We start from the raw sequence: 57671 nt of genomic DNA on the forward strand, positions 1-57671 counted from the left end.
ATCGAGCCCGGCGAGCGCACTGGTCATTTTCGTCTCGGAGGCGACCAGCTGATGGTGGATAGGGATGGCCGTAGCCGCATCTCCCTAGAGGATTACGCCATAGCAATGATCAATGAGCTGGAGCAGCCTCAACATATCCAGCAGCGTTTTTCAGTTGCCTACTAATGAAAACTGTTAAGTTAAAAGATACTGAGTTATTGATAAGCTGGTGAAAAGGTCACTGTCCCGTTACCATTGGGTCACATTGGAGCCTTGGCCAAAGGCCACCAAATACGTACCCTCGGCTGGATAAACACCAATTTTATGTTTGAAATCCAGCCGACATACCCGAATAGACCGCCTTCTCAGCGCCTTTCGCGATACGAAAAAGCTCTCTACCGAAAGAACCGTCTTAAACTCACAGGTTTGATATTGAGCTTGCTGTAGTCTCGACTGTGGTCTGCCATAACAGATCGAGCAATGCGTTTTACGGTTTTCCACTGAGCTGTATCAGAGTCAACTATGAGTTCGAAGCCAAAACCTGATGAAAAAACCACACCGCGTTGGCTGGTGGTATGGCTGGCGGCTCTCGTATCCTTGACGCCCTTTTCGATTGACAGCTACCTGCCAGCTATTCCCGCCATGGCTGCAGCGCTGGATACTGAGGTGGAGCGAGTACAGTATTCAGTTTCCAGCTTTTTGTTGGGTTTCGCCCTGGGGCAATTGTTCGGTGGCCCACTATCAGATCGCTGGGGACGCCGCTTAGTGGGGACTATTGGTCTAAGCATTTATATTGTCAGTTCTCTGTTAGTGCTGCTCACAGACCATGTCGACCAGTTGATTATCCTGCGCTTCCTTCAGGCCATCGGTGGCGGTTTTGCTACTGTGATCTGCGCAGCAATTGTGCGCGACCTGCACAGTGGGCGCGAAGCAGCCAAGATTATCTCTATGATCAGCACCATAATGTTGATCGCTCCCCTGATCGCACCAGTCATTGGGGCACTCCTTCTGGCCATTGGTGGCTGGCAAAGCATTTTTGTTTTTTTACTCTTGTACGCATTGGCAATGCTGGTTCTGGTGCGCCTGTTATTGCCGGAGACCGTGCCGCGCTTTACCCGCGCGCGTCGCCAGCTAATGCCTCTGGGGTCCTTGATCTCAAGTTATGGGCAGGTATTGCGCAATCGCCGGGCCCTCGGTTTCCTGGGCGCCCAGGCCTGTGTGAGCGGATCGATGTTTATCTATATCACCACAGCGCCCTTCGTATTTATGGATTATTTTGAGGTCAGTGCCAGCCAGTTTCCCCTGTTTTTTGGCAGCTGCATTCTGGGCCTGATCTGCATGGTGCAGGTCAATATACGGCTGTTAAATCTGTTTCAGCCGCGCAATATATTGCTGGCAGGCATCTCTCTACAGATACTGGGTTGTGGTCTGCTGTTGCTGGGCACTATGACTGGAATTCGGGAAATTACCTTGTGGATGGTGCCACTGGTACTGGTGATGAGCTGTATCGGCATGACAGGCCCCAACGCTGCAGCCTGCTATCTAGAGTTCTTCCCCAAAATCAGTGGCAGTGCCAATGCCCTCTATGGGGCCACCATATTTATTACCGGGGGGGTCCTGGGCGGATTAGTCAGCAGCATACACACCGGCACCCTGGTGCCTATCGCCGCATCTATGTTTGGCTGTGCGGTGGCAGCATTTTTTTCCGCCATGGTAATCGCTCAGGCGCGCAAGCCCATCGAATCAGATATACCGGCTACCAAACGATTCACCCCACGCTAATCCATGAGGATACCCTGGCAACTGGTCCTACAATTCTTCCTCTTGTAGGGCCTGCTGTACCGATGGCCGTTCCGACATTCGCTTCTGGAACGCCTGCAGCTTGGGCCAGCGCGCCATATCAAACTGCTGGGCTTCCATCCAGCGGGACAGCACATATAAGTAGGCATCCGCCACAGAAAATTCATCGCCCATCAGGAAGTCTTTGTCCAGGCGCTTTTCTATATAGTCGAAGCGTCGTAACAAGCATTCCCGCGCTTGCTCCTGCTCATCCTTGGCGCCATCCCAGAACAGCGGTTTAAATAATTTATGTACCTCTGCACTGAGGAAATTAAGCCACTCCAACAAGCGGTAATGGGCGAGGCTACCAACTGGCGGAGCCAGGTGCGCATCTGGCTTTTGTTCCGCGAGAAACTGTACTATCGTCGACCCCTCTGTCAGTATTTCCCCACCTTCCAACTGCAGGGCAGGGATGTAACCCTTCGGATTTATCTTCCTGAAGTCATCGCCGTTTTCCATGGTATGTGTCTTCAGATCAACCTTGCACAAGTCCAGATCAATACCCGCTTCAAGCGCGACAATATGTGGGGATAGCGAGCAGGCGCCGGGAGTGTAAAAGAGTTTCATTGCGGTCCTCAGGTAACAGTTGCGCAGCAACCAGCAGTATAGGCGTGCATTTTTAAAACGTTACCTAGCCGCGCCTATGCGGTGCAGCGTAATCCAGCTGTGGTCCCTTTGGCACAATTCCAGTGGGGTTGATATGCAGGTGGCTACCGTAGTAATGATGCTTGATATGGAAGAAATCCACGGTTTCCGCTACTCCCGGCCATTGAAACAGCTCCCGGGTAAATCCCCACAGATTCTTAAAGTCAGCCAGGCGCTGCTTGTTACATTTAAAATGGCCATGATAAACAGCATCAAATCTGATTAATGTTGTAAACAGTCGCCAGTCGGCCTCTGTTACCTGATCTCCAGTCAGATAGCGGTTATTCTGCAGGCGCTGCTCCAGCTGTTCGAGAGTACTGAAAAGCGACTCATAAGCTCGCTCATAGGCCTCTTGGGTAGTGGCAAAGCCGGCACGATAAACCCCGTTATTTACGGTTTCATAAACCACATCATTTGTCGCATCTATATCGCCCTGCAGGTCATCGGGGTAAAAGTCATCCTCGCTACCGGTGAGACGATCAAAGGCACTGTTGAGCATTCGGATGATTTCAGATGATTCATTGCTAACAATACACTGGCGCTGTCTGTCCCACAGCACTGGTACAGTGACACGTCCACTGTAATCACTGTGATTGCGCTGATATAGCTGGTAAAGGTAATCATATTGAAAGAGGTGATCACCACTGCTGCCTTCCTCGGTGTTGAAGGACCAACCATGCTCACGCATAAAGGGGCTGACAATAGAAATATCTATGTAGTCGCGCAGATTTTTTAATGTGCGGAAAATGAGCGTACGGTGGGCCCAGGGGCAGGCGAGTGAAACATACAAGTGATAGCGACCCGCCTCAGCGATAAAGCCTCCCTCTCCACTCGGCCCCGGGGCTCCATCACTGGTCACCCAATTGCGGAGCTGTGCTGCCTCACGCACAAACTCACCCTGGCTTTTACCAGTGTCATACCAGTGGTTGCGCCACTGTCCATCGACCAAAAGGCCCATCACTACCTCCCGGCGCTCTCGTGAGTTACCTCCTAGTCCCTGTTGAAATCAGCGCAGTAACTATTTTTTACGGAACCAGTGGTCCAGACTGAAGCGCCCTGCACCAGCGCAGGCAAGAATCAAAAAGCCGCCGGCAATGGTGATGTTTTTCATAAAGCTGGTCATCTCACCTGAATCTCCGGGAGAGAAGTGCACCATCCAGGCGCTGGCAAGGCAGAAAAGAAACAGAATTATCGCCGCAAAGCGGGTAAAGAGGCCAAAAAATACTGCCAGCCCCCCGAGCAACTCAACCACAATCACCAGAGGCAGTAAAAAGGCCGGGAGTCCCATGGATACCATAAATGCCTCTGTCATTTTATAGCCGCCGATTTTGTTCCAGCCGGCAAAAATGAATATCAGAGACATCAATATTCGTCCTACCAATTTGGAGGTGTCGCACAATGCAGGATGGTTCGCCATAACTTCCTCTCTCATTTCAGGGGAATTACAGACAATGGAATGCCTCCAGTGTAGTTGGGAACTGTTATGGGAGACGGATGCCGCGCATCGAATATTAGTAATAATCAGATTTAACAAGGAAATGGATGCCAAAATATTGACGAAAATCCATAAGTGGCAGCCTGGACAGCTTCTACTCCTCACCTGGGCGCAAAATTGAAAAATGCAGTTGTGCCTCACTGGGGAGCCGTTACAATTGCGCGCCCCTAATGAAGGCGCTGGCCGGCAGTATCCACATGGCGCGCCCCTGCGTAACCCCGGAACCGGAGCCCTCCTCACGGGAAAATCGAGCGGCGCTCGCACGGCTACAATAACGGCACGCTCACAATTGATAAATTTGCCCGCTGAGAGAGCAGGTATCACTGCTCCTTTTTGAGGGTTGGGAGTAATCCCGGAAATTTCACCCCTGGAGTCCACGCACGGCATGGAAGTCTATTACACCTTTTGTTTTCTTGCCGCTGTGTCGGTTTTTCTCGGCTTCCTCAATCAGTACGTTTTGCGCGCGCAAACCACTATCGCAATCACCGCGGGTGCGCTGGCACTGTCTCTTATAGTGACTGGTCTGGGCAAATTGGGTGTGGTCGAACTGCGCACCTGGGCAGATCAACTACTGCCGTTGCTCAACCTGGAAGATATTCTGCTGAAGGGCATGCTGGGATTCCTGCTTTTCGCCGGCAGTTTACATATCGACCTGCTGGCACTGCGTAACCAGAAAATCGAAATTGGCCTGCTGGCGATCGTCGGCACCCTGATTTCTACATTTGTGGTAGGGGCACTGCTGTACTGGTTTCTTATGTTGATTAATATGCCAGTCGCCTTTGTTTACTGCCTGCTATTTGGCGCACTAATATCTCCTACAGACCCCATCGCGGTGCTGGCAATAATGAAAAACCTGAAAGCACCCGAGCAGGTATCTATCCAGGTAGAGGGGGAGTCCCTGTTTAATGATGGCTTTGGCATAGTGATTTTCGCTGTGATCTATGCCCTGGCCTTTGAGGGCGGCCAACCGACTGTTCCCGCAGTCGCCGAGCTATTCATCGTGGAGGCGATCGGCGGTATTTTGCTTGGCCTGATTATCGGCGGGCTTTTTCACTGGTTGATCTGCTGCACCGATGACCACAGTCTGGAATTATTGCTAACCCTGGTGATCCCCACCGCAGGCTTCTCGCTGGCGAATATCCTCGGTGTTTCCGGAGCCCTGGCGATGGTAGTAAGCGGCATTATTATCGGTAACTTCACCCGTGAACGGGGCTTTTCCCGTGTGAGCCAGCATGAGCTGGATAATTTTTGGAATATTACAGAAGATTTTCTCAACGGCTTGCTCTTCCTGCTGGTGGGCCTGTTCCTGATCACCATCGACCTACGACCCGCAGACTACCTGCTAATGGTAATGGCAATTGTGATAGTGCTGCTGGCCCGGGTCATGGCGGTGGGAGTGCCCTTCCTGTACCTGAAGAGGCGCCGTCGCTATCACCCCTATACCAACCGGATACTGATTTGGGGTGGCCTCAAAGGGGGATTGGCTCTAGCGTTGGCTATGTCCATCCCAGCTGGCAGCGCTTTTGTACAAGGGCAGGACCTGCGTTACCTTTGGGTGGTAATGACCTACGGCGTGGTGCTCTTTTCTATCGTGGTGCAGGGCTCTACCATAGCCCCGTTAATTCGCCGCAGCCGAGAGTTTGCCGAGCCCGAAAGTACAGTGGGCTCCAACCAGCAACACACCGCCAAATAGCGATAATTCATCAATGGAACACTCTAACTTCCTCGTAGAAGCCGTCATTTTTATGGCTGCGGCGGTGATCGCCGTACCCATCGCAACCCGTCTCGGCCTCGGCTCAGTACTCGGTTATCTGCTCGCTGGAGTCGCGATAGGGCCCAGTGCCCTGGGCCTGGTGGGCGATGCCAGCGACGAGATGCACGTGGCCGAGTTTGGGGTGGCCCTGATGCTGTTCCTGATCGGTTTAGAGTTACAGCCAAAAAAGCTGTGGCAAATGCGGGGAGCCATTCTCGGTACAGGCAGCGCCCAGCTCCTATTGACCGCTGCCGCTGTTGCCGGGGTAGCCCTGCTTTTATTTGGCTTAGACTGGCGCTCAGCGGTTGCTATCGGACTGATATTGGCACTTTCTTCAACTGCTATTGTTTTGCAATCCCTCAGCGAAAAAGGGCTGCTGAAAACCCAGGGTGGGCGCAGTGCCTTCGCAGTATTGCTGTTCCAGGATATTGCCGTTATTCCCATCCTTGCACTTTTACCACTACTTGCCGGCACTCCCGCCGAAGCCCACGCCAGTGGCCTGAGTGGCTGGCAATATGCTGCCGCGGTGATCGGCACCATTGCCGCTTTTGCGATTAGCGGCCGCTACCTACTCGGCCCATTGCTGCGCCTGGTCGCGGGCAGCCAGGTGCGCGAGATGTTTACCGTTACCGCCCTGTTAATAGTCTTCGCCGCTGCAGCGGTAATGACCTGGCTGGATCTATCACCGGCACTGGGTACCTTCCTGGCCGGAGTGCTGCTGGCGGAAAGTGAATTCCGCCATGAACTGGAAGCGGATATTCAGCCGTTCAAAGGGCTACTTCTGGGGCTGTTCTTTATTGCCGTTGGCGCGAGTCTGAACTTCGCCCAGATTGCCGAGAACCCATTGCTGTTGTTCGGCCTTGTCATCACTCTGGTCCTGGTTAAGTTTGCCGTTCTTTTTGGCCTTGCACGCATGATGCGCCTTTCGAAAGGGGAGGACTGGTTATTCGCCCTATCCCTCGCCCAGGCGGGGGAATTCGGCTTTGTGCTCGTCTCCTTCTCCACCCAGATCCAGGTCCTGGATGCCGGTGCCAGCAGCCTGCTGGTTGCTTTGATTGCCTTGACTATGGCACTCACCCCGGTATTGCTATTGATATTCGAACAATTTATCCAGCCACGCTTTCTGGTTGGGCCTGAAAGTCCTGTGGAGGTAGATACCCCCCCACCAGTAGACCATGGCTCGCCGGTAATTATTATCGGCTATGGTCGCTTTGGGCAGATCACTGGGCGCCTGCTCAACGCCTGCGGCTTCGGCACTACTCTGTTAGAGCGCAATGCAGAACAATTGGATCTCGTGCGTCGCTATGGCATAGAAGCCTACTACGGGGACGCTTCGCGAGAGGACTTGCTACGTGCTGCCGGTGCCAAAAATGCACGTCTTGTTATCCTGACACTGAGCGACCAGGCCGCATCTCTCGAAATTATCGCCCAGCTGCAAAAGCATTTCCCGCATTTGATTATTCTCGCAAGGGCGCGCAACCGCATGCACCAATATGCACTGATGGAGGCCGGAGTAAAATATATCTTTCGTGAGACCGTGGATTCGGCACTGGCAATTGGTGAGAAGGCCTTAATATTACTCGGCCTTAGTCCGATGCAGGCGCGTAGAGCAGCACGTAAGTTCAAACAACACGACGAGCGTATGCTGGAGGCTCTATTTCCCTACTGGCGCGATGAAACCCAGCACATAGCCCAAGCCCGAATCTATCGAGAACAGCTGTTACAGGCACTACAGCAGGACAGACGCGACAAAGACCTCCACTTGGATCACTACTGGGAAGAAGCGCAACCAGAGACAGAGAAGCCTTAGGGTTGCCGAGGAGTTGAACGGGTATGGCGCGGACCTGGAGACTTTCTAGCCTTTTGACATCAGGCTCGCCTCTACCAAGTCTACTTCCATTACCAACTTGCGATGGAGTTCATCATCGATTTCCCTGCGCACTCTCAGGGTAAAAAGTTGCTTGCGCTCAGCGGCAAGAGCCGCCAGGCGGAAATTACGCTCGACTCGCGCGCGCACCCATACCTGTTCCTCATTTTCATCCTCGCCAGTACTGATACGGCGACGATAGACTTCCAACAGGTGATCAATCGCCTCATAGGCAACATCTTTGTGCTCCCAATGCGCATTGATAGTACTGCGTAATATTATCAAGCGTTCCTCTGCCGCCTTAGCCGCTGACATCCTTGCACCTCGCTCATCGCCAATCGCTGCCAGTTGCGGTGTATCCGGCAAATGCTTCAGCAACAAGGGAAGTGCAAAACTGGCCAACAACAGTGAAAAAAGGATTACCCCCATGGCAATAGCCAGCGCCAGTTCCCGCCCCGGCAAGGGTGAGCCGTCAGGTAACAGAAGAGGAAGGGAAAAAGCTCCTGCAAGGGTTATCGCTCCCCGTACCCCTGACACAGTCAATACACTGACCAATATCAAGTGTGCTGAAAGTGAGCGTATGCTCCGACGAAAACGGGAAAAATAGAGGGATACCCACACCCAGATAAAACGCAGTAAAAGCAGTACCAAAGATATTGCCAGGATATATAGAGCCACCATGCCGAGGCTGGTATGCCTTGCACCGGCGAGATCAGCCTCTGCCAGTCGAACCAATTGCTCACCGAGTAAAACGAAAATAATCCCATCCAATACCGTTTGCACAGTCTTCCACACAGCGCGGCGATCCATACGTGTCGTGGACATTTCCGAGCCGTGTAGATTAGTGTAATGAGTAGCAATACCTGCCGTTGCCGCTGCCAGAATCCCGGATACCTGTAGGCTTTGACCTGCCATATAAGCGGCAAATGGCACTAATAAGCTCACCAGTATCTGTATTGCAGAGTCCTCACCACCTATTCGCACCAGCCAGCGCAACAAATATCCGCAAATAAAGGCAACTCCGGCTCCAATTGCTATGCCACCCACTGCAACCCAGACAAAACCACCCACCGCTTGCGAAAAGGAAAAGCTGCCGGTCATCGCGGCTGCCACTGCGAACCGGAAAATATCCAGTCCCGACGCATCGTTGAACAAGGACTCCCCAGCAAGAATATGTTCCAGCCGCGCTGGCATGGCATTACCACCATGCACAACTGAAACTGCAACCGGGTCTGTGGGCGCGAGTATCGCCGCTACAGCAAAAGCTACGGCAACAGGGATGACCGGCACCAGCCAATAGATAAAAAAGCCCATGCCCACTACGGTAAAAACCACCAGACCAACAGCCAGGGTTACAATCAACCCCAAATCCCGGAAAAAAGCACCCTTGGGAATACGCCAACCGGCAAGAAATAGCAGGGGAGGAATAAAAAGAAGAAAGAAAATTTCCGGGTCGAGCGGTATCTCGATACCGAAAACCCCACCTAGGATAACGCCGCCAACAATTTGTATTAATGGGAGGGGGATGGGTAGCGGAAGGATACGAGCGACAATAAGGCTAAGTGCCACCACCAATAGTAAAAGCAGCGCAAGAACGAGATAGTGCATCGCCCACTCAGGATCCTTGAAAGGCTCACCGCATAGCGGCATTTAACCCGACATCCAACGGGCTAATCATTTCAGCCAGTATAGGAAACTGTGAATACCCAATACATGCCTACTTAATCAAACATATCCGGCTGCTCTTCACAGATCACACTATACAAAGGCTGGAAGCTGAATAGCCCAGCCAGTTCTGTACCCACCACTGCACGAGTCCGGATAGCCACTTCCGGGTCAATTAATACTGGTTTTCCAGCCGCTTCGGCCATTAATTGCGCCTGGCAACTACGCTCCATAGTAATATACCACCAGGCCGCCTCATCCACAGTTTTCCCCACAGTAAGCAAGCCATGGTTCTGCAATATCAGTGCTTTGTAATGGCTTAGCGCTTTTGCCAGGGTTACTCCCTCTCCCATTTCCAGCACAACACCGGAGAAAGTATCCAAAAGCCCGTGGTCAGCAAAAAAAGCACAGGCATCCTGTGTAATAGGGTCCAACAAACGTCCGAGGGTAGACCAGCTTTTACCGTATAGGGAGTGTGCGTGTGCTGCTGCGACAATGTCCGGACGGGTTCGGTGAATATGAGAGTGAATAGTAAAAGCTGCCCCATTTAAATAACCATTGCCTTCAACCACCTCACCTTTGTGATTGACCAGCAATAATTGCGACATACGTATTTTCTGGAAAGCCACCCCCATGGGATTTACCCAAAAATGATCCTCAAATTCTGGATCCCGTACGGTAATGTGGCCGGCTATTCCCTCATCGTAGCCAAACTTTCCAAATAATCGAAAAGCAGCTGTCAGTTTTCTTTTCCTCTCTTCGCGTATCTGCGCCGGTGGTAATAATGGATCTCCCAGCAACATACTGATGTCGCCATTCATAACCGCAGCATCAATGCCTGTTTTTTTTCTTATTTTTTCTACAGTACTCATCTGCTGGATCTCTCTAATAGAAAAATTCCGAAAGCCGGTTATAGCACGTAATATCTATTTTAAGCGAGAGGAAGTGTTATAACTTTTTTAAAATAAAGCCAATTAAGCAGATGACTTTTATGCCTTTAATTAAGATTTATCTGTCGTGTATTTTTTTGCATAAAAACCAAACTTTTTTGCTGATTAAAAAGTATGGGACATATCACTATGCCCCATATTTTTTAAGAAAAAATTTATCTGAAAAACGCTTTAACGAAAATTATTGTTCCGATGATTCAATCGAATCCCTCCAGGACAACTTTTCCCTTGGCTGCCTGGGATTCGATGAAAGCATGAGCCTTGCGCAGGTTTTCTGCGTTTATTTTCCCAAAATGCTGGCCAAGAGTAGTTTTAATTAACCGGCCATCAATCAATTCAGACAGTTCGCTGAGTAACTGGTGTTGCGCGCCCATATCTTCAGTTTCAAATAGCGCGCGGGTAAACATAAATTCCCAGTGTAACGAGATGCTCTTTTGCTTGAACGCTATCACATCGAGCGAATTGGGGTCATCAATTAAGGCAAACTTACCCTGGGGCTTTATGCACTTTACAATCTCAGCTTGGTGATCTTCCGTATTGTTAAGACTAACGACATAATCGACCTCATCAAGCCCGGCACCTGCCAACTCTTCACTCAAAGGATTATTGTGATTAATAACCTGATGCGCCCCCAGGCTTTCCAGCCAGGCTTTCGTCTCCGGCCGTGAAGCTGTGCCAATTACCGTAAGGTTGGTCAGGCGTCGCGCCAACTGAACCAAAATAGAGCCCACGCCCCCAGCGGCACCTATTACCAGGATGGACTTGCTATTGGCCCCTTTACCCGTCTCTACCTGTAAACGATCAAAGAGCATTTCCCAGGCGGTAATAGCAGTCAGGGGCAGGGCAGCGGCTTCCGCATCAGCCAGGCTATACGGCGCACGGCCAGCGATACGCTCATCTACCAACTGATACTGGGCATTGCTACCTGGGCGGGAAATATCACCCGCATACCAAACACGGTCACCAACGGTAAACTCAGAAACCTCATGGCCAATCTCTTTAACAATTCCTACCGCATCCCACCCCAGAACTTTCCAATGCCCCTCAGCTGGCGTCGCCCTGGAGCGCACCTTGGTATCCACAGGGTTTACCGATATCGCACTAACTTCAACCAGTAAATCTCTCCCAGACACTTTGGGAACCGGCAGAGAAATATCCTGCAGTGATTGAACATCGGAAATGGGCAGGGAATGTTGATAACCTACGGCCTTCATCATGGTGAAAATTCCTACTTACATAGCTTCGTTGAGATGGCTCCATCTTAAGCACCGTTACCCAATAGAAAAACCGCCCAAAAGTGTAAGGAGTTTCAAAAAATATTATAAAGTTCAAGCGGCTAACAAAGCGTTATGCCTTCCCACGAAAGCACAGCGCGACATACCGAGAACGGCCCGGGAAAATTTTTTGGAACTAGCTCAGAAAATCGCGCAACAGCCTATTAAATCTGTCCGGCGCTTCCAGAAACACAAAGTGACTTCCCCCCTCGGAAGCTTCGATAATCTCCAGTCGCGAGCCTCTTATCTGCTTATGAATCCACTGTTGACATTCCACGGGATGGGGACTTGCCCTCCCAAAAATAATCAAAGTGGGTTTTTCAATACGGGGGATAAAATCCCGCCAATCGCGGGTAACATTGTCAACAAATAGGCGTGCCGCAAGTGCGCGGGGGAATTGTAAATTGACCGCAACCAACTCTTCCCTCTGTTGTGAAGTCATTGCAGGGGTCACCATGGACATCAAAATATCCCGGGTGGCCAGCTCTCCACCGGGTCCAATCAAACGGTTGGTAAACTGGTAGAGCCCGTTGGGTGTGATAATTGCCCCGGCATCCAAACACTGCTTTTCCGACCAGCCGGGATCGGCGAGAAGGGCAGCGGGTTCGTCGATAAAGATGAATTTTGAAACCAAGGAATCACCAAACATCTCCAGGTAATTCCAGATAACTGAGGCCCCGGCCGAATGACCGAGCAGGTAGAGTGGGTTTGGCCTTAGAGCCTCAATCAGCTCCTGCAGATCCTTGGCCAAACGCGCAACTCGATAACCATATGAGGGTTTATCAGAGAGGCCATGGCCGCGCATATCCAGTGCGATCACCCTCAGACGATCGCTCAATCCGGCGAGCTGATACTTGAACAGGGCAGCCCCTTGGGACCAGCCATGCAGAATTAATAGAGTGGGACCGGAACCTGCCTGCAGATAACGGAGAGTCACACCATCCGAAGTAGTAAATGCAAACTGCTCAGCAGGTTCATTCATAAGCCATCCGTGGCCATTTGGGATTTACTCTACGGTAACTGACTTAGCCAAGTTCCTCGGCTGATCTACATCGGTGCCCTTCAGTACCGCCACATGATAGCTAAGCAACTGCAAGGGTACTGTGTAGAGAATTGGCGCCAAGCTCTCTGGGGAATCCGGTACTTCAATCACGGTAACCCCCTCCTCACTAGCAAAGCCTGCTTTGGGGCTGGCAAAAACAAATAACTGGCCGCCACGTGCACGTACTTCCTGCAGATTAGATTTGAGCTTTTCCAGTAATTCATTATTTGGTGCCACAACAATTACTGGCATATCCGCATCTACCAGTGCTAGGGGGCCGTGCTTGAGTTCCCCAGCCGGATAAGCTTCGGCGTGAATATAGGAGATTTCCTTAAGCTTCAATGCCCCTTCCAGGGCAATTGGGAACTCGACACCACGTCCAAGGAACAATGCGTGGTTTTTCTCTGCAAAAGCCTCGCTGCTGTGCTTAACCACCTTATCGAGATCCGTAAAGTCTTCCATCAGCTGCGGCAATTTATGCAGAGCTCCCACTAACTCCGCCTCTCGCTCAGGTGAGAGGCCATTGGCCTTGGCCAAGGCAATACAGAATAATTGCAGGGCTACCAGCTGAGTGGTGAAGGCTTTTGTAGAGGCTACACCAATTTCCGGGCCTGCTTCAGTCATCAGGGACAATTCAGATTCACGCACCAGGGAACTGTTGGGTACGTTACAAATGGTCATGGAGGCCAGATAGCCGAGTTCCCGAGCCTGACGCAAAGCCGCCAGAGTATCGGCAGTTTCTCCAGACTGTGAAATGGTTACAAACAGGGTACCTGGACGTACTACCGTTTTACGGTAGCGCAACTCACTGGCCACCTCTACGGAACAGGGCACCCCGGCCCAATCCTCCAACCAATAGCGCGCAACCATACCCGCATGGTAGCTGGTACCACAGGCGACAATCTGCACCTGCTGCACCTGTGGCAAGATCTCTTGAGCGCGAGTACCCAGCGCCTGGGATAACACCGAGTGGTCACCAATACGTCCCGCCAGAGTTGCCGCCACAACTTCCGGCTGCTCAAAAATCTCTTTCTGCATATAGTGGCGATAGCGACCCTTGTCAGTTACGTCATGACCGCCATCGAGCTTGTGTACTGGACGACTAACTTCTTCCCCCTGCCTGTCCCGCACAGAAATACCGCTGCGACGCACCTCAGCAACATCGCCCTCTTCAAGGAAGATAAAGCGATCGGTAACCTGGCGTAAAGCCATAGGATCAGAGGCAATAAAATTTTCCTCAATACCAACACCTAAAACCAAAGGGCTGCCATAGCGCGCACAAGCCATAACTTCCGGCTCTTCACTGCTGATAACAGCGAGGGCGTAGGCCCCCTCAAGCATCTGTGTTGCTTTAGCTACGGCGTCCACCAGACTATGACCATCTTTACTCAGAGAGTGAATTAGATGTACGACCACCTCTGTATCAGTATCTGAGGCAAATTTATAACCTTTATCCTGCAACTCTGAACGCAATGCTTGGTGATTTTCAATAATACCGTTATGTACCAGAGCAATATGTCCAGACATATGTGGATGAGCGTTTTCATTGGATGGAACCCCGTGGGTGGCCCAGCGGGTGTGAGCAATCCCCTGATGGCCCTCAGCGGGCTCAGCTTGAAGCTTGGCTTCTAAGTCAGCAACCTTACCCAGACTCTTGCGCAACTGTAGTTCGCCATCATCACTGCGCAGGCAAACTCCCGCAGAGTCATAGCCGCGATATTCCAGGCGGCGCAATCCTTCTAGTAGAATTTCAGTTACATTGCGCTGCGCGAGGGCGCCAACAATTCCACACATGTTTATCTCCTAATAAATCAATTTCTTTTATTTAATTCTGCTGCTCATTTAGCTCTACTGGAGGCTGCAGCACGGATTACCTGCACTCCCAGACCCTCAAGCTGTTGCTGTGCATCGTCACTCAGGCCTGTATCAGTAACCAGGGTATCTACTTGCTCCCATGGCAGTTCCAGGTTTGGAATACGCCTGCCCACTTTGCTGGATTCAGCCAACACCACGACTTCGCGAGCAACTTCTGCCATCACACGCGATAAACCAATCTGCTCGTTAAATGTGCAAGTACCGCGCTTCAGGTCTATTCCATCGGCTCCAATAAAGGCGCGGTCGAAGTCGTAATCTCGCAACACCTGCTCTGCTACCTTGCCCTGAAACGCCTCAAAATGGGGGTCCCAGGTGCCTCCAGTCATAAGCAGCGTCGGTTCGTTTTCCAGTTCACGCAAAGCATTAGCTACATGCAGGGAGTTGGTCATCACCACCAGGCCGCGCTTACGCTCCAGTTCAGGAATCATTGCCGCGGTGGTGCGGCCATAATCGATCACGATACGGTGGTGATCGGGAATAAGTGCCGCCGCTGCACGGCCGATCACACGCTTAACCTCTGAGGGCCCTTCCTCTACTACCAGTTCCCGTGGCACCGGGATGGCGCCTCCGCGGCGACGCAGTAGCAGCCCATGATTTTCCATAGCGGTAAGATCCTTTCGGATCGTAACCTCTGAAGTTTCGAAGCGTCGTGCTAACAGCTCGACACTAGCCTCTCCCGCCTCATTGAGAAGGCTCATGATGCCGTGTCGACGTTGCTGTGTATTGCGTTTAGACATAAATGGCTATCTTTCATTTCGAAACTTAAAGATAGCAAAACGAAAGATAAGTTCCCACATTATTTTTCCTCTCTGGCGATATTTACCGGAGAGTTATTGGGGGATGATTGCGTGATCAATATTTAGCGGGAAAGAGCCTGTAACATAGCCTGAAGAAAACGCGCTAATTCTCCACCTGTTACAGCTCTGTGATCAGCGCTGATTGAGAGAGGCAGCAGAGGGCGCATAGCTGGCCAGCGATCAATAATGACGACTCCCTGGCAAACCCGCCCAGCACCGACAATCGCTACCGTTGGGGGCAATACAACCGGAGTGGCGTAGCGGCCAGCAATAGTGCCGAAATTGGATAAAAGTATCGTCGCTCCCTGTAGATCGCTTTGTGCAATACCGGTTTCCCTGGCTTGGTGCTTAAAATCTGCAACCTGCTGCAATAGCTCTTCATCCGAGCGCCCCCCCACATCCCTAAGTACTGGAACAAATAGGCCTCTCGGGGAATCCACTGCCAATCCGATATTCACTCCCTTCTGGAGAGCCAGCTGACCTTCCTGGTAGAGAGCATTGAGGGTCGGTTCAACTGTACAAGCAGCTTGCACAGCACGTACCAATCGCAACAGGGCCGGCGCGCTGCCCCACCAGCTGGAGATATCTGCATCATCACACAAGGTAATTTGCATTACCTGGTCTCGCGCCCGGCTCATGGAAAGCCCCATAGCCCGCCGTGCCGGCGACATAATCGTTTCGGGCTGGCCCCCGGTTGCAGTACTTTTGCTGGGAGAGGAAGGCGGCGAGGATGGGCTAACTTTTCTGGCAATCTTCTCCCTGGAGCCTACCGCTGCAAGCACCTGGGATTCAGTCACCAGGGCACCGTTTTCTGAGAGTCGCTGCAAGTCCACCCCCAAACGCCGAGCCAAGGCACGCACCGAGGGTGTAGCCAGCCGCCTGGGGGCCCCTGAAAACCACTGCTCCGCGCTCAGGACATCTCGCCCCTGCTCCAACTTGCCGACAACTGTGCCACCATCAAGGTGGGAGCTAGGCTCTTTAATCACACCTGGGGCTTCTTCAGAGCTCCTGGGCGATATCTCCTCACCCCCGATATCCTCACCAGCGGTGACAAACCCAACCAGGGGTTCGCCTACATTGACGGTTTCATCCTCGGCTGCAAACAGCTTCTCAATTCTGCCGCCCCAGGGAGCTGGCACCTCCACTAGCGCCTTGGCAGTCTCAACCGTCACCAGGCTTTCATGGGCGGCAATCGTATCTCCTTCACTAACATGCCACTCTCGCACAACCGCATCGGGCAACCCTTCACCAAGATCCGGCAGGGTGAAAACTTTCATACCGCACCTCCGTTGGCATAATCGAGTGCTTTGCGCACCGCAGCCAAAATTCTCGAGGCTCCCGGCAGATATTCATCCTCCAGTTGGAAGTACGGCATTACGGTATCGTAACCAGTGACACGCTGAACTGGAGCATGTAGCAGGTCGAAGGCATATTCGTTAATCTGCGCCACCACTTCAGCCCCCAGGCCACAAAATCTTGCAGCTTCATGTATAACCACACATCGGTGTGTTTTCTCCAGGGAGTCAATTACGGTGTGGATATCCAGTGGCTTTAAGGTGGCGGGATCAATCACCTCAGCTTCAATACCTTCTTCAGCGAGTTGCTCAGCAGCCTGTAAAGTTTCCTTGAGGGAGGCCCCCCATGAGATCAGAGTGACATCAGTACCCTCCCGTAAAACAAATGCTCGATCCAGTGGCAGAGCCTCACCGCTATCCGGTACTTCCTGGCGCGCCGCACGGTAAATGCGCTTCGGTTCAAGGAATACAACCGGGTCTGGATTGCGAATGGCCGCCAGTAACAACCCATAAGCCCGCGCCGGAGAGGAGGGCACGACTAAGCGCAATCCGGGAATATGGGCAAAAAGGGCCTCGGTGCTTTCCGAGTGATGTTCTGGAGCATGGATACCGCCACCGTAAGGTGCCCTATATACAATGGGGCAAGACAAGCGTCCGCGAGTGCGGTTTCGGTATCGACCAGCGTGGCTGAGGATATGGTCCAGTGCGGGATAGATAAATCCCATGAATTGGAACTCCGCCACGGGGCGCAATCCTTGGGCAGCCATACCAATGGCAATCCCTGCAATCATGGTTTCAGCCAAAGGCGTATCCAAAACCCTGGCACTTCCAAACCTATCCTGCAGCCCTTCAGTAGCTCGAAACACTCCACCGTTTACCCCCACATCCTCGCCGAACACCACCACCCTCTGATCCGCCTGCAATTCAAAGGCCAGAGCCTGTGTGATGGCTTCTACAAGCGTGATCTCGCCCATCAGTTTTCTCCCCGCAGTTGTTGATACTGCTCCAGAAAGGCCTCGGGCAGAGTTTCATAGAGGTGATCAAAGATCGCGGTAGCTGCATCCCTGGGAGTGTCCCGGTATTCCTGCACCGCCTTTTCCAACGCCTGGTTCAGCTCCCTTTGCATTTCTTCTTCCTGGGAATCCCCCCAGAACCCATGAGCCCGCATATAGCTGCGTAAACGACGCAATGGCTCCCGCGACCAGGCTTCCTTCAGAGCCTGTTCTGGCTGGTAACGACTGGCATCATCAGCGGTGGTGTGATCGCATAAACGATAGCTGACCGCCTCAACCATAGACGGACCCGCACCCCTGCGTGCTCGTTCCACGGCATCCCCGACAGCCTCTCGCACCGCAATCACATCATTTCCATCGACCTGTAAACTGGGTATGCCTGCAGCAATCGCTTTTTGCGCAAGGGTTTTACAAGCAGTCTGCTCGGAGCGGGGTAGGGAGATAGCCCACTGGTTATTATTGATCACCACCACCAGAGGCAGCTGCCAGTCTCCCGCAAGATTGATAGCCTCGTAGAAATCCCCACGCGATGTTGATCCGTCCCCACCAGTAGTAACAGCAACCCGCATAGGCTCACCAAGCTGTTCATGTTTGTATTTGAGGGCGAAAGCGACCCCAGCCCCATGCAGCATTTGTGTGGCGATGGGAACGCTTAGAGGCAGATCCTCGCGGGCGTGGCGGAAGTTTTGACCGCGCTCATCCCCACCCCAAATAGCGTAGATTTCCTGAATAGTGACACCCCGCTCCAGCAGGGCGCCGGTTTCGCGGTAATTTGGGCAGTAGACATCCTCTTTTGCCATGGCTGCACCGACACCTACGCCAATAGCTTCCTGCCCAAGACTGGACGGGTAGGTACCGAGCTGGCCCGTGCGCTGCATTTTTACCGCGCGATCGTCCACTAATCGGGCAAGGGCCATCTGGCGATAAAAAGCTACCAGGGTATCGGGGGTAGCAAAATCTGGTAGCGCCTGGGTCGTATGTCCACGTTCATCCAAATACTCTAACGAGGCAATATCAAAGCTGGCGAGCAGTTGCATTCTTGGCTTGTGCATCGGGCCATTCCTTGTGTTCCCGATGCGCAAGTTTAATGGATGGGTATCAGCACAGAGTGCGCGAGAAGGGATCCTCCGCCGGAATTCAATATCCCACCGGAGAATTCCTGAAAGATGGGGGTTGGCTAGCTCTTTTTGGTCGGACGCTGCCAACCATTGATATTACGCTGCTTGCCCCGAGCCACCGCCAGTTCTTCGCTGCCCACCTCACGGGTAATCGTTGAACCGGCACCCACAGTTGCGCCGCTGCCTACTTTTACTGGGGCTACCAGTGCAGTATTGGAGCCAATAAATGCCCCATCACCAATTTCTGTCAGCGATTTGTTCACACCATCGTAATTACATGTGATGGTGCCAGCACCGATATTCACAGCCTCACCTATAACCGCATCCCCGACATAGGAAAGGTGATTTATCTTACTGCCAACACCAACTTTCGCCTTTTTGGTTTCAACAAAGTTGCCCACTTTGGCACCGGCTGCCAGTTCTGTGCCTGGACGCAAACGAGCAAAGGGGCCTACGGTACAGGCTTCCCCCACTTCGGCATCCTCAATAATGGAGTTGGCCTCTACCCGGGTACCATCTGCGAGATGACAATTCTTCAGCAAGCAGTTGGGGCCAATTTGTACACCTTTCCCCAGAGTGACTCGCCCCTCAAAGATACAGTTAATATCGATAGAAACATCGGTATCGCACTCGAGACTACCGCGGATATCAATACGCGCTGGATCGAGCAGGGTAGTGCCAGCATTCATGAGGGCCAAAGCTCGACTGTGCTGTAAAGCCCGCTCCATTTGTGCCTGTTGCGAGCGACTGTTCACTCCGGAAACTTCCAAGACATCGCTGGCGCGCACGCCGGTTACTGCCATCTCCTCACTTACTGAACGAGCAATCACATCAGTCAGGTAATACTCTCCCTGCGCATTGTCACAGGAAAGCTCCGGAAGCCAACGGGATAACAACTCTGCCGGTGCAGCAAGAATACCGGTATTTACCTCGCGGATAGCGAGTGTATCCGCATCGGCATCCTTCTCCTCCACGATGGCAAGTACCCTGCCAGCCTCATCACGCACAATACGCCCATAACCGGCGGGATTGGCCATCTCCACAGAAAGTAATGCCGGGCCCTTGTCCGCCGCCGATAACAGCGACTGCAGAGTCCCTGATTTTACCAGCGGTACATCGCCGTATAGCACTAACACTGTGGCGCCCTCACGAAAATTTGGGATTGCCTGGGCAACGGCGTGGCCAGTACCCAATTGCTCTGCCTGCTCCACGAAATGAACGCCACTATCGGCGAAATGCTCCCGCACCATCTCAGCACCATGTCCGATCACCACTGTGATTTCCACTTCTCCCAACTGCCTGGCAGCCTCGATCACACGTCCCAACATGGGGATTCCGCCAATCGGATGTAGCACTTTGGGCAAATCTGAATGCATACGGGAGCCTTTACCCGCAGCCAAAATCACAACGTCGATAGTCATTTTGATTTGAAATCTCACTAATTTCGCTAAATTAAGGCTATTGTCTCCAGTCCTCCAGGCTAACTCAACCCAACCCGGCAGCCTGGCGCTCGGCGCATTGCGTTTGCCGCCGGGCAGTGATCCCGGTAATTTACCAACCGCAAAATCAATAACTTGCCCACTACAACAGAACAGTTAAAGCCATCGCCTTGCAAAGCGGTGGGGGGAAATTGTCCATGAATACAATCAAGCAGATAAAACCGAAGCGCCATCTATTGGCACTGACGGCCTTGGCACTGGCTTTGCCACTAGCGGCGACAGCAGAAAGCGCAAAGGAAGAGAAAGCACAAGAAGAGCAGGTGGAAGAGCAATCCTGGGATATCAACAAGCCGGCTTATGAATTTAAGCCAATCCAGCTGGATACCCGCGAGACTACCTGGAGCAACCTGGATATCAGCCCGGATGGCAAAACCATCCTCTTCGATATGCTCGGCGATATCTACACAGTACCCGTCGCAGGTGGTGAAGCTGTAGCCTTGACCAATGAAATCGCCTGGAATATGCAGCCTCGCTTCAGCCCAGATGGCAAGACTATTGTGCTTATCAGCGACCGAGACGGCGCCGACAATATCTGGCTCATGGATCGCAATGGAGAAAACCTACGTCAGCTCACAACTGAAAAGGAAAACCTGCTGCACTCGCCGAATTGGAGTCCAGATGGCCAGTACCTGGTGGCACGCAAAGGATTTATGTCCGGGCGCAGTATCCCCGCCGGTGAGATTTGGATGTACCACTATGGTGGAGGTGAAGGCCGCCAACTGAAAGAGCGCATTGGTGGCGATATCGCCCAGAAAAACATTGCCGACCCGGCTTTCTCCCCAGATGGACGCTACGTCTATTACTCCATCGACACCACACCGGGTACCGTATGGGAATACAATAAGAACTCCACCAAGGAAATTTTTGCGATCAAGCGCTACGACCTGCAGGACGGTGAAGAGGAAACCTTTATCTCCGGCCCCGGCGGTGCAGTAGCTCCTGTACCCTCTCCAGACGGCAGCAAGCTGGCCTTTATCCGACGCCAGGACAACCAGACTTCCCTATTTCTGAAAGACCTTAACACCGGCCTCGAAACCCCGGTTTATTCCGGTCTTGAGCGCGACCTGCAGGAAATCTTCGGCCCGCACGGCAACTATGTGCAGTACGATTGGATGCCCGATGGCGAATCGCTGATCGTATGGACCGGCGGTAAATTCCTGCGCATTTCAATAAACGGTGACAGCGTCGCGCCAATTGAAGCCCATGTGAAGGTAGAGAAGCAGGTCGCCGACGCGGTACGCTTCCCTGTCGAAGTGGCCCCTGAAACCTTCGATGTGAAGATGATTCGCTGGGCGCAAAAGTCTCCCAACGGCAAGCAGGTCGCTTTCCAGGCCTTGGGCAAGATTTATATCCAGGATATCGACAGCGGTGAGCACCGCCGCCTGACTCGCCAAAATGATCACTTTGAGTTCTACCCCAGCTGGTCCCGCGACGGCCGCGAGATTACCTATATCACCTGGGATGACCAAAAACTTGGCCATGTACGCGTGGTTTCCGCTCGTAACGGTCGCGGCAAAAACATCACCGAACAACGCGGTCTATACGTAGAGCCAACTTTCTCCCCCAGCGGTGATACGGTGGCTTATCGTCGCTTTACCGGCGGCTACCTGCTGAGCCCCGAATACTCATTAGAGCCGGGTATCTATCTTGCAGACGCCGATGGTGACTGGCAGCGACGGGTCGTGAAGTCTGGCTATGAGCCGCATTTCGGCGCCACCGATGACCGTATTTACTTCTCTGAATACGTTGGCGCCAACGGTGGTAAGCGTGTGTTGAAGAGCACCAACTTGGAAGGCAAAGATGAGCGCGAGCACCTCCACGGGGCGGAGATCACCTCCTTCCGACTGTCCCCGGACGGCAAGTGGGTCGCCTTCACCCAGGACTTCAGAGCCTTCGTTGCTCCCTTTATGCACACCGGCAAGTCCGAGGTGATCGGCCCCGACAGCAAAGCGGTTAAAGTCACCCAGGTATCCAAGCGCGCCGGTGAAAACCTGCACTGGTCCGCCGATAGCGAAACCTTGGGCTGGGCTCACGGACCTAAGTTGTTCGAACGCGAACTTAAGGATGCCTTCGAGTTTGTCGCCGGTGCCCCTGAGGAGCTGCCAGAACCGGTCTCCGAAGGTATTGACTTGAGCTTTGAGCAACCCTTCGACAATCGCGCAGGTCTTGTTGCCCTGACCGGCGGCAAAGTCGTCACTATGCGCGATGCGGAGAACACCCGTGAAATTATCGAGGATGGCGTGGTTCTGTTCCGGGGCAACCGCATTGTCGCGGTGGGTCCGGCAGCAGAAGTGGAAATCCCCGCTGAAGCGAAGCGCATTGATATTACCGGCAAAACCGTATTGCCTGGACTGATTGACGCCCATGCCCACGGTGCCCAAGGGCGCGAAGAAATTATCCCGCAGCAGAACTGGAATCTGTTCTCCAGCCTGGCATTTGGCGTGACCACCATTCACGACCCCTCCAATGACAGCAGCGAGATCTTCTCCGCCGCAGAAATGCAAAAGGCCGGCCTGATTACCGGGCCGCGTATTTTCTCTACCGGCACCATCCTCTACGGCGCCAAAGGCCCGGGCTACAAAGCCAAAATCAACTCTCTGGAAGATGCCCAGTTCCATGTGAACCGCCTAAAAGAAATGGGCGCCATCTCGGTGAAGAGCTACAATCAGCCTCGCCGCGACCAGCGCCAGCAGGTGCTAAAGGCAGCTCGCGAAGCCGGCATTATGGTGGTGCCCGAGGGCGGCGGTAAGTACCAACACAATATGAATATGATTGTGGATGGGCATACCGGTATCGAGCACTCACTGCCAATCGCCAATGTTTACGGCGATGTGGAACAACTGTGGAGCCAAACCCAGGTGGGTTATACGCCGACTTTCGTCGTGGCCTACGGCGGTCTCTGGGGTGAGGAGTATTGGTATGACCGTACCGAAGTATGGAAAAACGAGCGCCTGACCCGCTTTACCCCCGACTTTATCGTTAACCCTCGTTCTATCCGTCGCCCCACTGCGCCAGATGCCCACTACAACCACTTTAATGTGGCCCGCCAGGCCAAGCAGCTGCGCGATGAAGGTGTCACCGTACATATCGGCGCCCACGGCCAGCGCGAAGGACTGGGGGCGCACTGGGAGATGTGGATGATGGAGCAGGGCGGTTTTACCCCCTGGGAAGCCTTCCGCGCCGGTACCATCGACGGCGCTCGCTACCTGGGTATGGATAGCGATATCGGTAGTATCGAAGCAGGAAAGCTAGCTGACCTGATCGTGATTGATGGCAATCCATTGGACAATCTACGCCTGTCCGAAAACATTACCTATACGGTAATTAATGGCCGTGTGTTCGAAGCGGAAACCATGAACGAAGTCGGTGCTGGCGAACGCTTGGCATTCTTCCACGAACGCCTGCCTATCAGTGCGATGCCTGCTCCTACTGCGAAAGCGGTAGAAGAAAAAATGGAGCGCCACCATTGGGTGCACTGATCTCAACCATATACTGAGGTGTTAACAAAAGGCCGGGAAACATCCCCGGCCTTTTTATTTGGCTTGAAATTATATTATTTAGATCGCCTGCGCCCTCCCAACTTGTGCCAGAGAATGGCACGGTACATTGCTACAGGAAGCCGAAAGATTCCCGTGACTAACCACCAGAATGACTCGTAGATGGCAATGGTCTGATCTGCCAAAGGGTGATCCCGCTCAAGCCGTTCGGGATAGTGGTCATGTCGTAACACCCCACGATTAAACAAAAACCCTCTTACAGGTTTACTGATTCGCCAACTAAATGATTTTGTCAAGCGGGTCAGGTTATCAGCGAGATAGCTTTCAGATGGGATCTTTTGGTTTGTCATTAATTCGAAGTAATGAGCTTTGGACTGATTCTCAATCTGCCAATCATTATTAAAATCCGGCGGTGACAGCCAGTCACTTCCCTGGAACCCGTTCATCGTACGTAAATCCAATGTGTACTTAGGAATAGATTCCTGATTTTTTATTATAGATTTTGAAATATAATACACATCTGCATTCATCCGATCCGGATTTTTCAACTCTCTTTCCAGCCTTTTCTTGAAGCCAGCTCGAAACTTAAAATGGAAAAGATATGCACAGTTATCACTTAAGGGTATCGGAGTACACGCATGTGTTGAACGTATATATTGAAAATCTGGTCGCCAATACACAAGGGGTATTTTATAGGATTTTACAAAATAGTTGGAAATGCCTGATATCTGTGCTCTGGCTCTAGAGCGAATCTCAAAGAAAGGGAAAGCCTGTATACGCTTCTTTATATAACTTTTATATGGAACACAATTAGGAGCTATAGCCATCAACTCAGCAAGGGTTTCTGCATTAGTAGGATCTCCCTGTAAATTATCACTAAAAAAATCGATCAGTGGTGTATATAGGGCAAAAGCCAACTCCTTTTGCATACAGCGGGTGGTCTGATCCAATGAAACTTGATTGCTTTTTGCAGGTAACTGAAGAAACTCATCGGCATCAACTACAAGGGTCCACTTTCCCAAACAATATTCCTTGGCGATTTTATTAACCCAATCAACCCCTGCATTAGCCTGAGGGTAACCTCCATCAACCGTATAAAGTTGAACATCTTTCTGTTTCAATAAATAATCAATGGAATTATCAGTGCTACCAGTATCCACCAAGTGAAAACATGTAACGCCTAAAGAACGATAATGATGAAGAAATACGGGTAAGATATCTAACTCGTCTCGGAAAACACAAATGAGTGGGAAAGTAGTGTCTTTTGCTGCTTCGATAAGCTTAATGGACTTCAAACTTTCACCCTGACGAATTTACGCAATCTTCGCATCGTTTTCTGTATAATACCCGGCTTATACTTCGCAGCTTTAGCTTTATTGTTTTCTTTCTGCTGTTTTCTAAACAATAGAAGACTTTTGTCCTCAGAATCCAATCCTTTTAAATAAGGGCTAATTTGACGGAATTCCCCCTCCTCTTGGAAATGGTTCCTCTCTTTCATAGAATTTTTACTGGTTCGATAGTAATATAATGGGTCTGGGTAGTAAGATATCTTTACTTTTTCAAAAATTAGCTTGCTATAAAACTCAATATCATCTTTCCCGGTTCTATATCTCTCTGTATAACCTCCATATTTTTTGAAAAGGGAAGTTTTTATTAAGCAAGTTGCATCCCCAACAATATTCACCTTAGTCGCCCAAGCTTTAGCTGGCCCCATAAAACGAATCTGGGTTCCGAGTTTACTCTCAGCTGTATTTGGTTCTCCTACACCACTAAATCTAATAGAACTACAAGTTAAGCAATCAATACCTGAAAAGATTGCCGCACGGACTAACTTGTCTACCATATCTTGCATCATGACATTATCATCATCAAAAAACAGAAGATAGTCACCAGAGGCATTCCTTGCTGCAGTATTCCGCGCAGCACCTACATATCTGTTTTCCTGATAAATAAATTGCCAACCCCTATCTTTATAGCGGTCTTCATAAATCTTGAGAGCTTTCAATGTATTATCAGAAACACTACCGTCATCGACAATAATTACTTCAAAATTTTTATAACTCTGTCTATCTATACTATTTAAGGCCTGATCAAGAAGCTCTGGTCTCTCGTAGTGAGTTACGCATATTGAAATAAGAGGTAAAACAGCGATAGATTTAGTCTTTTTAATTGAAACTAGGTGCTCTTGGCCATGCCACTGTTCCCAGACTTTAATAGATTTTCTCAACCTTTCATGCTTTATACCTGGACAAGGAAGCTCCTTTATATGAACTGCCAGTTTACTTGCAAGGGAAATATGGTTGGGTTTAAAAAGTATTTTTTCAACACTCTTTTTATCTAGTAACTCGGATGTGCCACCGGTGTCCGCCGCAATAAATGGTATCCGAGCAGCAAGACATTCGTATACTGCAATGGGCGAGTTCTCCAACAAAGCAGGGATAATAGCTAGGCGTCCATCTCCACTCAGGTATTCTACAGCTTCCAGCGAGTTAAAATTACTTCTATATTCTATTTTAGTTTTCCAGTTACCTTGATTTTCCTCAATAAATTTACGAGCATCAAAGCGATGAGAAAGTCCGCCTAAAAAAGTTATTTTTGGCAGCTTTATTCCCTTTACAGAAAGAGTATTAAGAGCATTTACAAATAATATAATTCCCTTCCGAGGTTCTAAACGCCCAAAGAAAACCCACTCTCGAGTAACCGATATAATTTTACTGGTATTTTTTTTTCTATCTGGCATCAGGTCATCGATAAAGACATTCGGCCAATAAAAGCTTCGTTCAGGAAGATTATATTTATTTCTTACCATCCATTGAAAAAGGTGGTTGCTGCCACAAATAAGCGTATCCGCCATTTCAGCACTTTTACGCTCCATAAAAACCCACCCGAGCTGCCGTTCCTCCTTAAGGAACTGTTGATTTCCCTCAGCAGACCATAGCGTAGGAGAGGATCCCTTTACAGCAAAATGAATATTCTGAAATGCAATACCAAGTTTCTTAGCCAGTAGAGCGATATATGCCATGCCTCGCCACTCTGAAACATGGACAACATCAAAACAATTTTCGTGTTGCCTAAGCCATTCATAAGCTGCATATGGCATTGCCATAGTTCGAGCCATTGCAGTTTTTGCAAGAATTTGCGGGGCGATACTAAAAAAATCAATATTATATTTTTCAAAAAAACTCTTGGTTCTTTGCATCTTGATAGGATTTTTTGCTAAGCCATTTACAAAGCAAATAGTAACTTTATGCCCAGAACGCTGTAAAAAAACGGCCAGATGATAATAAGCGGTTCCTATGCCTCCATTTTTTATTGGGCCAAAAATATCTTCTGTTATTATGCAGATACGCCTTAACCTCAGGGTATCTTCAAATTTGATATCCTGATGAAGTTCTTTCATTATATGGCGGCCTTACATCGCTACTAACATTTGCTTGAGGTAACGTAGACGCCCATTTCTCAAAATTAACCCATTTTCCTTTACACGTATCGTAATTTCAGAGTTTTCTTGCTTAATATCAGGGGTTAATGCAAACCTAAAACCATACCAAGCCAGCTTTGGGTTCCTCGTACCAAATCGCTCAATATAACGGTTAGCAGTAGCCTCTGCGATCACAGTTCCATTAAGTTCCAAAACAACAACTAGATTACGTGTTATGTTGCTTCTGTCCCAAGCCCAACCCTCTATAGAACGAGGATCAATTGCAAAAAGTTCACGGGGTGGAATTGATCCCTTGATTGGAGAGCCTGTATACCCCTTCATTAAACGTTGTAGAGTTGTACCAGACTTTTGTATTAACATCTGGAAGCTGAACCTTGATTTAACCCCATGCTCTTCCGCTTTATTTTGATCATAAATAATTTTGGCAAAATCATGTTCAGAATCAGATACTTCTATAGAGTGCTTATCACTATTCACTTCACTGACTTCAGTTCCTTCCAAGTGATTAAATTCACCATTTTCTGAACTATATTGGTGCATTTCATCAGAATTTAACTCATCAAAATTAGATTGTTCATTTTTAGAGAAAAGGCTCCAGCTTAACTTTTGATTAAATAGTTCTTCAACAGCCAGTTCATTTAAAATAGGGCTCCCCGAAATTGCTGCAAAAACATTTTTTGATAACTTAATAACCCGAATAAAGCGGGTATAACTCATTTCATTTTCTTCTAAAATGAATTTAATATTAAAACGTTCCCCTTCCTCCCAGCTATCAGGTATAGGAAACCTATGTAAAGTCAGATCATCTTCTTTTTTTTCAAAAGAAATCGACTGGCTCTCTCCATTTACTATTAGCTGTCTTTTTCCTATACCATTTGCAACACAAAGCAGATGAGAATTCCTTTCATCTAAGCCAACGACAACTCTTGGATTCCGATTTTTCATCTTTCTAGGTCTATCGGCGTGCACAAGCCATACAGCTTCTTCCTCATGTCGTTGTTTATCTCGATAAAGTGCTGGTTTCAGTCTCGATCCAACTACTTGTGATCCAGGAAGAAGGGCAAGCTTCCGGTAAGCTATGTTTTCGTTTTCTATCAAAGGCATTGAGCGAAGATATATTGAATTGGCATTATGCTGAGAATCTTCAAGCTCCTCTAAGTAACATTCACTCTCTAAATAGCATTCAGGAATTACCATTAACTCCAGTCCGTAATCCTTACTTGCCCTTAAAATATACTCTTGCAACAAACCATAACGAATATCATATGGTAGTAAATCTCCAATCTTGACAGATACAGCTTTAGGAATGCAGACAACATTCGTTCCGATAGAGTTTCCAAATGATATTTCTGAAACAATATCACTTCCAATTGGCATTACAATTTTGTTGTCAGGGAGAGAAAGGAAACTTGTAATAAGATAATTCTGTCCTAGCAAGAGAGTCTTGCGTAATGCTGTACAAAATCCTAAAACAAATCTTGACGCTGTACCATCACATAATATACAAGCATCGGAGTTGCTCTCCTTTAAGCTGCAATCAAACGCAATGCCCGCAGGAAAGCCGATAAAATCAATAACTTTTGAGTCTATTCCCGATTCTTGGAGTAAATCACAGGCCTGTATTGCAATTTCCTCCAAGGCCGGGTCAATTATTATAAATTTGACAGAGTCAGGTTTATCACTTATCAAAGATTCCGCAAATTCTATCGTATTACTCGCTTCACGCAACAAGACCAATACTTCTAAACGTGGTGTCACGGCCTCATTAATGATCTCTGGTTCCTCGGGTTTAATATTTATAGCTTTGCAAATGGCATCACCACCTTGATACTCAGCAAACAAATCAGCAAGATAAGCATGGAATCCATACCACACATCTAGATTTTTTTTATTGTCAAAACTGCTATGAGCCACTCTATGTCCATTTTCAAGAACTTTACTTAATCTCTCAGCGAGTTCATGGGCGTATGGAGCGATAAGACAAGTATCATGGTCTTCTACATTTATAAGTTCAGGTGTGCCACCAACACGAGTGGCTATAAAGGGAATATTATTTTCTAAAGCCTCATATACAGCCATGGTGGAATTTTCAATTAGCGAAGGCATAATAGCTATCATATCTCTAGAACATAAAAAAGACAGAGCCTCCGGTTGATTACAATCTGTTATACAATTAACTTCAAAGCTCCATGACAAAGCTTTTCGTTCGATATAATCTGAAACCTTCTCATTTTTCTGATTGGGGAGTGCCTCACCATACTTACCAAGAAAATTCACCTTGGCTGGTGGATTCCCAGCACGTTCCAGAAGGTCAAGTGCATTGCAGAAAAGTTCAATACCTTTTCGCATCTCTAGCCGACCAAAGAAAGTTAGTTCCTGGGTTTTAACAAGGTCACCAGGCTTTCTATCAGGGCGTAGATCATCTACATGTACTTCGGAAAAATCTAAGATATTTGGTTGTACATAGGAAGCATATGGAAGTTTATAACCAACATAACGCATAAAACAAAGTAAGTGAGCACTACCGCCAATGACCATATCAGCGAACTCAACACATTTCTGTTCGGCAAAACTTGCCGGTAGAAGCTCCCTCTTTGAGATAGGCTGCATCTGATAGTGGCGATTCCAAAGATGCGGGGAAGAGGTTTTAACAATAAATAAAGTTTCCTGAAACGCCAGCCCCAATTTCTTCGCCATAAGTGCATAGATCAATCCTCCACGCCACTCTGAGGTATGAACAACATGAAACCGATCTTGTTCTGCCAACCACCGGTAAGCCGCACTATATCGTCTCTGCCAATTTTGTGAGGGACCTATGATCGTCTCTTCTGCGTGAGCCAAGTAGTGAAGAGATACCCCAAAGCTGGAAAAATGCTCTATCCAATGTTCAGGCGTTTCGTTTTCAACTTTTTCCCCTTTTAAATAGAGCACATGTACTTCATGGCCATGAGCGGCCAAGCCCTTTGCTAAATGGTAATAAGTTGAAGCGATACCCCCATTCCTTACTGGCCCTAAAATTTCTTCTGTTGCAATACAGACACGAAGTTTATTATCCGATTCAATGCCGGCATAGGCGTTGAGATCAGGAAATTCTTCGACTGCAAATTTATCAATCTGCATTCTCTAGAACCCTCTGATTAAGTCTACCTACTACCGTATTTTCATTATCGATAAAATAGTTCCAGGTTTCTTTGATACCACTTACAAGTTCTGTGCCTGGTAAAAATCCTAGATGCTGCTTTGCTTTGGAAATATCAGTAAAATTGTGACGAACTTCTCCAACTCTGAATCCATGGTAAACTAATTTTAATTTATCATTTTCACCAGTAATCTGTTTTAGCAAAGAGATAATTTCGTTCACAGAAGTTGGCCTTCCACTACCGAGCTGAAAAACTCCACTTTGCCTTACTTCTAATGCCTTTATAATGCCCTGACATAAATCACCGACAAAGATAAAATCTCGTGTTTGACTACCATCACCATAAATTTCGCAAGGCTCTCTTTTTAAAATTTTCTTCATAAAAGCGGCTATAACGCTACCTTTATGTAAAGAAAGTGGGCCATAGACATTCGAAAATCTTAGAGACGTAATAGTAAGCCCATAACTTTGAGTATATGCGGAGCAGTAGGCCTCCGCCGCGGCCTTAGATGCACCATATGCTGACGACGGGTTTATGGGCATTAACTCATGTACTGGTGGTACAACGTCTCCGATAATAGCACCGCCGGTTGAGGCATTAACAAGACACTTAACACCCTTTCTGCGCATAGCTTCCAGAATATTTACGGTTCCTTGAACATTTACCTCAAAATTATGGGCAGGATTTTTTATTGAATCGACAACTCCCGTGTCAGCTGCTAAATGGACGATGGCATCAACACCTGCTACTGCTTCGTCTACGGTTTTTTGGTCTCTTATATCTCCCCGAATAAAATGATGGGGATACCGGGATAATGAAGTAATACTCCCGGTAACCTCGTTATCCAAGACCAGAATTTCATCATATAAACCCTTCTCACTCAGGATTTTGATCAAATTCGAGCCAATGAAACCGCAACCACCAGTAATAAGGATGCGCTTAGGCATAACTTTAGCCACCTGGAAAGACTAAGAAATGGGTTCAGCTACTTCACCAATTTTTTCTTGATAGGAAACATCTGCAAGCTCATTACTTCGCGTCCAATAGGATATACAGGGAATTTTGGAGTAGTCTGCTCGATTTCGATAACGCTCTGTTATCTCAGTAATTTCATTCAGAAGACTATCCTTTATAAGCGTAGGCCTCCATCCAAAAGAACGTAAAAGGTCATTGCGTACATTTAAATCATTTCTTTCCGCTTCTCGTCTTGGATTTGGAAGATAACTAATTTCACAGTTAGTAAGTGATTGAACCAATTTTGCCAAATCAGAAAGCGTCTGAGTCTCTGCCATTTGATTCAATATCATTGGCCGATCCCCCTCGGAAGGTGGGTGTAGTAGCGCTTGTTCCACGCACTTACAGGTATCTGAAATATGAATAAATGCCCGCGTCTGGCCTCCAGTTCCATGTACAGTGAGAGGAAAGCCTACTGTGGCTTGCATTAAGAATCTGTTTAATACAGTGCCATAATCACCATCGTAATCGAAACGATTTATAAGTCTCTCATCCAGGCTCGATAGCTCGGTTTGTGTACCCCATACAATCCCCTGATGCAAGTCAGTAATTCGAAGCTTATCGTTCTTCGCATAGTACTGGAACATTTGGGCATCCATGGTTTTGGTCATATGATAGATGGAGCCCGGGTTTGGCGGATATACGATAGAATCAGAAATTTCTCTTCCATCCATCGTATCAATTTTTACTTCTAGATAGCCCTCAGGTATAGGAATAGGCTCCTCATGACCATAGCCATAAACGCCCATTGTACCTAAATGTATAAGGTGAATATCAAGTTGCGATTCTACGATTGCATTTAGAATATTATGCGTTCCACAAATGTTGTTCGATACCGTATAGTTCTTGGTTTCACTACTCTTCATTGAATAGGGTGCGGCACGCTGCTCACCAAAGTGAATAATACTGTCCGGTTTTTCCTCTTTTATGAAATTTAGAAGCTCTGGATATTCCTTCGAGACATCCATTTCAACAAAACGAATATTTTTCCTGGTCAAATCAAACCAAGCAGCCGTCCGCTCTTCCAGCTCACATATAGGGGTCAAAGACTGAACATTAAGCTCTTTATCAATTCTTCTTCTAGAAAAGTTATCAAGAATAATAACATCATGACCAAGATTGCTAAGGTGTAAAGAGGTTGGCCACCCACAAAAGCCATCGCCTCCAACTATTATTAGTTTCAAAGACCCACCTCCATGATATTGTAACTAGCTATATTTACTAGTCGATCCATTTATTGCGAAAAAATAATTATTTTCTGATGCACACTTGAAACATGCCATCTTACGAAATCCAATTTATAACACACGCTACTATGGATTACCGGTTATACGAGTTAGCATCCGCGCCAACTTTTTTGGGTCAAGGCTTGATTACTTTTTCCAGAAAAAATAAATTTATTCTTTGACACATGAATATTTCATGTTTATTAGTATAAGTATATTCAGTGCATTATTTTGGTATAGCTCTCTATTAATAAAATATAATTGCACCATATTTGATTTAAACCATGCGCAACTGCACTCAATTGCAGCATGCAAGTTAATATCCACGCCAAAACTACTTGGTTACTATTACTTGGAAAATTAAATGTCTACTTTAGAAATCAATCAGTTAGATAATTTCGAACAAGGCAAGCAAGCAGCTTTGTCTGGTGAGATAGATTTGGCAAGAGAGCTTTTACGACCAATTGCCGACCTGAATCCATTCCATCCGGCAACCTATTTCTTATGCTATGCAGAATCGAAAAAAGGATCGATTTTAAATTGTGATAAGTATGTTTTGACATTTATTTCCAGACATCCACACCATGTCGGTATGCGAACAATATCCGCTATGCTAAATATTGCCAAGGGTGACATTGATCAGGCAGAAAAAGATATAAAGATTGCACTAAAATGCAATCCCGAGCATAAGCGAGCCCTTAAGGTACTCGAACAAACAAAGCTTATTCGTATTGAAAACAGCGCTAGGGAAGCAATTGAAACTCTTGATACATCTAAATCTCACCCTGCTTTCTCCAAACTTTCCAGATCAAAAGCTGCAAAACAGCTTAAAAAAATTGAACCGCTGGAAGATTGGGACAATCACGAGTTGCAAGCAAAGATTGCTTTTTTCCATAACTGTACAAATGTGCGCCACGCCCTCAAAAATTTTGATTCAGATCTTATCAGTAGTGCCGTTGAACTTGGCTACTGCACCTGGCCAAGGAAATTGCACAAATATGTACGAGGGTGCAATGTACTAGATGTTGGTTGTGGTTTTGGTGGTTATGCGATGGGGTACCTTTGTGCCGGTGCCAATAGTTACACCGGTGTAGACCCAGCTATGTCTCTTGACTCCAGGAGAGTAAGAAATAAACGCATTAGGAAGTGGGTAAATGCACCAATGTCTGGGCAGGACATTATTGATTTAATTCCTGATATCGACTTACGTCAATGCTCTACTCGCGATCTGGTGGGTTCCAAAACTTTCGATACGATATGCCTTCACAATGTAACAGAGCACCTTCTTGAAATTGAAGGTGTGTTTGAGGATATTGCTAGTTTACTAGCCAAAGGCGGTAAGGTGGTTTTTCTCCACCATAACTTTTATGGCTGGAGTGGACATCATATGCCACCTCACAACCCATCACTCCTTGATGAGAGCAATCCGGATCATCTCAAGTTTTGCGATTGGAATCATATTAATATCGTTCGAGAGCTGCCTCACGATCACTACTTATATACACACCTAAATCGAATTCGGATCGATGAAATACGAGCTTTAACACGTAAATATTTCAATATCGAAACCTGGGAACTACAGCCCTCACCAGAATCAGTCCTAAAACGGTTAACTCCACAGATTGAAACTAAGGTTAGAGAAACAATACCTGACATTACGCTTGATGAGCTAAAAACAAATGTTGTTTTCTGTGTAGCTTACGCAAAATAGACAACTACTACTTATCTGTTGGAGTAACACAATGTACACCATTGAAAATGCTGAAGTTTCAAGAGGGTGCTATGTACATCCTGAGATATCATTTTCCGAAGCACAAGTTCCGCAGTCAGTATTCGACATACCAGGTATGGTTTCTGTAGCAGAAAGAAAACTACTCTATTCTTTAGCATCAAAAAATTATAAAAAACATGGATTCATTATTGATGCTGGCAGCTTTATGGGAGCGTCTGTTGTTTCATTAGCACAAGGGTTTCTAAATAATCCCGAGATTGACTCTAAGAAGCATACAAATATCTTAAATAGGAAGCCCATTAGCAGTTATGAGCTTGGCTTTTTACCTAAACCTGCAAATGGTACAGACCGGGTGTGGGAATGTGGTTCCCTTACCTATCAGTTTGGTGATTCATTCGTTCCCATCTTGGAGGAAAGCGTCTCCCCATATAGCTCCTTAGTTGATCTTAATATAGGTGATTTCAATGAGTTTAGTTGGTCAGAAGATCCTATTGAGATTTGTTTTATTGATGTATGTAAAACAAAGGAGCTTAACAAACATGTGTCAAAGCAGTTCATGCCAAAGCTAATTGAAAATAAATCTTTCTTTATTAATCAAGATTTTTTCTTTGATCGACTTCCCTGGATTAAAGTTACCATGGGATATCTTGATAAATATTTCGAATGGTATGGACAAGTATTTTCTAGTTCTATATACAAATGTAAGAAGTCTATTCCGAAGGAAGTCGCGGAATATGATCCATTTATAGAGGCAACACTAGATGAGTGTCTGAAATTACACGATATGCACCCCAATGAACATCTATCTGACTCATATAAACTACGCATGAGTTTATCTCGTTCTTATTTAATAGCAATGAAAGGAAGGAAGGACGATGCTCTTGATTATTTGAAAGATATTGAGAAAGAGTACGAACACATAATGGATGAAAATACTTCTGTAGATAGGAATGATCGTTTTCGCTTCAATAGAACAGTACGGCAAATAAAGGCAGGAATTTTATAAAAACAGTTAATTTAGCTAGAATAATACTTATACAGTTTTTTTCGTATTTAGGTTGTTCTAAACACAGAGCATCCTGGGATTACCTATTAACTTATGTTTCGGTAGAAAACCTTTCATTTTCACTTGAAAAATATGAACATACCATAAATGCAAAAAACTAACATTTAAATCTCACTTAGATTTATTCAATTCTATAAAGATATCATAGCCAGCAGGTACCACATGCTGGCTACTCTTAATAACTAATATTAAGATGAAAATTTTAGGTTTCACTCATTTCTATATTTAATGCATTATCCAGCAATTGAGCCTTTTTGAATGCCTTTCGTTCCGACAGGCGTTCAACATATTTCTGATACTCTTCACGCTTCTCTATGGTACCAAATTTTAACCCCCACCAAAGCTGCGAGCCTATATATACATCTGCAGCAGTAAAACGTTCCCCTGTAATATAGGGACTGGAAGTAACCGCCCCCGATAAAGTATCTAATGCCAATTGATAATTACCATAACCTAACATTTGCTGCTTATCAATTCCGGCCTGCTCCCCGAAGATATACTTATTTACAACCGCAGACTCTACAGGCCCAGCAGAGAAGAACATCCAACGGTAATACTTTGCTCGTTCAATATCATTTTGAGGGGCTAAACCAGCGTCAGAAAATACTTCAGCAAGATAAATACAGATTGCGGCTGCTTCGGTTATTACTCGCTGGTTATGAACTAGTGTAGGTACCTTACCCATTGGATTTAACGATAAGTATTCTGGGGTTTTCATTGCTTCCCCATATTGAAGTACTATTACCTCGTAGGGTACCTCAAGTTCTTCCAACATCCAGCGTATAATGCCACCGCGAGACTGTGGGTGTGTGTACAGTGTTATATCATTAGTCATAGTTCTCTCCTTGATTATGAATTCCATTCACAGTTTATCAGTAGAAGAATAATTAAGTATTCGAGGAATAAAGATACCACGATAAAAAAATATATACTTCTGGCTTTTAGCCATTCAATTAATAATGAAATTCCCCTACAACCACTCAGCCAACTCAATAGTAATAAATTCCGGACCCTCAATATATACAAGCTTGCGTTTTTGGTACTCGAGTATTTCACTTCGAGTACGGATACCATTCTCATTCAAGAATTTAAGGGTTTTCTCAATGTCATCTACTGCAAAGCATAAATGATTGTAGCCGGGGCGTGCCAGACTAAAAATAGACGGATCTGACTTAACCTTTGGATTTCTATAGTGCAAAAGTTGTATTTCAAATCTAGGGGAAGAATTTTTCAGAACCATGGTTAAATGATCAGCTTCTACATTCTCTACCTGTAAATACTTGGATACTTTTTCCCCTGAAATTAGATCTGTAACTTCTAGTTCAAAGTTCAGCAGCTGGAAGAACTTCACACTCGATTGAAGTTCATTCACCACAATTGTGACATGATCAGGATGCTTCAACATTACAGACTAAACTCCAATAATACCATTTAGAAATTTTAGCACTACGAATTATTAATTTATTCTGGATAGAGAGATCAGTAATCTTTCAGTACCAATTTGATATAAATGCCACGAAAATTCGTCTATAAAAATAGAATTTCATATTCCTAAATTGATGCTACATTTAACCTAATAAATTGCATCTTCTAAAAATAGTTGTTTATAAAAAATTATAAATATTTCCTTTAGATATATAAATTAATAGGAAAATCTAATTATCTAGTTCAAAACTCCTTAAATGGCTAGTCTTTACATTAATCACATTTATTACAAGATCATGCAATGAAGCTCAGGCAAATAAAAAGGATATTTCACAATTTATAGCGCACTCTAGACGACGATTTAACGCCCACCAACACCTTCCTGACGGCGGTCCGGCAATTTAAGAAGGGAAAATATTCGGTTTTTTCAAGAGAGTGAGATCGATCAGTATCCATCAAGGGCTAGGTCATTAGACCGCCAGAGCAAACTTATCATACCGGAATTTATCATTTTTCATACTGACTATCATAAATCTGAATGGTTGGTGGCCACGTTTAGCAACTTTTGGAATCGTTGAAGGAATTGACTTTTTCTACAAAGAGGTAGCTATCAATTGACGGTCATAGCAAGAAATTTAAATTTTTATAGTCCATTGAATCCATGTCTTAAAATAACAGAGTAATTTCACAAGTGTTTCACATGGACATAGTATAGGAATAAAAAATCGCACTTATGTATAGATATATTCTTATACCTTTTTCTACACAAATTTATACTTTAGGTAGCATTCAGTAATTAACAATGAGTTGAATAGGGAGGGGGACGAGTTCACCAAAGCCAACTTTACCCAATCCCATATAATGAATTAAGTGTAAAGATTGTAGGTGAAAAGTGTAGGAAGGTAGATTTCCAGAAAAAGAAGCCAACAAGAATAGAAAAAGCAGCCGAAGCTGCTTTTTTTGCCTTGAAGTCGGCCCTACACAAATATAAGAGCTACTTACTTACCGGCCGCCTTGCGGATTGCCTGCAAAGTACGCAGACGCGCCTCGGCTTCAGCCAGCTGGGCTGAGATACGCGCATAATCGACTTCAGATGGTGCCTTGTGCAGGGCGTGTTCCGCTTCTTCGCGGGCCTTCTGCGCGGCTTCCTCATCAATTTCACGCTCGGCTACATCCGCGAGGATGGTAACCATATTCGGCTGCACTTCGGCGTAGCCACCGCTGACGAACAGTACTTCCTCTTCACCACCGGGCTTGATGATGCGTACCGGACCGGGCTTCAGGGCGGTAAGCAGCTGCGCGTGGCCGTAGGAGAGACCCAGCTCACCTTCAATACCACTCACAATCACCATCTGCACCAGTCCGGAGAAGAGAGACTGCTCGGCGCTGACAATGTCACAATGTACTGTCATGGCCATAGTATATGCCTCTCTGGCTTAGCCTTTGGTCTTGTTGGCTTTTTCCACAGCTTCGTCGATGGTTCCCACCATGTAGAAGGCCTGTTCAGGCATGTGGTCATATTCACCGTTCAGGATGCCCTGGAAGCCACGGATGGTTTCTTTCAGGGAAACATATTTACCTGGTGCACCGGTGAAAATTTCCGCAACGTGGAACGGCTGGGACAGGAAACGCTCGATCTTACGGGCGCGGGCTACAGTCTGCTTGTCCTCTTCAGACAGTTCGTCCATACCCAGGATCGCGATAATGTCCTTCAGCTCTTTGTAGCGCTGCAGTACGGACTGTACGCCACGGGCCACTTCGTAGTGTTCCTGACCGATTACCTGCGGGTCCAGCTGACGAGAAGTGGAATCCAATGGGTCAACAGCCGGGTAGATGCCTTTAGCGGCGATGTCGCGGCTCAGTACTACAGTGGAGTCCAAGTGCGCGAAGGTGGTCGCCGGAGACGGATCGGTCAAGTCATCCGCCGGTACGTATACCGCCTGGATAGAGGTGATAGAGCCGGTCTTAGTGGAGGTAATACGCTCCTGTAGAACACCCATCTCTTCGGCCAGGGTCGGCTGGTAACCTACCGCAGAAGGCATACGGCCCAGCAGTGCGGATACTTCGGTACCGGCCAGGGTGTAACGGTAGATGTTGTCGACGAACAACAGTACGTCTTTGCCTTCATCACGGAATTTTTCCGCCATGGTCAGGCCGGTCAGGGCTACACGCAGACGGTTGCCGGGCGGCTCATTCATTTGCCCGTAAACCATCGCCACTTTGGAGTTCGCTTTGTTTTCCAGGTCAACAACGCCGGATTCAGCCATCTCGTAGTAGAAGTCGTTACCTTCACGGGTACGCTCACCAACACCGGCGAACACGGACAGGCCGGAGTGCTCGGTAGCGATGTTGTTGATCAGTTCCATCATGTTCACGGTTTTACCGACACCGGCACCACCAAACAGACCAACCTTACCACCCTTGGCGAACGGGCAAACCAGATCGATTACCTTAATGCCGGTCTCCAGCAGTTCGGTGGAGCTGGACTGCTCTTCGTAGGTCGGCGCAGCGCGGTGGATAGAGGAGCGCTCTTTCTCACCGATAGGGCCACACTCGTCAATTGGGTTGCCGAGCACGTCCATGATGCGACCGAGGGTTTCCAGGCCAACCGGTACAGAAACCGGAGCGCCGGTATTGCGCACGGGCAGACCGCGGCTGATACCTTCGGATGAACCCATGGCAATAGCGCGTACCACGCCGTCACCCAACTGCTGCTGCACTTCCATGGTGAGGTTCTTGTCCTCAACCACCAGTGCGTCGTATACATTCGGAACAGAATCGCGTGGGAATTCCACGTCGATGACCGCTCCGATCACTTGCACAATTTGCCCGTTACTCATTTCCGGATCCTCAGCTTTAAATTCTTTCTAGGCTGGCCATTTCAGGTGAGGGCAGCGGTTTAAACCGCCGCCGCGCCGCCGACAATTTCGGACAGTTCCTGGGTAATGGCCGCCTGGCGCGCCTTGTTGTAGACAAGCTGCAACTGATCGATCAGCTCACCGGCGTTATCGGTGGCGCTTTTCATCGCGATCATACGCGCTGCCTGTTCACAGGCTTTGTTTTCAACTACTGCCTGGTATACCTGGGACTCGATATAGCGAGCCAGCAATCCATCCAGCAATTCAACCGGATCCGGCTCGTAGAGGTAGTCCCACTCGTGCATGAGCTTTTCATCTTCGTCCTTCGGCAGCGGCAGCAATTGCTCAACCTGCGGCTTCTGGGACATAGTGTTGATAAACTCATTGGATACCAGGAACAGACGATCGATATCGCCTTCTGCGTAACGGTCCAGCATTACCTTTACTGAGCCAATCAGCTGGTTAGCCTGGGGCGCATCGCCCAGATCACGTACCGCTGCGACAACCTTGCTGCCGATGGCATTAAAGAAACTGGCCGCCTTGTTACCTACCGCGCAGACTTCGACGTCGACACCTTTTTCGGACCACGCCTGCATCTCGCGAATAGCGGCTTTGAACATATTGATGTTCAGGCCACCACAGAGTCCGCGGTCAGTGGATACCAGGATAAAACCGACCCGCTTGGCCTCGCGCTCCCGCAGGTAAATATGCTGGTACTCGGCCGAAGCGTTGGCGACGTGGCCGATCACTGCGCGTATGCGCTGGGCGTAGGGACGCCCCAGTGCCATGCGATCCTGAGCCCTGCGCATTTTACTGGCCGCAACCATTTCCATTGCGGCAGTAATTTTCTGCGTGCTCTTGATGCTGGCAATTTTTGTGCGTACTTCTTTTCCGCCTGCCATAGTGATTTACCTTGTTCGCTGGAAGTTAGATTCCGAAAGAGCGGACACGCCGCTCTTTCGCGCTCTCCAGGGAGTTCTTACCAGCTGCTAGTAGCGACGAATTTCTCGATAGCGGCTTTGAACGCTGCGTCGATTTCGTCGTTGTAGTTACCAGTCGCGTTCACTTTCTCCATCAGCTCTGCGTGTTCGCTATTCATGTAAGCGAGCAGGGCGGCTTCGAAATCGAGAACCTTGGCAACTTCTACTTCTTTCAGGTAACCCTTGTCGGCAGCGTAAACGGAAACTGCCATGTCCGCGATAGACAGCGGAGAGTACTGCTTCTGCTTCATCAGCTCGGTTACACGCTCACCGTGATCCAGCTGAGCCTTAGTGGCTTCGTCCAGGTCAGAGGCAAACTGAGAGAATGCAGCCAGTTCGCGATACTGGGCCAGAGCGGTACGGATACCACCGGACAGCTTCTTGATTACCTTGGTCTGCGCTGCACCACCTACACGGGATACGGAAATACCCGGGTTGATCGCAGGGCGGATACCGGAGTTGAACAGATCGGTCTCGAGGAAGATCTGACCGTCGGTAATGGAAATCACGTTGGTCGGTACGAACGCGGATACGTCACCAGCCTGGGTTTCGATGATCGGCAGGGCGGTTAGGGAACCGGTTTTGCCTTTCACTTCACCGTTGGTGAACTTCTCTACATACTCAGCGTTTACACGCGCAGCGCGCTCCAACAGACGGGAGTGCAAGTAGAAAACATCACCGGGGTAGGCTTCACGCCCGGGTGGACGCTTCAGCAACAGGGAGATCTGACGGTAGGCCCAAGCCTGCTTGGTCAGGTCATCGTATACAATCAGGGCGTCTTCACCGCGATCGCGGAAGTACTCACCCATGGTACAGCCGACGTAGGGAGCCAGGAACTGCATCGCAGCCGGATCGGCGGCGCCAGCGGCGACTACGATGGTGTGGTCCATAGCGCCGTGCTCCTCGAGCTTGCGCACTACGTTGGCAATAGAGGACTGCTTCTGGCCCACGGCAACGTAGATACACTTAACGCCAGTGCCTTTCTGGTTGATGATGGCGTCGATCGCCACAGCAGTCTTACCGATCTGACGGTCACCGATGATCAGCTCACGCTGGCCACGGCCAATCGGGATCATCGTATCAACCGCTTTCAAACCGGTTTGTACAGGCTGGTCAACGGATTGACGGGCGATAACGCCAGGCGCTACTTTTTCCACCGCATCGGTCAGCTTGTTATTCAGCGGGCCCTTACCGTCGATCGGGTTACCCAGCGCGTCTACAACGCGGCCGAGTAGTTCCGGACCAACCGGGGTTTCCAGGATACGGCCGGTACAACGACATTTCTGGCCTTCAGCCAGCGCCTTGTAGTCGCCCAGGATTACAGCACCAACGGAGTCGCGCTCCAGGTTCAGCGCCATACCGTAAACGCCGCCTTCGAACTCGATCATCTCACCGTACATCACATCGGCCAGGCCGTGGATGCGGATGATGCCGTCGGATACGGAAACAATAGTGCCCTCATTTTGGGCTTCAGTGCTCACATCGAGATTTTCGATGCGGCTCTTGATGATTTCACTGATCTCAGAGGGATTCAGTTGCTGCATGCTCTGTTCCTCAAGTCCCCCGCCGGCTAGTGCCGGTGGGGAGAGTAATTTAGGAGTTCATCGCCTCGGCGAGCTTGGCCAGACGGCCGCGTACGGTACCGTCGATGACTGTATCACCGGCGCGGATGATCGCGCCGCCCAGCAGGCTCTCGTCCACCGAGCTGTGCAGATGTATTTCGCGTTCAAACTTCTTGCTGAGTTTCTGGCCCAGCTCTTGCGCCTGCGCGTCGCTCAAGGCGTGTGCGGAAACAACTTCCACCTCGAGGGTGGCTTCTGCCCGCGCTTTCAGCTCTTCGAACAACTCGGAAATTTCCGGCAGCAGCTGCAGACGGTGGTTTTCCGCCAGCAACCGGATGAAGTTCTTTCCGTGCTCGCCGAGCTCGTCTGAACAGATCGACAGGAATTTATCTGCGCGCTCTTCACTGGTGAGCTGTGGGTTATCCAGCAGCTCACGCACTTTTTTGTTCTGGCTGACCGCCGCCGCGGTTTCCAGCGCAGTGCTCCAACCGCTGAGGTCGGAGGCTTGCTGCGCATAGGTAAATGCGGCTTTAGCGTAGGGCCGGGCCAGTGTGCTGAGTTCCGCCATGGGGTTCCTCGCTTACAGCTCGGCTGCCAGTTTATCGATCAGGTCGTTGTGCGCTTTAGCGTCGATATTGACCGCAAGAATCTTCTCCGCACCAAGGACAGACAGATCTGCCACGCGGCTGCGCAGTTGCTCTTTCGCGCGATTCACTTCCTGGTCGATCTCAGCTTTAGCGGCAATCTTGAGACGATCGCCTTCAGACTGCGCCGCTTGCTTGGCTTCATCGAGAATCTGATTGGCGCGCTTGTTGGCACCATCGATAATCTCGTTAGCCTGATCTTTGGCTTCCTTCAACTGCTCGGCAGCTTTGCGCTTGGCCAGTTCCAGATCCTTCTGCGCGTGTTCGGCGTCAGCGAGACCATCTGCGATCTTCTGCTCACGCTCTTTCATCACGCCCAAAAGTGGCGGCCAAACAAACTTCCAGCAAAACCAGACGAAAAACAGGAAAGTAATCGACTGGCCGATTAGAGTCAGGTTGATATTCACACCGACACCTCTTGCTCTTTAAATAGGGTTAAGGGCAATTGGAACGGCGTAATTAAACCAGACCAGGAGCTACGGCGAAGATCAGGTACATAGCGATACCAACACCGATCATCGGAACCGCGTCAAGCAGACCTGCCATCAGGAACATTTTGCCCTGCAGAGCCGGGGCCTGTTCAGGCTGACGGGCGGAACCTTCCAGCAGTTTGCCACCCAGAGTACCGAAACCGATAGCGGTGCCCAGGGCGCCCAGACCGATCAGCAGTGCACTTGCGATGTAAACCAGACCTAATGCTTCCATTGTGTTCTCCAAATCAAAGTTAAAGAGTTGTTGTAGAGGTCGAAAAAAGGGTTAAAAACTTATTGATCGTGCTCGTGTTCATCGTCGCGATGGTGCGCCATCGCCATGTACACGGTGCTCAATACCATAAATACGAACGCCTGAAGGATGATCACCAGCACATGGAAGATCGCCCAGCCCATATGCAGGAGACCCGCACCGATAAAGCCGAGGACACCCACACCGAAGACAATCGCGATCAGGATAAAGATCATCTCACCGGCATAGAGGTTTCCGAACAGTCGCAGGCCCAGGGAGATCGGCTTGGCAATGAGAGAAACAGCTTCCAACAGGAAGTTCACCGGGATCAGCAGAATGTCAAAGAACAACTTGCCGGTATGGAAAGGGTGCAGAGTCAGCTCTTTTAGGAAGCCGAGTGCACCTTTTTCGCGAATACTGAAGAAAATCATCAGCGCAAATACCGCCAGAGCCATACCCAAGGTGGCGTTGGGGTCAGTGGTTGGAACCACTTTAAAGAAAAGGTGATCATTTCCGGAGATCTTGGCGGCAGCCATCGGCAGCCAGTCCACCGGTACCAGGTCCATCAGGTTCATCAGGAACACCCACACAAAGATGGTCAGCGCCATAGGGGCTACCATTGTGTTGCGGTGGGGGAAGGTTTCCCTAACCAGCTTGTCAATAAACTCGGTTACCAGCTCCACAAAGCTCTGGAACCCGGTGGGTCTGTCCACACTGGCCTTCCTAGCCGCGCGGGCAAACAGGAAGCAGAAAATCAGACCGAGGCCGATAGACCAACCCAAGGTATCTACGTGCAGGGCCCAAAAGCCCATATCCGCAGCTTCCTGGGAGGAATGCGCCATAGTCCATGTAGACTCATTGAGCACAGTGCCATCGGCACGGGTATACCCGGCCGGCAGCTTGCCATAAGTCATATTTTGCAGGTGGTGTTGGATATACGCCGTCGCGGTTTGAGCTTCGCCTGCCATAGTTCCTCAACAATCGTAAAAGTAAGAATTCTTTTTTCTTATCCACCGGCTAGCGGACCATGCGCGCTACCAAAATCCACTGCACGATTACACAGAGGGCGTAGCTAATAAAAAGCGCCGCAGCATTTATTGGCTTGACGGTGGCAAACACCGCTGCAAAACCTGCCATGGTCAATATAAATTTGCCGGTTTCCGCGCGGTAGAAATTACCTACCACACGAGGGGCCGCGCGCGCACCGCTGTCGCGAAAGGCGCGCCTGCCAAAATATGCGCCAGGCAGTGCACACAATGCACCACCAATAAATACGGAGAGCGCCGTCACCGGTTTGCCACTCAAGTGCAGTACCGCACTGGCCACCGATACCAGCAAAAGCTGTACCGCGGCTATTCGTAATACCGGGGGTTTTGTCATAGACGGGATAAGCCGACTTTTTTGCGCTGTCCGCCCAAAATTTGGGCGTGCGAATTATGCTGCAACAGCATCGCCGATTCAACCGGCAAATGTCGCCAACTTATTTGATTTTCGGGAGGTTTTGGGCGGAATTGCCCAGCGCAGTGAGTATTTGCCAACAGTTATTGCGCGCGCCACCAGGGCGCGCATTTCTTTGTTGGCTCAATCTTCGGCGTAACCCAGATGGGCTAGGATTCCGTCCAGCTCTTCCAAGGTCGTGTATTTGAGCACCAGGCGACCATTGCCCTTATCGTTATGATCGATAGACACGGGCACACCGACTTTTTCTGCCAGGCGCTCGGTAAGGCGGCGGATATTGGGATCGGGCTTAGCTTTTTCCGGCGCAGGCGCAGCTGGCTGCTGCAAGCGGCGCACCAGCGCCTCTGTCTGGCGCACGGTGAGGCTGCGCTCGACTACCTGGCGCGCGGCAGAACGCTGGGTGGCACCGGAGAGACCGAGCAATGCTTTGGCGTGGCCCAACTCCAAATCGCCACGCTCCAGGAAAGTGCGCACCTCTTCGCTGAGGCTCAATAAGCGCAGTAAGTTGGTCACGGCAGTTCGGGATTTGCCCACCGCATCGGCCACTTCCTGCTGGGTCAGCTTGAACTCATCCTGTAAACGCTTGAGGGCTACAGCTTCCTCTACCGGATTCAGGTCTTCGCGCTGGATATTTTCAATCAGCGCCATAGCGATGGCCGCTTCATCGGAAACGCTGCGCACCAGTGCCGGCACTTTCTCCAGTCCCGCCAATTGGGCCGCGCGCCAGCGCCGTTCACCGGCGATGATTTCATAGCTCTGCTCACCGATACCGCGCACGACGATCGGCTGCATAATGCCCTGGGCGCGTATCGAGTCCGCCAGCTCTTGCAGGGATTCCTGTGGAAAATCCCGGCGTGGCTGGTAGCGGCCGCGCTGCAAAAACTCTATCGGCAACTCCTTCAACTCACCGTCGACCACGGCGGTTTCGGTTTCAGCTTCACCGGTAGCCTCGGCGATCGCGGTGCTGTTTTTATTGCTGATCAGGTGGGATAAACCCCGGCCCAGTCCTTTGCGTTTGGCGGCCATAGTAATTACCCCTTATACGGCTTCCGCCACAGGGCGGCTTTTCTTATTGGAAGATGGATTGGCGGGATGGCGGCGATTGATTTCGCAAGCCAGTGCCAGGTAGGCAATAGCCCCTTTCGAATGGCGGTCGTAATCCAGCGCCGGCTTGCCGAAGCTGGGAGCCTCTGCCAAACGGACATTGCGCGGGATACAGGTTCGATACAGGCGATCGCCGAAAAACTCCTGCAACTGCGCCGACACTTCGCTGGTGAGACTGTTGCGCGGATCGTACATAGTGCGCAAGATGCCCTCGATTTTCAGGTCCGGATTGGCGGCCTGCTGGATCTGGGTGATGGTATCCACCAGTGCTGATAACCCCTCCAGGGCATAGTATTCACACTGCATGGGAATCAATACGCCGTGAGCTGCACAGAGGGCGTTTACCGTCAGCATATTCAACGATGGCGGACAGTCGATAATCACGTAGTCATAACGATTGCTCACCGCAGCCAGGGCGCGGCGCAGGCGGGATTCGCGCCCCTCCAGATTCAGCAACTCCACCTCTGCCGCAGACAGGTCACCGTTGCCCGGGATCAAATCAAAACCGCTCTCTGTGGATACAATGGCCTGCTCAACGGGTAATTCAGCGGCCAGCACATCGTAACCGGACACCTCCAGGTCACTTTTATCCACACCACTGCCCATGGTGGCATTGCCCTGGGGGTCCAGATCGATCAGCAATACGCGCCGCTTGTTGGCAACCAAAGATGCGGCCAGGTTGACGCAGGTAGTGGTCTTGCCAACCCCGCCTTTCTGGTTGGCCACAGCAAATATCTTGCTCAAGATTCTTGTCCTTTGTTGTTTCCGGGTGCGTTTGCCCCGACGCCGGCTCGGCTTCGGGCGGCGGCTGTTGTGCCCCACGATAGGGGAGCAGGATTGGGCGGGCGATAAACCCGCCAAACTATCATCTTATTCTGTGCGACAGAGCTGAATCATATGTCGCTCACCGTCGCAGCCGGGCACCGACAACCGGTGCACCTGCTCGACCTTAATGCCTTTTGGCAGAGCGCTCAACTCATCCTCAGGCAGCTTGCCCTTCATGGCATAAAAACGACCCTTGGGTGCCAACATGTGCTCACTGCCATTGACCATATCCTCGATGGAGGCAAAGGCGCGGGAAACCACACCGGCAAAAGGCTGATCTGGCACAAAGGCTTCTACCCGCTCATTGACTACCGTGATATTGGGCAGGGGCAGGGTGCTGGCCACCTGGAACAGGAAGCGGGTCTTCTTGCCATTGCTGTCGAGCAAGGTGATGGCGCGCTCCGGATGCACAATTGCCAGGGGAATTCCCGGCAGGCCGCCTCCGCTACCCACATCGATTAAAGAGCCTTCGCCACAGAGATTTACCACACTGAGGCTGTCGATAATATGGCGCTCCAGCATCTGCTCCGGGTCGCGTATGGCGGACAGGTTGTAGGCATTGTTCCAGCGGGCAAAAAGCGCCAGGTATTCCAGTAGCTGATCCTGCTGCCGGTCACTGAGTGTCACCGACATCTGTGCCGCCGCCTCTAACAGGCGCGGACGAAACTGTTCCATTGAGTGAGAAATGGGTCTATCCCCCAGTAGTCCCGCGAAATTCAAACCCCGCAGGGCCTCGCGGGATACCCTGTGGACAACCGATTTATACCGCTTTTTTGCGCTTGAGCAGCCCGCGCTTTTTCAACTGGATCAGCAGCAGGGATATGGATGCGGGCGTCACGCCCGGTATCCGCGAGGCCCGCGCCAGGGTATCCGGGCGGGTCTCTCCCAGCTTTTGCTTAACCTCATTGGATAGACCGGAAATATCGCTGTAGTCGAAGTCCGCCGGGATCGGGGTATCTTCGTAGGCCTGCAAGCGCTCAATTTCCTCGCGCTGGCGATCGATATAGCCGGCGTACTTGGCCGAAATTTCCACCTGTTCGGCAACCTGCTCGTCGGTTACCGCTTCCCCTTTGAGGCCCGCCACATCCTGATAGCCCAGTTCCGGACGGCGCAGCAGGTCCATCAGGCTGTACTCCCGCGCCAATGGCTGTGGCAGTTTGGTTTCTACGGAGGCGGCCTGGGGCGTCTTTGGGTGCACCCAGGTATCTTGCAGTCGCTGGGTTTCCCGGGCGATCGCCTCGCGCTTTTCACTGAACGCGGCCCAACGGGTATCGTTGACCAGGCCCAATTCGCGGCCTTTTTCAGTCAGACGCAGGTCAGCATTGTCCTCACGGAGCAGCAAGCGATATTCCGCGCGGCTGGTAAACATGCGGTAGGGCTCTTTGGTACCACTGGTGATCAAATCATCCACAAGCACGCCCAGGTAGGCTTCATCCCGACGCGGGGACCAGACTTCGCGCTCCTGGGCCTGTAGGGCGGCGTTGGCGCCAGCCAGAAGTCCCTGGGCAGCCGCTTCCTCGTAGCCGGTGGTGCCATTGATCTGTCCGGCAAAGTAGAGCCCCTGGATAAATTTGGTTTGCAGGGACGGCAAAAGGTCGCGCGGGTCGAAGAAATCGTACTCAATTGCATAGCCAGGGCGAGTGATATGCGCCTTTTCAAAGCCTTTGATGGAGTGCACCAGCTCAATCTGTACGTCGAAGGGCAGGCTGGTGGAAATACCATTGGGGTACAGCTCGTTGGTGGTCAACCCTTCCGGCTCGATAAACACCTGGTGGCTATCTTTGTCCGCAAAGCGGTGCACCTTGTCTTCGATGGAGGGACAGTAGCGCGGGCCAATCCCTTCAATCACGCCGGAATACATGGGCGAGCGATCGAGCCCACCCTGGATAATTTCATGGGTGCGGGCATTGGTGTGGGTAATCCAGCAGCAGACCTGGCGCGGGTGCTGATCGCGGCTGCCCAAATAAGACATCACCGGTGTGGGGCTATCTCCCCACTGTTCCTCCAGCTCGCTGAAATCTACCGAGCGGGCATCAATACGGGGAGGGGTGCCGGTTTTGAGGCGGTCGACGCGGAAAGGCAGTTCCCGCAGACGATCTGCAAGGGCAATCGAGGGCGGGTCTCCAGCGCGACCGCCGGCGTGGTTATCCAAGCCGATATGTATACGCCCACCGAGGAAAGTCCCGGCGGTCAGTACCACTGTCTTGGCGCGAAAGCGCACACCTGCATTGGTGACAACGCCCACAACGCGTTCACCTTCGACAATCAGGTCATCCGCCGCTTGCTGGAAGATCTCCAGGTTTTCCTGTGCCTCCAGGATCGAACGGATAGCAGCGCGATACAGGGCTCTATCGGCCTGGGCCCGAGTTGCCCTTACCGCAGGACCTTTGCGGGCATTGAGGACCCGGAACTGGATTCCGCCCAGGTCTGTTGCCGCTGCCATAGCACCACCGAGGGCATCGACTTCCTTAACGAGATGACTCTTGCCGATGCCACCTATGGCCGGGTTGCAGGACATTTGCCCAAGAGTCTCGATATTGTGAGTCAGCAGCAGGGTAGAAGCTCCCATTCGCGCGGCTGCCAGGGAGGCTTCAGTACCTGCGTGGCCTCCGCCGATCACGATTACATCATAGTTTTTGGGGAAATCCATAGTGGCTGCTACTGGTTACAACTGGGGGCGCACATTTTATAGTCAGTGTACGCCCCTCAGCAATTAGCTGTTTGTCATAGCTGGTCTTTTATCTTTCTCACTCTCAGATACTTTGTATGAGCTCCCTATCCAGCAAGGCGGAAATTGAGTCTTGCTTAGGCCCTTTTGAATGAAAGATTACTTATCTCTAAATGCTCTTATTAAAGAATGAATATATCTCTTATATGAAGTGTTTTGATTTTATTGTTTTTATTAGCGCGTTTGGAATGCGGTATAAAACAAAAAAAATCATTAAAATCAATGGGTTACATCAAGTAAAACTACAGTTTAAACCCCTTGGTAGTAGGGGGTGCAAGTAGGGTATGGCGTTGTGGAAACTTGGGATAACTTTGCGTATCGAGTCTTAGGCTCAAAGTTATCATCATATGATTAGCCATCTTTACGGGTATTTATCCCCTTTTTTGCTCACACTAGTATTTTTTCGACTAGGGTCGGTGGGATTTTGCCAAGGTTCTACGAGGGATACCTGTGTGTAATCTTGAATAATGTATAAACCTGTGAATATAAGGACTCAAGGATGTGAGTTAGCCGTGAGATGCGGATTAATAGTTTTATCCACGGGAAATCCCCGTGGACATGTATAACTTACCGAGAGAGGAAGCTGATGGAATACTCAGAGGTTGCTTTCCTCGCGGCATTGCATAGCAGACTGTGTAATGAGTTCAGGGGAAAAGTCCGGGAAAAGTGGGGATAGAATTAATTCACCTCAATAATTCTGAGGTTTTCCTGTGTACAGGGGGTGTGGATGTTGTGCCAGGGAAGATAAGCTGGGGAAATACGGGGGATAAAGGGGAGTTCTTGGTCACTCCCCGTGTAGAGTAAACCGGCGAGAAGCAGGCAGCTTACTATTTGCCGATACAGAAGCTGCCAAATATCTTGCCCAGAAGTTCGTCAGCGCTGACTGTCCCGGTGATTTCACCCAATGCCTGTTGGGCTTGGCGTAGGTCCTCTGCTAGCAGTTCTCCAGCCCCACTAGAGTGCAATTGTTGCTGTCCCTGCTCAATAAAGGCCTTAGCGCGATCCAGGGCGTCCAGGTGCCGGCGCCTGGCACTGAAATTACCTTCTGCTGCACCGCTAAATCCGATGCTCTGCTTTAGGTGCTCCCTTAGGCTATCGAGGCCCGCGCCTGTCTTAGCGCTGATAGCGATGACAGGTACGCCTTCGGTATGTGCTTGCAGGCCAGCACTGTATTCGGTGAGGTCAATCTTATTTAAAATCAATGTCAGCTTGCTAAGGTCGTTTAGCTGATTGGTGAATTCGGGCCAGGCCTCAGTAGGATTCAGGGAGTGCAGCTGTTCTGCATCCATTACCAATAGGACTCGGTCGGCCTGGTGTATTTCCACCCAGGCACGCTCAATTCCGATCTGTTCGACTTTATCTGGTGCATCGCGCAGGCCAGCGGTATCGGCAAATTGCAGGGGCATTCCATCAATGTGGATATGTTCGCGCAAGATATCCCTGGTGGTACCGGCAATATCCGTAACGATAGCTGCATCGTGCCCTGCGAGGGCGTTTAACAGGCTGGATTTTCCCGCATTTGGGCGACCAGCGATGGCCACCCGCATACCCTCTCGCATGATGGCGCCCTGACGGGCCTGAACTTCTACCGATGTGACCTGGGCTAGTAGAGCTTCAATATCTGCGGCGACCTTGCCATCGGCGAGGAAGTCGATTTCCTCTTCCGGAAAGTCGATGGCCGCTTCAACATAGATACGAAGGTGGGTGAGGCTCTCTACCAGGTCCTCAATCTTCTCGGAAAAAGCCCCCTGTAGTGAGCGCATGGCGTTGCGCGCTGCCTGGGAGCTGCCTGCATCGATTAGATCGGCGATGGCCTCGGCTTGGGTAAGGTCTATTTTGTCGTTGAGAAAAGCCCGTTCAGAGAATTCGCCAGGGCGTGCCTGGCGTGCCCCCTGTTCAATGGCTGCCTGTAGCAATTGGTCGAGAATAACCGGGCCTCCATGCCCCTGGAGTTCGACCACATCTTCTCCAGTGAAAGAGTTGGGGCCGGGAAAGAACAGAGCCAGGCCCTGATCAATCAGTTGTTCGCCATGATAAAAATTCCGGTAGTGGACATAGCGGGGCTCCAGGGGCTTTGCTCCGCAGATTTTTTGGGCAACTTGCAGGGCATTGGCGCCGGAGAGACGGATAATACCAATGCCACCGCGCCCAGGGGCGGTGGCGACGGCGGCGATAGTTTCGCGATTGAGGCTTTGTTGTGTCATCGGCAGAGTGTACTCGACAGAACGGAAAAGGGCCGCTTTTGCGGCCCTTGTTAATAGTGCTTGCTGTGGGTAGATCAGTACTTTCCGGCATCTACCTGCTTGTTGATATACCAGGTCTGGCCGATAGTGATCAGGTTGTTGGCAATCCAGTAGAGTACCAGGCCGGCCGGGAACCACAGGAAAAACACGGTCATCATTACTGGCATCAGCTGCATGATACGTGCCTGGGTGGGGTCAGTAGGGGCTGGGTTTAGCTTCTGCATAAACCACATGGAGGCACCCATCAGAACCGGCAGAATAAAGTAAGGATCCTTTGCCGATAGATCGTGAATCCAGAAAATCCAGGGTGCATGGCGCAGCTCCACAGTTTCAGTGAGCATCCAGTAGAGCGCGATAAATACCGGCATCTGTAACAGGATTGGCAAACAGCCGCCCATTGGATTGATCTTCTCCCGGCGGTAGAGCTTCATGGTCTCCTCCGCGAGTTTCTGCCGGTTGTCCTTGTATTGCTCCTGCAGTTTTTTCATCTGCGGCGCAAACTTGCGCATACGAGCCATGGACTTGGTGCCTGCGGCGGATAAAGGCAGCAGCAGAGTCTTGATAAATACGGTGAGCAGGATAATCGCCCAGCCCCAGTTGCTGACAATATGCTCCTGAATAAAGTGCAGTACGCGGAACAGCGGTTTGGCAATCCACCACAGCCAGCCGTAATCCACGGTCAGGTCCAGATAGGGTGAGATCTCCTCCAGGCGGTAGACATCCTTGGGGCCGGCATAGAAGGAAGCGCTCAGCTCGCCCTGAGTCGCGGCGGGGATTTGTACCGGCTGGGCGGTGAAGCCCATACGGAAGAGTCCGTTGGACAATTCGCGCAGCTCAAAAGTGTTGCGTTCATCCTGTGGGGGAATCCAGGCGCTAAGGAAATAGTGCTGCACCATGGCTACCCAACCGCCTTCCACTGTGGTGCGGGTGGGTTTCTCGGCGATTTCTTCAAAATCCTGCTTGAAGTAATTTTCTTCGTTGGTGTGAAGAGCGGCACCGAGGAAGGGTGACATACCAAAACCGGTATCGGTCACCGGCTCACTGGCATCGCGCTTGATCTGGCCAAACATGGCGGCAGACCAAGGCTTGGCGCTGGTGTTATCTACCAGGTAGGCCACCTGAACGAGGTAGTCACCACGTTTGAAGGTGTAGCGTTTGGTGATATTTGCACCTTCTTGCTGCAGGGTCAGGTCCACAATCAGCTGATCCTGCCCTTCGACCATGGCGTAGTTGGTCTTTTCAACCTTAAATAGGGGGCGGCCAGCGGCGCTATCGGTGCCGTTGTTACCGATCAGACCACTCTGGGCGATATAGGTGTGATAGCGGGTCTGGTTTAACAGGATTAAGGGCTGGTCAGGCGTATCCAGTTTTTCTTGGAACTGTCGCAGGGCCACTTTTACGATATCACCGCCACGAGGATCAATGAGCAGATCAAAGACGTCGGTGGTGACATTGATGAGCGTGCGTTGGCCGCCCTCGGTGCCTGTCTCTGCTGGCGCTTGAGACTCCAGTTGGGGTACATCGCCATTGCCGTTTTCGCTGGTCTGCGCCGGGATTTGGTTGCCGCTCTGTATATCGTTGTGAACTATGGTTTCGCGGTCGAGTTCAGGAGTGTGCTGCTCTTGAAATGCATTCCACTGGAAGATAAGTGCGAGGAGAACCGCGAGAATTCCACCGAGCAGCGTATAGCGTTGCCAATCCATCTTAATACCTAGAGCGTGTTCTTGTGTTTGGTGGGGGGAACTGGGTCCAGTCCACCAGGGTGCCAGGGGTGGCATTTTATAAGGCGGCGCGCAGTTAAATAACCCCCCTTTAAGGCTCCGTGAGTTTCAATCGCCTCTTCGGAGTATCGCGAGCAGGTTGGGTAAAAGCGGCACTGGTTACCTACCCATGGGCTGGCCAGATAGCGGTAGACGTGTATCAGCTTGATCAGTAGCCACTTCATGACTTCGATTGTGGCTGTTGCGCGCGCTTGGCCAGCTTGCGCCAGAGCTTGTTTAGTGTCTTCGCCAGTGCGGCCTTATCCAGATCTGCAACCCCCGGGCGAGCCAATACTACAGCATCCAGCGGCGGCAACTGGTGTTGCTGCAAGCGGAAGGTTTCTCGGGTAATTCGCTTGATTCGATTGCGGTCGGAGGCGTTGCGCACATGCTTCTTGGCAATTACCAAGCCGAGGCGCGGATGCTCAGAATCACTGGGGCATGCGAGGATCAGGAGGTGGGGGTGCGCGGCGCGCACAACGTTTTCATTGAAAACCTTGCGATACTGCGCCGCATTAAGCAGGCGCAGAGTCTTGGCAAATCCAAAGCTGCTGCGCACCTGCTGCATAGGGAGAATCTCTAAAAAGAAGAGATATTATGCAGACAGTACTTTGCGGCCTTTAGCGCGACGGCGGGCCAGGATTTTACGGCCGTTTTTGGTTGCCATACGAGCGCGGAAACCGTGAGTGCGTTTGCGCTTCAAGTTGCTGGGTTGAAATGTGCGTTTCATAGTCTTGCTACCTGAGACTTTGTGTTCGAAGTTTCTCGGGACCATCCCCGGCCGCGGCCTGGACTCCGGTCCGGCACAAAGCCGGGGCAGACGGAGCTACGCGCTGCGAAGGCCGCGGATTGTATAGAAAGGCAGCAGTGAAAGCAACGCACTGGCAGGGGAAATTCGATTCCTTCGCTGACAAATTTTGCGTTCTATTTCCCGTCAATTTATCAAGCCCTTGAGGCGCTTGAAGTATCTCGCGATGCCCACTGATTGATCCCAAGATATGCACAGGTATCTGTGGATAATTTTTTATGTCTTAGCCAAACAGCTGATTAATTGTTGTTCAATTACTTGATTGTGTGGACTTTTTTACGCTTATTTTTCAACAGAGGTATCCTTTCTTGTGGATAACCTACTGCTAGAAAGGTATACTGCGCCGATCTTATTTTGACGGCCTCGGACGTTTCTTTGTCCGGTCTTGCCGTTTTCTCAGTGGTCTTACCATATTGGGGTTTTGGGGGGTTTCTTGACTGAATCCGTTTGGAAGCAGTGCGCTGGTTGTTTGCAGGACGAGCTACCGTCGCAGCAGTTCAATACCTGGATCAGACCGTTACGCGTCAATCCCGCATGTGCGGAGGGCGAGTTGCGCCTGATCGCGCCGAACCGCTTCGTGTTGGACTGGGTTGGCGGAAAATTCCTGAATCGTATCCGTGAACTCGTGCATCAGTTTTCTCCCGGTCAGCCACTGCAGGTGGCCCTGGAAATTACTGCGCGCCGCCCTGCGCGTTTTCAGCGTAATCGAACTATGGCCGAGCCCGCACCGTCACCAGTACCGACGTCTACACCTATACCTCCTAAGGTACCGTCGGCTATACCAGCATCACCAGATACTTCAGCGGCTCGCGGCGGTTTGGCATCTAATGGCAATTGGCATAGTCCACCACCGTCTTCAACAGCATCTTCCCCACTATCTGCAGCGACCTCTTCATTACCCGTGCAACCCATGCCGGTTGGAGCCTTTGGAAGTGGTTTGCGAGGTACCCCTCATCCGGCCGTGGCAGAGGAGGCTACTGCGGAGCAGATGACGACAGGGGAACTGGCACTCACTGATCTGCGCCCTCCGGCTATGGGTGAGATGGCACGCTCAATTCCAGAACCGCCGGCGCGCCAGGTGGAGGTAGAGGGGGCTATCAAACATGGCAGTTCGCTCAACCGTAACTTCACCTTTAAATCTTTTGTTGAGGGTAAATCTAATCAACTTGGCCTTGCGGCTGCGCAGCAGATTTCCGATAACCCCGGTGGAGCTTATAACCCACTCTTTATATATGGTGGCGTCGGCCTTGGTAAAACACACTTGATGCATGCGGTCGGTAATGCCCTGTTAGAGCGTAATCCCAATGCCAAAGTGGTTTACCTGCATTCCGAGCGTTTTGTAGCGGATATGGTAAAGGCGCTGCAGCTTAATGCGATTAGTGATTTCAAACGCTATTACCGTTCTGTTGATGCCCTGCTGATTGACGATATTCAGTTTTTTGCGGGTAAGGAGCGCTCCCAGGAGGAGTTTTTCCACACTTTCAATGCACTTCTTGAGGGCGGGCAGCAAATTATTCTGACTTGCGACCGCTACCCCAAGGAGATCGATGGCCTCGAAGAACGTCTCAAGTCACGTTTTGGCTGGGGATTGACTGTAGCCGTGGAGCCTCCGGAACTGGAGACTCGCGTGGCAATATTAATGAAGAAAGCCGAGCAATTTGGTGTGGAATTGCCGCACGATTCTGCTTTCTTTATTGCTCAGCGTATCCGGTCCAACGTCCGGGAACTGGAAGGCGCTCTGCGCAGGGTGATTGCAAATGCCCAGTTTACCGGTCGTGCAATTGATGATGTTCTGGTGCGTGAGGCTTTAAAGGACTTATTGGCCCTGCAAGACCGATTAGTAAGCGTGGACAATATTCAGCGAGTGGTTGCCGAATACTACAAGATTAAGGTAGCGGACCTGCTCTCTAAAAGACGCAGTCGTTCCGTCGCGCGGCCGCGCCAGGTTGCCATGTCATTGGCCAAGGAGCTCACCAATCATAGTTTGCCGGAGATCGGCGATGCCTTCGGCGGGCGGGATCATACAACTGTCCTGCACGCTTGCCGTAAAATCCGCGAACTGCAGGAGTCCGACGCGGATATCCGTGAGGACGTAAAGTTACTGACACGGTCGTTGACCACTTAATCGAATAACTGACAAACAAGGCGAAACTACCGATGAAATTCAATGTAAGCCGGGACGCCCTGCTGAAACCGCTACAACTGGTAGCCGGCGTTGTCGAGAAGCGCCAGACTTTGCCGGTCCTGGCCAATGTATTGATGCAATTACAGGGGCAAGAGCTGTCCCTGACTGGGACTGATCTCGAGGTTGAGATTGTTGGCCGCCTGCCGGTGGACGGTGTGGAGATGGAAGGTGAGGTGACAGTCCCAGCACGTAAATTGTTGGATATCTGCCGATCTTTGCCCGATGGTGCTGAATTAAAATTTGAGCGCGATGGTGAGCGCCTGGTGCTGCGCAGTGGGCGCAGCCGTTTCCAGTTATCAACCCTGCCTGCTGCCGACTTCCCCAATCAGGAGGAAGCAAGCGCCCAAACACGTTTCGACATCTCCCAGCGTGAGATCCGCCGCCTTATTGAAGCGACTAGCTTTGCCATGGCTCAGCAAGATGTCCGCTATTACCTGAATGGCTTATTGCTCGAGTGCCGCCCACAGCAACTTCGTGCCGTCGCCACTGACGGTCACCGGCTGGCCCTCTGTGATCGGGATGCGCCGGGATTAAATGTTTCAACTCCGATACAAGCTATTGTTCCCCGTAAGGGTGTACTGGAACTTGGTCGTCTGCTAGAGGACACTGATACCCAGGCGCAGGTGGTACTGGGTAATAACCATATCCGTGTTGTTAGTGGCCAGTTTACGTTTACCTCCAAATTGGTGGATGGCAAGTTTCCGGATTACGAGCGCGTTCTGCCACGAGGTGCAGGCAATGTTGTTTATGCCGATCGCCAGGGGCTGCGCCAGGCATTCTCCCGTGCGGCCATTCTCTCTAACGAGAAATATCGCGGTGTACGCTTACAGGTTTCCGAGGGGTTACTGCAAATTATTGCCAACAACCCTGAACAGGAGGAGGCTGAGGAGCAGATGTTGGTGGATTATGTGGGAGAGCCTATGGAGATTGGCTTTAATGTTTCTTATCTCCTGGATGTTACCGGTGCAATCCACAGTGACCAAATCCGCATCAGTCTGGCGGATGCCAACAGCAGTGCGCTGTTGCAGCAGCCTGAGGAGGGCGATGCCCTCTATGTGATTATGCCGATGCGCCTATAAGACTCAGGCTGAGAAGCTTGGCTCACTTTCGAGAGGGGACCGCTTTGTATCATGGACAGGTGGTCC

Annotated in this window: 47 protein-coding genes (1 of these 47 only partly in view); 9 read left to right on the forward strand and 38 right to left on the reverse strand. The window is 50.0% G+C overall.

Annotated elements, in window-relative coordinates; all coding sequences use genetic code 11:
• Together ACJJI7_RS06575 and ACJJI7_RS06580 are read left to right on the forward strand one after the other, a co-directional pair.
• Positions 1-165, forward strand: the end of a protein-coding gene (locus ACJJI7_RS06575) for an NAD(P)-dependent oxidoreductase (protein ID WP_282952071.1). 474 nt of this gene lie to the left of the window's left edge; only the last 165 of its 639 coding nucleotides appear in the window; the start codon falls outside the window, past its left edge; the stop codon is at positions 163-165.
• Between the two features lie 336 nt (positions 166-501).
• Positions 502-1761: a multidrug effflux MFS transporter gene (locus ACJJI7_RS06580; protein ID WP_020413928.1), complete on the forward strand. Its 1260-nt coding sequence runs from the start codon at positions 502-504 to the stop codon at positions 1759-1761.
• 27 nt (positions 1762-1788) lie between these two features.
• On the opposite strand, the gene gstA is transcribed toward ACJJI7_RS06580, so the two are convergent.
• From gstA to ACJJI7_RS06595, 3 genes are all read right to left on the reverse strand, one after another.
• Positions 1789-2385 (reverse strand): glutathione transferase GstA, encoded by a 597-nt coding sequence (gene gstA / locus ACJJI7_RS06585; RefSeq protein WP_444902436.1) that lies wholly within the window; start codon positions 2383-2385, stop codon positions 1789-1791.
• A gap of 64 nt (positions 2386-2449) precedes the next feature.
• Entirely contained in the window at positions 2450-3421 is a 972-nt protein-coding gene (locus ACJJI7_RS06590; RefSeq protein WP_444902435.1) for a glutathione S-transferase family protein, read from the reverse strand.
• A 60-nt stretch (positions 3422-3481) separates the two neighbouring features.
• Positions 3482-3895, reverse strand: a complete 414-nt coding sequence (locus ACJJI7_RS06595; RefSeq protein WP_475717118.1) for a DoxX family protein — start codon at positions 3893-3895, stop codon at positions 3482-3484.
• A gap of 448 nt (positions 3896-4343) precedes the next feature.
• On the opposite strand from ACJJI7_RS06595, the gene ACJJI7_RS06600 reads away from it, so the two are divergent.
• Together ACJJI7_RS06600 and ACJJI7_RS06605 are read left to right on the forward strand one after the other, a co-directional pair.
• Complete coding sequence (locus tag ACJJI7_RS06600; protein WP_020413923.1) at positions 4344-5651, forward strand: cation:proton antiporter; 1308 nt, start codon at positions 4344-4346, stop codon at positions 5649-5651.
• Positions 5652-5664: 13 nt separating this feature from the next.
• Complete coding sequence (locus ACJJI7_RS06605; RefSeq protein WP_020413922.1) at positions 5665-7521, forward strand: monovalent cation:proton antiporter-2 (CPA2) family protein; 1857 nt, start codon at positions 5665-5667, stop codon at positions 7519-7521.
• 45 nt (positions 7522-7566) lie between these two features.
• Here ACJJI7_RS06605 and ACJJI7_RS06610 read toward each other — a convergent pair whose 3' ends face one another.
• From ACJJI7_RS06610 to glmU, 10 genes are all read right to left on the reverse strand, one after another.
• Positions 7567-9186 carry a Na+/H+ antiporter gene (locus ACJJI7_RS06610; protein ID WP_026305151.1) on the reverse strand — a complete coding sequence of 540 codons (1620 nt, stop codon included), beginning with the start codon at positions 9184-9186 and terminating at the stop codon, positions 7567-7569.
• Positions 9187-9299: 113 nt separating this feature from the next.
• On the reverse strand, positions 9300-10115 hold the full coding sequence (locus ACJJI7_RS06615) for a class II aldolase/adducin family protein (RefSeq protein ID WP_444902434.1): 816 nt from the start codon (positions 10113-10115) through the stop codon (positions 9300-9302).
• A 275-nt stretch (positions 10116-10390) separates the two neighbouring features.
• Entirely contained in the window at positions 10391-11410 is a 1020-nt protein-coding gene (locus ACJJI7_RS06620; protein ID WP_444902433.1) for a zinc-binding alcohol dehydrogenase family protein, read from the reverse strand.
• Between the two features lie 193 nt (positions 11411-11603).
• A complete protein-coding gene (locus tag ACJJI7_RS06625) occupies positions 11604-12449 on the reverse strand; it encodes an alpha/beta fold hydrolase (protein WP_020413918.1) in 846 nt (281 codons plus the stop codon).
• Between the two features lie 24 nt (positions 12450-12473).
• Positions 12474-14303 (reverse strand): glutamine--fructose-6-phosphate transaminase (isomerizing), encoded by a 1830-nt coding sequence (gene glmS / locus ACJJI7_RS06630; protein WP_282952062.1) that lies wholly within the window; start codon positions 14301-14303, stop codon positions 12474-12476.
• A gap of 44 nt (positions 14304-14347) precedes the next feature.
• Positions 14348-15121 carry a DeoR/GlpR family DNA-binding transcription regulator gene (locus ACJJI7_RS06635; RefSeq protein WP_026305148.1) on the reverse strand — a complete coding sequence of 258 codons (774 nt, stop codon included), beginning with the start codon at positions 15119-15121 and terminating at the stop codon, positions 14348-14350.
• A 122-nt stretch (positions 15122-15243) separates the two neighbouring features.
• Complete coding sequence (locus tag ACJJI7_RS06640) at positions 15244-16458, reverse strand: dihydrolipoamide acetyltransferase family protein (RefSeq protein ID WP_444902432.1); 1215 nt, start codon at positions 16456-16458, stop codon at positions 15244-15246.
• Positions 16455-17450: an alpha-ketoacid dehydrogenase subunit beta gene (locus ACJJI7_RS06645; protein WP_282952060.1), complete on the reverse strand. Its 996-nt coding sequence runs from the start codon at positions 17448-17450 to the stop codon at positions 16455-16457. The genes ACJJI7_RS06640 and ACJJI7_RS06645 overlap by 4 nt, the downstream gene beginning before the upstream one ends.
• Complete coding sequence (gene pdhA, locus ACJJI7_RS06650) at positions 17450-18541, reverse strand: pyruvate dehydrogenase (acetyl-transferring) E1 component subunit alpha (RefSeq protein ID WP_444902431.1); 1092 nt, start codon at positions 18539-18541, stop codon at positions 17450-17452. The genes ACJJI7_RS06645 and pdhA overlap by 1 nt, the downstream gene beginning before the upstream one ends.
• A gap of 125 nt (positions 18542-18666) precedes the next feature.
• The gene (glmU, locus tag ACJJI7_RS06655) at positions 18667-20028 is read right to left on the reverse strand and encodes a bifunctional UDP-N-acetylglucosamine diphosphorylase/glucosamine-1-phosphate N-acetyltransferase GlmU (protein WP_444902620.1); all 1362 of its coding nucleotides are present in this window, start codon (positions 20026-20028) and stop codon (positions 18667-18669) included.
• A 215-nt stretch (positions 20029-20243) separates the two neighbouring features.
• On the opposite strand from glmU, the gene ACJJI7_RS06660 reads away from it, so the two are divergent.
• The gene (locus ACJJI7_RS06660; protein ID WP_282952057.1) at positions 20244-23585 is read left to right on the forward strand and encodes an amidohydrolase family protein; all 3342 of its coding nucleotides are present in this window, start codon (positions 20244-20246) and stop codon (positions 23583-23585) included.
• Positions 23586-23659: 74 nt separating this feature from the next.
• Here the strand turns inward: ACJJI7_RS06660 and ACJJI7_RS06665 are convergent, their stop codons facing one another.
• The 5 genes from ACJJI7_RS06665 to ACJJI7_RS06685 are packed head-to-tail and all read right to left on the reverse strand — an operon-like array spanning position 23660 to position 32383.
• On the reverse strand, positions 23660-24898 hold the full coding sequence (locus tag ACJJI7_RS06665; RefSeq protein WP_211214935.1) for a glycosyltransferase family 2 protein: 1239 nt from the start codon (positions 24896-24898) through the stop codon (positions 23660-23662).
• Positions 24895-27003 carry a glycosyltransferase gene (locus tag ACJJI7_RS06670; RefSeq protein WP_444902430.1) on the reverse strand — a complete coding sequence of 703 codons (2109 nt, stop codon included), beginning with the start codon at positions 27001-27003 and terminating at the stop codon, positions 24895-24897. Before ACJJI7_RS06670 ends, ACJJI7_RS06665 begins: the two co-directional genes overlap by 4 nt.
• A gap of 12 nt (positions 27004-27015) precedes the next feature.
• The gene (locus tag ACJJI7_RS06675) at positions 27016-30165 is read right to left on the reverse strand and encodes a glycosyltransferase family 4 protein (RefSeq protein ID WP_444902429.1); all 3150 of its coding nucleotides are present in this window, start codon (positions 30163-30165) and stop codon (positions 27016-27018) included.
• Positions 30155-31132 carry an SDR family NAD(P)-dependent oxidoreductase gene (locus ACJJI7_RS06680; protein WP_282952052.1) on the reverse strand — a complete coding sequence of 326 codons (978 nt, stop codon included), beginning with the start codon at positions 31130-31132 and terminating at the stop codon, positions 30155-30157. Before ACJJI7_RS06680 ends, ACJJI7_RS06675 begins: the two co-directional genes overlap by 11 nt.
• A gap of 21 nt (positions 31133-31153) precedes the next feature.
• Complete coding sequence (locus tag ACJJI7_RS06685) at positions 31154-32383, reverse strand: NAD-dependent epimerase/dehydratase family protein (RefSeq protein ID WP_282952051.1); 1230 nt, start codon at positions 32381-32383, stop codon at positions 31154-31156.
• 406 nt (positions 32384-32789) lie between these two features.
• Here ACJJI7_RS06685 and ACJJI7_RS06690 point away from each other — a divergent pair, with 406 nt between their 5' ends.
• Both ACJJI7_RS06690 and ACJJI7_RS06695 read left to right on the forward strand, forming a co-directional pair.
• Complete coding sequence (locus ACJJI7_RS06690; RefSeq protein WP_282952050.1) at positions 32790-34136, forward strand: methyltransferase domain-containing protein; 1347 nt, start codon at positions 32790-32792, stop codon at positions 34134-34136.
• Positions 34137-34167: 31 nt separating this feature from the next.
• Positions 34168-35163, forward strand: coding sequence for a hypothetical protein (locus ACJJI7_RS06695; protein WP_282952049.1), 996 nt, complete (start codon positions 34168-34170; stop codon positions 35161-35163).
• Positions 35164-35425: 262 nt separating this feature from the next.
• On the opposite strand, the gene ACJJI7_RS06700 is transcribed toward ACJJI7_RS06695, so the two are convergent.
• The 20 genes from ACJJI7_RS06700 to rpmH all read right to left on the reverse strand — a co-directional run bounded on the left by ACJJI7_RS06700 (position 35426) and on the right by rpmH (position 54263).
• Positions 35426-36058, reverse strand: a complete 633-nt coding sequence (locus tag ACJJI7_RS06700; RefSeq protein ID WP_444902428.1) for a glutathione S-transferase family protein — start codon at positions 36056-36058, stop codon at positions 35426-35428.
• 135 nt (positions 36059-36193) lie between these two features.
• Positions 36194-36628, reverse strand: coding sequence for a VOC family protein (locus ACJJI7_RS06705; RefSeq protein ID WP_051089517.1), 435 nt, complete (start codon positions 36626-36628; stop codon positions 36194-36196).
• Positions 36629-37646: 1018 nt separating this feature from the next.
• A complete protein-coding gene (locus ACJJI7_RS06710) occupies positions 37647-38066 on the reverse strand; it encodes a F0F1 ATP synthase subunit epsilon (protein ID WP_020413901.1) in 420 nt (139 codons plus the stop codon).
• Positions 38067-38084: 18 nt separating this feature from the next.
• The gene (gene atpD, locus ACJJI7_RS06715; RefSeq protein WP_020413900.1) at positions 38085-39488 is read right to left on the reverse strand and encodes a F0F1 ATP synthase subunit beta; all 1404 of its coding nucleotides are present in this window, start codon (positions 39486-39488) and stop codon (positions 38085-38087) included.
• Between the two features lie 59 nt (positions 39489-39547).
• Positions 39548-40408 (reverse strand): F0F1 ATP synthase subunit gamma, encoded by an 861-nt coding sequence (atpG, locus tag ACJJI7_RS06720; RefSeq protein WP_020413899.1) that lies wholly within the window; start codon positions 40406-40408, stop codon positions 39548-39550.
• A 77-nt stretch (positions 40409-40485) separates the two neighbouring features.
• Positions 40486-42030, reverse strand: a complete 1545-nt coding sequence (atpA, locus tag ACJJI7_RS06725; RefSeq protein WP_020413898.1) for a F0F1 ATP synthase subunit alpha — start codon at positions 42028-42030, stop codon at positions 40486-40488.
• A 49-nt stretch (positions 42031-42079) separates the two neighbouring features.
• Complete coding sequence (locus ACJJI7_RS06730; protein ID WP_282952047.1) at positions 42080-42616, reverse strand: F0F1 ATP synthase subunit delta; 537 nt, start codon at positions 42614-42616, stop codon at positions 42080-42082.
• 12 nt (positions 42617-42628) lie between these two features.
• Positions 42629-43099 (reverse strand): F0F1 ATP synthase subunit B, encoded by a 471-nt coding sequence (locus ACJJI7_RS06735; RefSeq protein WP_020413896.1) that lies wholly within the window; start codon positions 43097-43099, stop codon positions 42629-42631.
• Positions 43100-43151: 52 nt separating this feature from the next.
• Positions 43152-43397: a F0F1 ATP synthase subunit C gene (gene atpE, locus ACJJI7_RS06740; protein WP_020413895.1), complete on the reverse strand. Its 246-nt coding sequence runs from the start codon at positions 43395-43397 to the stop codon at positions 43152-43154.
• A gap of 59 nt (positions 43398-43456) precedes the next feature.
• The gene (gene atpB, locus ACJJI7_RS06745) at positions 43457-44383 is read right to left on the reverse strand and encodes a F0F1 ATP synthase subunit A (RefSeq protein WP_020413894.1); all 927 of its coding nucleotides are present in this window, start codon (positions 44381-44383) and stop codon (positions 43457-43459) included.
• A 49-nt stretch (positions 44384-44432) separates the two neighbouring features.
• Positions 44433-44795 carry an ATP synthase subunit I gene (locus ACJJI7_RS06750; RefSeq protein WP_282952046.1) on the reverse strand — a complete coding sequence of 121 codons (363 nt, stop codon included), beginning with the start codon at positions 44793-44795 and terminating at the stop codon, positions 44433-44435.
• Between the two features lie 201 nt (positions 44796-44996).
• A complete protein-coding gene (locus tag ACJJI7_RS06755) occupies positions 44997-45899 on the reverse strand; it encodes a ParB/RepB/Spo0J family partition protein (protein ID WP_020413892.1) in 903 nt (300 codons plus the stop codon).
• A gap of 12 nt (positions 45900-45911) precedes the next feature.
• Entirely contained in the window at positions 45912-46721 is an 810-nt protein-coding gene (locus ACJJI7_RS06760) for a ParA family protein (RefSeq protein WP_282930567.1), read from the reverse strand.
• A gap of 126 nt (positions 46722-46847) precedes the next feature.
• On the reverse strand, positions 46848-47477 hold the full coding sequence (gene rsmG, locus ACJJI7_RS06765; protein WP_444902427.1) for a 16S rRNA (guanine(527)-N(7))-methyltransferase RsmG: 630 nt from the start codon (positions 47475-47477) through the stop codon (positions 46848-46850).
• A gap of 85 nt (positions 47478-47562) precedes the next feature.
• Positions 47563-49452, reverse strand: a complete 1890-nt coding sequence (gene mnmG / locus ACJJI7_RS06770) for a tRNA uridine-5-carboxymethylaminomethyl(34) synthesis enzyme MnmG (protein WP_282952045.1) — start codon at positions 49450-49452, stop codon at positions 47563-47565.
• A gap of 905 nt (positions 49453-50357) precedes the next feature.
• Entirely contained in the window at positions 50358-51734 is a 1377-nt protein-coding gene (gene mnmE / locus ACJJI7_RS06775) for a tRNA uridine-5-carboxymethylaminomethyl(34) synthesis GTPase MnmE (RefSeq protein WP_282952044.1), read from the reverse strand.
• Positions 51735-51808: 74 nt separating this feature from the next.
• A complete protein-coding gene (gene yidC, locus ACJJI7_RS06780; protein ID WP_353375848.1) occupies positions 51809-53476 on the reverse strand; it encodes a membrane protein insertase YidC in 1668 nt (555 codons plus the stop codon).
• A gap of 8 nt (positions 53477-53484) precedes the next feature.
• A complete protein-coding gene (yidD, locus tag ACJJI7_RS06785; RefSeq protein ID WP_083922742.1) occupies positions 53485-53718 on the reverse strand; it encodes a membrane protein insertion efficiency factor YidD in 234 nt (77 codons plus the stop codon).
• Entirely contained in the window at positions 53715-54101 is a 387-nt protein-coding gene (rnpA, locus tag ACJJI7_RS06790; protein WP_020413886.1) for a ribonuclease P protein component, read from the reverse strand. Before rnpA ends, yidD begins: the two co-directional genes overlap by 4 nt.
• A 27-nt stretch (positions 54102-54128) precedes the next feature.
• Entirely contained in the window at positions 54129-54263 is a 135-nt protein-coding gene (gene rpmH, locus ACJJI7_RS06795) for a 50S ribosomal protein L34 (RefSeq protein WP_020413885.1), read from the reverse strand.
• A gap of 511 nt (positions 54264-54774) precedes the next feature.
• Here rpmH and dnaA point away from each other — a divergent pair.
• Both dnaA and dnaN read left to right on the forward strand, forming a co-directional pair.
• Entirely contained in the window at positions 54775-56466 is a 1692-nt protein-coding gene (gene dnaA, locus ACJJI7_RS06800) for a chromosomal replication initiator protein DnaA (RefSeq protein WP_040628923.1), read from the forward strand.
• A 32-nt stretch (positions 56467-56498) separates the two neighbouring features.
• The gene (dnaN, locus tag ACJJI7_RS06805) at positions 56499-57605 is read left to right on the forward strand and encodes a DNA polymerase III subunit beta (protein WP_020413882.1); all 1107 of its coding nucleotides are present in this window, start codon (positions 56499-56501) and stop codon (positions 57603-57605) included.
• Positions 57606-57671: the final 66 nt, after the last annotated feature.

The sequence above is a fragment of the Microbulbifer variabilis genome (assembly GCF_056232115.1).

Coding starts and splice junctions, on each gene's coding strand:
- ACJJI7_RS06580 (WP_020413928.1), top strand. CDS start 502: ATGAGTTCGAAGCCAAAACCTGATGAAAAAACCACACCGCGTTGGCTG.
- gstA (WP_444902436.1), bottom strand. CDS start 2,385: ATGAAACTCTTTTACACTCCCGGCGCCTGCTCGCTATCCCCACATATT.
- ACJJI7_RS06590 (WP_444902435.1), bottom strand. CDS start 3,421: ATGGGCCTTTTGGTCGATGGACAGTGGCGCAACCACTGGTATGACACT.
- ACJJI7_RS06595 (WP_475717118.1), bottom strand. CDS start 3,895: ATGAGAGAGGAAGTTATGGCGAACCATCCTGCATTGTGCGACACCTCC.
- ACJJI7_RS06600 (WP_020413923.1), top strand. CDS start 4,344: ATGGAAGTCTATTACACCTTTTGTTTTCTTGCCGCTGTGTCGGTTTTT.
- ACJJI7_RS06605 (WP_020413922.1), top strand. CDS start 5,665: ATGGAACACTCTAACTTCCTCGTAGAAGCCGTCATTTTTATGGCTGCG.
- ACJJI7_RS06610 (WP_026305151.1), bottom strand. CDS start 9,186: ATGCACTATCTCGTTCTTGCGCTGCTTTTACTATTGGTGGTGGCACTT.
- ACJJI7_RS06615 (WP_444902434.1), bottom strand. CDS start 10,115: ATGAGTACTGTAGAAAAAATAAGAAAAAAAACAGGCATTGATGCTGCG.
- ACJJI7_RS06620 (WP_444902433.1), bottom strand. CDS start 11,410: ATGATGAAGGCCGTAGGTTATCAACATTCCCTGCCCATTTCCGATGTT.
- ACJJI7_RS06625 (WP_020413918.1), bottom strand. CDS start 12,449: ATGAATGAACCTGCTGAGCAGTTTGCATTTACTACTTCGGATGGTGTG.
- glmS (WP_282952062.1), bottom strand. CDS start 14,303: ATGTGTGGAATTGTTGGCGCCCTCGCGCAGCGCAATGTAACTGAAATT.
- ACJJI7_RS06635 (WP_026305148.1), bottom strand. CDS start 15,121: ATGTCTAAACGCAATACACAGCAACGTCGACACGGCATCATGAGCCTT.
- ACJJI7_RS06640 (WP_444902432.1), bottom strand. CDS start 16,458: ATGAAAGTTTTCACCCTGCCGGATCTTGGTGAAGGGTTGCCCGATGCG.
- ACJJI7_RS06645 (WP_282952060.1), bottom strand. CDS start 17,450: ATGGGCGAGATCACGCTTGTAGAAGCCATCACACAGGCTCTGGCCTTT.
- pdhA (WP_444902431.1), bottom strand. CDS start 18,541: ATGCACAAGCCAAGAATGCAACTGCTCGCCAGCTTTGATATTGCCTCG.
- glmU (WP_444902620.1), bottom strand. CDS start 20,028: ATGACTATCGACGTTGTGATTTTGGCTGCGGGTAAAGGCTCCCGTATG.
- ACJJI7_RS06660 (WP_282952057.1), top strand. CDS start 20,244: ATGAATACAATCAAGCAGATAAAACCGAAGCGCCATCTATTGGCACTG.
- ACJJI7_RS06670 (WP_444902430.1), bottom strand. CDS start 27,003: ATGAAAGAACTTCATCAGGATATCAAATTTGAAGATACCCTGAGGTTA.
- ACJJI7_RS06675 (WP_444902429.1), bottom strand. CDS start 30,165: ATGCAGATTGATAAATTTGCAGTCGAAGAATTTCCTGATCTCAACGCC.
- ACJJI7_RS06680 (WP_282952052.1), bottom strand. CDS start 31,132: ATGCCTAAGCGCATCCTTATTACTGGTGGTTGCGGTTTCATTGGCTCG.
- ACJJI7_RS06690 (WP_282952050.1), top strand. CDS start 32,790: ATGTCTACTTTAGAAATCAATCAGTTAGATAATTTCGAACAAGGCAAG.
- ACJJI7_RS06695 (WP_282952049.1), top strand. CDS start 34,168: ATGTACACCATTGAAAATGCTGAAGTTTCAAGAGGGTGCTATGTACAT.
- ACJJI7_RS06700 (WP_444902428.1), bottom strand. CDS start 36,058: ATGACTAATGATATAACACTGTACACACACCCACAGTCTCGCGGTGGC.
- ACJJI7_RS06705 (WP_051089517.1), bottom strand. CDS start 36,628: ATGTTGAAGCATCCTGATCATGTCACAATTGTGGTGAATGAACTTCAA.
- ACJJI7_RS06710 (WP_020413901.1), bottom strand. CDS start 38,066: ATGGCCATGACAGTACATTGTGACATTGTCAGCGCCGAGCAGTCTCTC.
- atpD (WP_020413900.1), bottom strand. CDS start 39,488: ATGAGTAACGGGCAAATTGTGCAAGTGATCGGAGCGGTCATCGACGTG.
- atpG (WP_020413899.1), bottom strand. CDS start 40,408: ATGGCAGGCGGAAAAGAAGTACGCACAAAAATTGCCAGCATCAAGAGC.
- atpA (WP_020413898.1), bottom strand. CDS start 42,030: ATGCAGCAACTGAATCCCTCTGAGATCAGTGAAATCATCAAGAGCCGC.
- ACJJI7_RS06730 (WP_282952047.1), bottom strand. CDS start 42,616: ATGGCGGAACTCAGCACACTGGCCCGGCCCTACGCTAAAGCCGCATTT.
- atpE (WP_020413895.1), bottom strand. CDS start 43,397: ATGGAAGCATTAGGTCTGGTTTACATCGCAAGTGCACTGCTGATCGGT.
- atpB (WP_020413894.1), bottom strand. CDS start 44,383: ATGGCAGGCGAAGCTCAAACCGCGACGGCGTATATCCAACACCACCTG.
- ACJJI7_RS06750 (WP_282952046.1), bottom strand. CDS start 44,795: ATGACAAAACCCCCGGTATTACGAATAGCCGCGGTACAGCTTTTGCTG.
- ACJJI7_RS06755 (WP_020413892.1), bottom strand. CDS start 45,899: ATGGCCGCCAAACGCAAAGGACTGGGCCGGGGTTTATCCCACCTGATC.
- rsmG (WP_444902427.1), bottom strand. CDS start 47,477: ATGGAACAGTTTCGTCCGCGCCTGTTAGAGGCGGCGGCACAGATGTCG.
- mnmG (WP_282952045.1), bottom strand. CDS start 49,452: ATGGATTTCCCCAAAAACTATGATGTAATCGTGATCGGCGGAGGCCAC.
- mnmE (WP_282952044.1), bottom strand. CDS start 51,734: ATGACACAACAAAGCCTCAATCGCGAAACTATCGCCGCCGTCGCCACC.
- yidC (WP_353375848.1), bottom strand. CDS start 53,476: ATGGATTGGCAACGCTATACGCTGCTCGGTGGAATTCTCGCGGTTCTC.
- yidD (WP_083922742.1), bottom strand. CDS start 53,718: ATGAAGTGGCTACTGATCAAGCTGATACACGTCTACCGCTATCTGGCC.
- rnpA (WP_020413886.1), bottom strand. CDS start 54,101: ATGCAGCAGGTGCGCAGCAGCTTTGGATTTGCCAAGACTCTGCGCCTG.
- rpmH (WP_020413885.1), bottom strand. CDS start 54,263: ATGAAACGCACATTTCAACCCAGCAACTTGAAGCGCAAACGCACTCAC.
- dnaN (WP_020413882.1), top strand. CDS start 56,499: ATGAAATTCAATGTAAGCCGGGACGCCCTGCTGAAACCGCTACAACTG.